The sequence below is a fragment of the Streptomyces sp. NPDC020597 genome, from assembly GCF_044335095.1.
Taxonomy (GTDB): Bacteria; Actinomycetota; Actinomycetes; order Streptomycetales; family Streptomycetaceae; genus Streptomyces.
In genome coordinates, this window is sequence record NZ_JBIRUL010000003.1 from 448,541 (window position 1) to 503,848 (window position 55,308).

Genomic DNA, 55,308 nt, shown 5'->3' on the forward strand with positions numbered 1-55,308 from the left:
CGGCAAGTTGCCCGAACCGGTGGAGAACCTGCTGCTGGTGGCGGGGCTGCGGATGCTGGCACGCGCGTGCGGCGTGAGTGAGATCGTGCTCCAGGGCGCCAACATCCGCTTCGCTCCGGTGGAGTTGCGCGAGTCGCAGGAACTGCGCCTGAAGCGGCTGTACCCGGGGTCCGTCATCAAGCCCGCCGCGCACCAGGTGCTCGTGCCGCGCCCGAAGACCGCGAAGGTCGGCGGCAAGCCGCTGGTCGGACGTGAACTGCTCGGCTGGGTCGGCGAGTTCCTGGCCACGGTGCTGGGCTCATAGGGACGGCGGACGGCGGGCGGCCGGCGGCACGCGACGGACGGCGGACGGGGAGGGCCGGGCCGGCCGCCACAGGGCGTCCCCGGCGTTCCCGGCGTCCCCGGCGTTCCCGGCGTTCCCGGAGGAAACCGTCCGCGGAGCGGCCTGCTCCGCGGACGGCCACGTCAGGCTCCCGGGTGCTGCGCGCCAGGGGTTGTGCGCACTAGGGGTTCTCGGGCCTGTCCTCGTCCATGCCCATCCGCTTGTGCAGCTGCTGCTGACCGGAGTCGACCTGGGACTCGTACTTGTCGCCCGTCTTCTCGTTGATCCGCCGCTCCGCGGCGTCGGACATGTCCCTGGCCTTGTCCTGTGCCGCCTTGTTGCTCTTGAACCTGTCGAAGATGCCCATGCAGAGCTCCCTTCCCGGAGGTGACTCTCCACCGACGATATTCCCGTGATGTGCGATATGCCCACTTAAGGTCGTTGTGGTCTGGACCTCCCTGCTGCGTCCGCGCGCCCCTCGCTAGGGTGTGTGCCGGTCCACGTCCAGGGAATCCGCCCTGTGCGGGACGGACAGCGGCCGGACAGGGGAGGGGCGCGTGAGGCGTCTGAGGGGTGGAGCGGCGGTAGCCGTCGCGTTGGTGTGCGCCGTGACGGCGGCCGGCTGCAAGGAGCAGACCGCCGGTGCGGGCTCCCGCGGCGCGGGAGCGACGGCGGGCGCGGGAAAGGCGGGAGGCGGGGCGGCCCTCGCGGCGGCCGAGTCGCTGCCGGTGAAGGGGCGGGCCCCCAAGACCGGTTACGACCGGGAGCAGTTCGGCTCCGCCTGGGCGGACACGGACTCCAACTCCTGCGACACCCGTGACGACATCCTCAAGCGGGACCTGAAGCAGGTGAAGTTCACCGGTGGCGTGTGCAAGGTGTCCTTCGGCGTGCTGGAGTCGGATCCGTACTCGGGGAAGGACGTGACCTACCGGCGCGGCAGCAGCAAGGTCGACATCGACCATGTCGTCGCCCTGTCCGACGCCTGGCAGAAGGGCGCGAAATACTGGGACGCCGCCAAGCGGATAGCGCTCGCCAACGACCCGCTCAACCTGCTCGCCGTCGACGCGAGCACCAACCGTTCCAAGGGGGACGGCGACACGGCGACGTGGCTGCCGCCCAACAAGGCCTACCGCTGCACGTACGTCGCCGCGCAGGTCGCCGTGAAGAAGAAGTACGAGCTGTGGGTCACGCAGGCGGAGAAGTCCGCGATGGAGAAGGTGCTGTCGGCCTGCCCCGCGCAGCGACTGCCCGCCGGGGGCAACCCGACCAAGGCCCCGGGCCGCTTCCGCGCGGGGTGACCCGCGCCGCGGCGGCCACGAGTCCACGGCCACCCGTCCACGGCCACCCGTTCAGGGCCGCTGGCTGACGCTACCGGCCGTACGGGTACCCCTGCTGGTACGGGTTCGGGTGGCCCGCCCCGTACGCCGGGGCCGCCGGCGTCTTCTTGTCGAACATCGCGAACAGCAGCATCCCGGTCGCCATCAGCAGGGTGATGAGGAACATGGCGCCGAAGAAGGCGTCCGAGTCGTCGTTGTCGGAGACCACCGTGGCCGTCACGATCGCCACCTCGTACAGCGCGAACGAGACGAAGGCCGCCCAGTCCGAGGACAGGCCTCGGCGGATTCCCACGTAGAGGAACGGCACCCACGCCAGGAAGCCCAGCGAGAGCCACACCAGCACCACCCACGCGAGCCGCTCGGGCCAGCCGCCCTCCAGCCGTCTCACCGTGCCGGTCACGGTCGTCGTCGGCATCGTCATGTCGCCCCCCAAGGTCCCAGGGGGCAAGGGTAGGACATGGGCGGCCCGCGCCGGGCCGCCGCTTCTTTACCGTGACGTAAGTGAATCTTGTGACGCTGCCGACGTACCGTTTCCCGTTCACGGGCACGCCACGGGGTACCGTGCGTGCGGCGCCGTGACGTCGAGTCGACGCCGTATCGTCGTACCGGTCGAGGGGAGAGACCCGTACGACGCGATCGTGCCGGCGAGGACGCCGTACGCGCAGCATCACAGACGAACGATGGGTGGGGACGCATGGCCGAGCACCGGCAGTCCAGGAAGCGCAGATACATCACGTGGGGCGTGGCCGGCGCGGCCGTCCTCGCGGGGGCCGGGATAGCGGCGCAGACCTCGATGGCGGCCACCGTCTGGCCCGCCCAGAAGACGTACACCGGCCGCGCCTTCGACGCCTGCACCGCGCCCTCGCTGGCCGCGATGAAGGCCTGGAAGACGGACGGCTACTACGGCGGCGCCGCCGTCTACGTCGGCGGCAAGAACCGCGGCTGCGCCCAGCCGAACCTGACCGCGTCGTGGGTGAAGTCGGTCAACACGCTCGGCTGGAAGCTCATCCCGCTCTACGTCGGCGCGCAGCCGCCGTGCCAGACCGGCTCCAGCCCCGAGAAGATCACCGCTTCCACGGCCACCTCCCTCGGCGCCACGGACGCGGCGGACGCCGTCGCCAAGGCGTCCGCCCTCGGCATGAAGGCCGGCAGCCCGATCTACCTCGACATGGAGGCGTACGACATCACGAACAAGTCGTGCAACGACTCCGTGCTGGCCTACGTCCGTTCCTTCAGCAAGACGCTGCGCGCCAAGACGTACCGGGCCGGCTACTACGGGTTCAGCAGCTCCAGCGCCAAGGCGATCGCCACCGCGACGAACAAGACGGACCTGCCGGGCAACCTCTGGTACGCGCTGTGGGACAAGAAGGACACCACGACCACGGACTGGCCGTGGGGCGCCACCCAGTTCACCGGCCACAGCCGCGGCCACCAGTACCTGGTCAACAGCAAGGAGACCCGCGGCGGCTACACGATCACCGTGGACCGCGACTCCTGGGACGCCCCGGTCGCCCTGGTCGGCTGAGACCGCCCCGGAACCCGCCGGTCCGACCGTCCGCACCGACGGGCGGGCGGTAACCCGGCGGCGACCGGGCGACGGGCGGGCGGGGAGTGGGCGGGTAGCGGGCGGGCCATGGGCGCGGCGGTGCCGGAAGTCCTGGTGAATCGTTGGTCGAATGGGTTGGCCGCAGCCGCGCCACTGCCTACCATCGATCACCGCAAGACCTTGTGCACCGCCGCACAATCTCCTCGGGAGGCTTCCTTGCACCGCCGTCGTCGCACCGCGCTCCTGCTGTCCGCCGCGATCGCGGCGGCCCCTCTCCTCACCGCCTGCGGCAATGACGCCCATCCGGGTGCGGCGGCCGTCGTGGGCGGTCAGCGGATCACCGTCTCCCAACTGGAGAGCCGGGTGGACGAGGTGCGCTCCGCGCAGCGCGCGGCCGTCACCGACGACGTCCAGTACGCGCAGGTCGTCGGCCAGACCGGCGGGCTCGCCCGGGACACCCTGCACGGCATGGTCCTCGACCAGGTGCTGCACCACGCCGCCGAGGACGCGGGCATCACCGTCACTCCGCGCGAGGTCCAGGAGATGCGGACCGGCCTGGAACAGCAGGCGGGCGGCGCGAAGGGCCTGGAGACGGCGTGGCTGCAGCAGTACGGCATCCCGCCGCAGCGCCTCGACGAGAACCTGCGTCTCCAGTTGGAGGCGCAGAAACTCGCCGCCCGGCTCGGCACGACCACCAGCCAGCCCGCGTTCTGGAGCGCCCTGTCCAAGGCGTCCAAGTCTCTCGGCGTCGACCTCAACCCGCGCTACGGCAGCTGGGACGCGCAGAAGGTCGCCCGCGTCGACGCGAAGACCCCGTGGGTGCGGGAGGTCACGGCGACCGGGACCAAGCAGACGACCTGACCCCGTGCGCACGGGGCGACGCGCGACCCGTGACCGGACGTGCGACGCCGTGAGCGCCCCGTCCGGCCGTCGGTCCGACCATGTGATCGTGTGACCGGAAGGCCTGCCCTGTGGACGAGTCCCCTGGCGGGCGGCGGGCGTGGGTTACGTTCGGGGTGTGAACGCAATCAGCTCCGCCGACGCCGACGCCGCAGTCACCGCCCCGGGCCGCGTCGTCCTGCTCACCACCAGCCACCGCGTCGCCCCCGGTCTGCTGTCCTGGCCGGCCTGGCAGATCCTGCGCGCGGCGGACCGGGTGCTGTGCGCGGACGGCGCGCACCCGCAGCTGCCCTATCTACGGGACGCGGGCATAGCGGTCGAGGAGAGCTCACCGACCGCCGAGGAGCTGGTCGCCGCCTGCGCGGGCGGCCGCACCGCGGTGGTGGTGGCTACCGGCGAGGGTGAACCGGCCCTCACGGACGGTCTGGCCCGGCTGGCGGGCTCCGGCCGGGTGTCGATGCCGGAGCTGGAACTCCTCCCCGCCTCCTACGACCTGCCGGGCGCCCGGCTCCTCGACCTCGTCCAGGTCATGGACCGCATCCGCGAGGAGTGCCCCTGGTCCTCGCAGCAGACCCACCAGGGCCTGGCGAAGTACGCGATGGAGGAGGCGTACGAGCTGGTCGAGGCGATCGAGGACGGCGACCGGGACGAACTCCGCGAGGAACTGGGCGACGTCCTGCTCCAGGTGGTGTTCCACGCCCGCATCGCCGAGGAGGACGAGGAGTCACCGTTCTCCGTCGACGACGTCGCGGGCACGATCGTCGCCAAACTCGTCCACCGCCACCCCCATGTCTTCGGCGACGCCACCGCCACCACGCCGGAAGAGGTCAAGGAGCACTGGCTGCGCACGAAGGCGGTCGAGAAGCGGCGGGCGTCGGTGACCGACGGCGTTCCGCTCCACCAGCCCGCGCTGGCTCTCGCAGCGAAGCTGATGGCGCGCACCCGGACGGCCGGGCTGGACGTGCCGCTGCCGGCCGCCGAGGGCATCGGCTACGAACTGCTCGCCCTCGCCGCCCGGGCCGAGTCGCAGGGCGTGGACCCGGAGGCGGCGCTGCGGGCGGCGGCCCGCGCCTACCGGGACGCGATCAGGGTCACCGAAGGCCTCCCCGACCGCCCGGCCCCGCCCTCGTCCCAGGGCGAGGGAGCGTGACCGTGCACCTCGGGAAGCCCGCTACCGTCGGGGAGTGACCGACCCGACCCATCCGGCCGACCCGGCCGACCCGACCCGCCCGACCGAACGGACCGACCCGGCCCGGTCGTCCCGCCGGTCCCCGGCCGACGCGCCGCCCGCGCCCGAGCTCTTCACCTGGGAGTTCGCCACCGACCCCTACCCCGCCTACGCCTGGCTGCGGGAGCACGCCCCGGTGCACCGGACCGCGTTGCCGAGCGGGGTCGAGGCCTGGCTGGTCACCCGGTACGCCGACGCCAGGCAGGCCCTCGCCGACCCGCGGCTGTCCAAGAACCCCGCACATCACGACGAGCCCGCCCACGCCCGGGGCAGGACCGGCATCCCCGGGGAGCGCAAGGCCGAGCTGATGACCCATCTGCTCAACATCGACCCGCCGGACCACACCCGGCTGCGGCGACTCGTGAGCAAGGCCTTCACCCCGCGCCGCGTCGCCGAGTTCGCGCCGCGCGTGCAGGAGCTGACGGACCGGCTGATCGACCGGTTCGCCGCCGAGGGCCGTGCCGACCTCATCCACGACTTCGCCTTCCCCCTGCCCATCTACGCGATCTGCGACCTGCTGGGCGTCCCCGAGGAGGACCAGGACGACTTCCGCGACTGGGCCGGGATGATGATCCGGCACGGCGGAGGTCCCAGAGGCGGCGTCGCCCGGTCGGTGAAGAAGATGCGCGGCTACCTGCTGGAGCTCATCCACCGCAAACGCGCCGGACTCCCCGACGAACCCGCGCCGGGCGAGGACCTCATCTCGGGTCTGATCCGCGCCTTTGACCACGGCGAGCACCTCACGGAGAACGAGGCCGCCGCGATGGCCTTCATCCTGCTGTTCGCCGGCTTCGAGACGACGGTGAACCTCATCGGGAACGGCATGTACGCCCTCCTGACCCATCCCGCACAGCGCGAGGCCCTGCAGCGGTCCCTCACCGAGGACGGCGGCGACCGGGCCCTGCTCGCCACCGGCGTCGAGGAACTGCTCCGCTACGACGGCCCCGTCGAACTCGCCACCTGGCGGTTCGCGACCGAGCCCGTCGCCATCGGAGGCCAGGACATCGCACCCGGCGATCCCGTCCTGGTCGTGCTGGCCGCCGCCGACCGCGACCCGGCCCGCTTCACCGACCCCGACACCCTCGACCTCTCCCGCCGTGACAACCAGCACCTCGGCTACGGACACGGCATCCACTACTGTCTGGGTGCCCCGCTGGCCCGGCTGGAGGGCCAGACCGCGCTCGCCACCCTGCTCACCCGGCTTCCAGACCTCCGACTGGCGGTGGAACCGGCGGAGTTGAGGTGGCGCGGCGGCCTCATCATGCGCGGCCTGCGCACGCTGCCGGTCGAGTTCGCCCCGGTGTCCGCCGCCGGCTCCGGCGCCTGACGGTCGTGTCACGAACAGTGCGGACCTGACGGAACGTCAGCCGGATTGTGACCATGAGGCGGAGCAAAGGTGACCGATCCTCAAGTCTGTGATCTTCACGTGATCTGCGCGGCATTAACTTGTGACAAGTGATCGTCTGCCGATACGTTCACTCGTCAGCGCGACGCGTCAGATCACTCGCCCGCGCCGGCACTGCTGTCCAGAGAAAGGCCCTCGCATGCTCTCCGGGAACGGTCGTCACCGTCGCCCCCGCCAGGCCCCCGCGCTGCTCGTCGCGGCCGGGGTGACCGGCTCCGCCATCGCCATCCCGCTGCTCGCCGCCTCCGGCGCGAGCGCCGCGGACGGCACGGTGTGGGACAAGGTGGCGCAGTGCGAAACCGGGGGCTCGTGGAGTGCCGATGACGGCGGTGACGGCGAGTCCGGCGGCCTGAGCCTGACCCTGCAGGACTGGAAGGCCTACGGCGGGCTCGACTATGCGGCGAGCCCCGATCTGGCCAGCCGCAACCAGCAGATCGCCGTGGCGCAGAAGGTGCTCGCGGCCAAAGGCGTCGGCGCGTGGGGCACCTGCGGGCTGACCTCCGGGCTCACCAAGGAGAACGGCGCGCTGGCCGTGGACACCGGCGTGGCGGGCGATTCGTCTGGTTCATCCGGATCGTCGGGTCTGTCGGACCTGTCGAGAGGCTTGTCGGGTTCCTCGGGGTCGTCGAGCTCCTCCGATTCGGGCAAGGGCTCGACCGACTCCAGCGGTTCGACCGATTCATCTGACTCGTCCGCATCGCCCGACCCGTCCGGCAATTCCTCGAGTTCGCCCTCGGCGTCGCCTTCGTCGCCTTCGTCCTCTTCTGCCGCCGTGGGCGACTCCGACGGCACCGGTCGTCAGGGCGACCCGCAGGCGGCCGACGGCTCGACCGCGGGTACTTCGAAAGCGGATGACTCGGACAAGTCGGTCCAGGATGTGGGTTCCTGGAATCTCGTCGACACCGGTTCCCTCGGCTCCGGCCGCCATCGAGGCACCACGGCCGACGAGGCGGCGGTGGAGGGCGCCGACGTCGGGGCCGGCGGTGCGTCCACCGCCTCGACGGGCCGGCATGCCGCGGCCGGCTATGTCGTCCAGGAGGGCGACTCTCTCGCCTCCATCGCCGACTCCCTTGGCCTCCACGGCGGATGGCGCGCCCTCTACGCCGAGAACAAGGACGTCATCGGCCCCGATCCGAGCGACATCGCCCCCGGTCAGACCCTCGACACAGGGGTCCAATAGGGCGCAAAGCCCAAGAAAAACAGCGGGAGTTCACGTCACGCTTCGCGTCGAATGTCCGATTTGGCGAAAGTGTGGGATGAGTCTCAGAAGCCCTGATCGTCTTTGAAATTCCGCGGATCGCGTGTCTACGGTCGTGACCGCTCGGCAACCCGAGCCCCGGCCGTCGCAACGCCGAATCCTGCCAGCGGCAGCCCGGGAACAGTCGTCGCGTCAAGCGCCGTAGGCAGGAGCGGGGGACCCAAGGTAAGTGCCGCACCGGGAAGTCACCGGAGCGGCTTGGGGTGAAGTCACCCCTCCACGGAGCGAGGTCTCCGACGGAGGAGTGGCCGGGCAACTCACTTGGCCCGAACCCGACAGCTCACCTCGCAGGCGTCGGTGAGGGGATCCACCATGCTGTTTTCCGGTAAGGGCAAGCACCGTCGTCCGTCCAAGGCCACCCGCGTCGCCGCTCTCGCCGGTGTCACCGGCGTCGCCATCGCCGCCCCGCTGATGGCGGCCGGCAACGCCTCCGCCGCCACCGCCTCCGAGTGGGACGCGGTCGCCCAGTGCGAGTCCGGCGGCGACTGGTCCATCAACACCGGCAACGGCTACTACGGCGGCCTGCAGTTCTCGTCCTCCACCTGGGCCGCGTACGGCGGCACGCAGTACGCCTCGCAGGCCAACCAGGCCTCCAAGGCCCAGCAGATAGCCATCGGCGAGAAGGTCCTCGCGGGTCAGGGCAAGGGCGCCTGGCCGGTCTGCGGCAAGGGCCTGTCCGGCGCCTCCTACGACGGGGGCGGCGCCGCCTCCTCGAACTCGGGCTCCTCGAGCTCCTCGGACAGCGGCAGCAGCTCCCGCTCGACCGAGCAGAAGAGCAGCTCCCGCTCCACCGACCGTCCGGCGGCCGCCAAGAAGTCCAAGACGGTCACCACGCCGACCGGCAAGAAGGTCAAGAAGGGCGACGGCGAGTACAAGGTCGTCAAGGGCGACACCCTCAGCTCCATCGCCGAGAAGCACAAGGTCAAGGGCGGCTGGCAGAAGCTGTTCCAGCTGAACAAGGACATCGTCCAGGACGCCGACCTCATCTACCCGGGTCAGCAGCTGCACCTGAAGTGACAGCCGGCTGCCGACGCCGACGAGGCCGCTGAGCCCTCCCGGTGAAGGCCGGTCGCCTGAGGGCCTCGTGAAGGTCTCCTCGCCCCCACCCCCATGGGCCCCCCGTCCCGGTGCGTGTTCCCCCGTACGCACCGGGACGGGGTTTTTCTTGCGCCCCGCGGGCGGTCGTCGCCCGCCCGCCCCGTTCCGCGCGCTGTTTGCGCGGTCTTCCGGGCGGCTTTTCCCAGCCGCTTTGTTCCGGACAGGAACAATGTGTACGGTCGGACCGTCCACGGGACGGTCGGTCGGTGGCCGACGCTCCGGAGACGGTTAGGCTCTAGGCGCAAGGCCACGCGCCGCGCACTTTCAGCGTCACATCCCATGAAGGAGATGCTCGTGCCGTCCATCGACGTCGTCGTAGCCCGGGAAATCCTGGACTCCCGAGGCAACCCCACGGTCGAGGTCGAGGTCGGCCTCGACGACGGCAGCACGGGTCGTGCCGCCGTCCCGTCCGGCGCCTCCACGGGCGCCTTCGAGGCCATCGAGCTGCGCGACGGTGACCCGAACCGCTACCAGGGCAAGGGCGTCGAGAAGGCGGTCCTCGCCGTCATCGAGCAGATCGGCCCGGAGCTCGTCGGCTACGACGCCACCGAGCAGCGCCTGATCGACCAGGCCATGTTCGACCTGGACGCCACCGACAACAAGGGCTCCCTCGGCGCCAACGCGATCCTCGGCGTCTCGCTCGCCGTCGCCCACGCCGCCTCCGAGGCCAGCGACCTCCCGCTCTTCCGCTACCTGGGCGGCCCGAACGCGCACCTGCTGCCCGTTCCGATGATGAACATCCTGAACGGCGGCTCGCACGCCGACTCCAACGTGGACATCCAGGAGTTCATGATCGCCCCGATCGGCGCGGAGTCCTTCTCCGAGGCGCTGCGCTGGGGCGCCGAGGTCTACCACACCCTCAAGAAGGTGCTGAAGACCAAGGGCCTGTCCACCGGCCTCGGCGACGAGGGCGGCTTCGCCCCGAACCTCGAGTCCAACCGCGCCGCGCTCGACCTCATCATCGAGGCCATCCAGCAGGCCGGTTACGTCCCCGGCGAGCAGATCGCGCTCGCGCTCGACGTCGCCGCGTCCGAGTTCTACAAGGACGGCAAGTACGAGTTCGAGGGCAAGTCCCGCTCGGCCGCCGAGATGACCGAGTACTACGAGGAGCTCGTCTCCGCGTACCCGCTCGTCTCCATCGAGGACCCGCTGTACGAGGACGACTGGGCCGGCTGGAAGGTCATCACCGACAAGCTGGGCGACAAGGTCCAGATCGTCGGCGACGACCTCTTCGTGACCAACCCGGAGCGCCTGGCCCGCGGCATCGAGGAGGGCTCCGCCAACGCCCTGCTCGTCAAGGTCAACCAGATCGGCTCGCTGACCGAGACCCTGGACGCCGTCGAGATGGCCCAGCGCAACGGCTTCAAGTGCATGATGTCCCACCGCTCCGGCGAGACCGAGGACGTCACCATCGCCGACCTCGCCGTCGCGGTGAACTGCGGTCAGATCAAGACCGGCGCCCCGGCCCGCTCGGACCGCGTCGCCAAGTACAACCAGCTGCTGCGCATCGAGGAGATCCTCGACGACGCCGCGGTGTACGCCGGCCGCTCCGCCTTCCCGCGGTTCCGCTCCGCGAACCACTGAGCACGGCCCGAGGCTGACCCCACCCGGGGTAAGGCCTAGCCAGTCGCACGAACGTCCCCGTACTCGGTCCCGTACCGTGTGCGGGGACGTACGCACGTGGGAGACGGGAGGCGCAGCACATGGCCGTGAAGGACCGGGACCGTTTCTCCACCGCGACCAGGATCAAGCTGCTCGGCGAACAGACCGCGGCCCGCGTGTACCGGTCGCAGACCAAGCGCCAGGCCCGCCGCTCCCGCCTCACCGGCCGCGCGGCCCTGCTGGCCCTCGTCCTGTGCACGCTGATCGTGGCCCTGGCCTACCCGATGCGCCAGTACGTCTCCCAGCGCGCCGAGATCGCCGACCTGGAGCGCGAGAAGCAGCAGGCCGGCGAGCGCGTCGAGCAGCTGCGCGACCTCAAGGCGCGCTGGCAGGACGACGCGTACGCCGAGCAGCAGATCCGGCTGCGGCTGCACTACGTGCTGCCGGGGGAGACCGGATACATCGTCGTCGACCCGGACGCCGCCCGGCAGTCGCGCGCCGAACTCGGGGCGGCCGACCGCCCCTGGTACTCCAATGTCTGGGACGGGGTCGACAAGTCCGACGCCTCTGACCACTGACCGACCGACCGACTGACCGATGGAAAGACAGGCATGCAGACGCCCCCGCCGACCACTCCGCGCACCGAGCCCACCGACGCGGACGTCGAGGCCTTCAAGCAGCAGCTCGGACGCCCGCCGCGCGGCCTGCGCGCGATCGCGCACCGCTGCCCGTGCGGTCAGCCGGACGTCGTCGAGACGGCCCCCCGGCTGCCCGACGGCACCCCCTTCCCGACGCTGTACTACCTGACGTGCCCGAAGGCCAACTCGGCGATCGGCACGCTGGAGGCGAACGGCGTGATGAAGGAGATGACGGAGCGGCTGCAGTCCGACCCCGAGCTCGCCGCCTCCTACCGGGCCGCGCACGAGGACTACGTCCGGCGGCGGGACGAGATCGAGGAGCTGAGGAACTTCCCCAGCGCGGGCGGCATGCCGGACCGCGTGAAGTGCCTGCACGTCCTGGTGGCCCACTCGCTGGCCGCGGGCCCGGGCGTGAACCCGCTCGGCGACGAGGCGCTGGAGATGCTCCCCGAGTGGTGGCGCAAGGGCGCCTGCGTGACCCTTCCCCAGCCGGTCGAGGGGGAGGCCCCGTGACCCGGGTCGCCGCCGTCGACTGCGGCACGAACTCCATCCGGCTGCTCGTCGCCGACGCGGACCCCGAGACCGGCGAACTCGTCGACCTGGACCGCCGGATGACGATCGTCCGGCTGGGCCAGGGCGTCGACCGCACCGGCCGGCTCGCCCCCGAGGCGCTGGAGCGGACGTTCGCCGCCTGCCGGGAGTACGCGGCCGCCGTCAAGGAACTCGGCGCGCAGCGGCTGCGGTTCGTCGCCACGTCCGCCTCCCGGGACGCCGAGAACCGGGAGGAGTTCGTGCGCGGGGTGCTGGACATCCTGGGCGTCGAGCCCGAGGTCATCACCGGCGACCAGGAGGCCGAGTTCTCCTTCACCGGCGCCACGAAGGAGCTCACCGGCCGCGACGACCTGGCCCGGCCCTACCTGGTGGTGGACATCGGCGGCGGCTCCACGGAGTTCGTCGTCGGCGACGACCGGGTGCGCGCCGCCCGCTCGGTCGACGTCGGCTGCGTGCGGATGACCGAGCGGCACCTGGTCGTGGACGGCAGGGTCACCGACCCGCCGTCCGAGGAGCAGATCGCGGCGATGCGGGCCGACATCGAGGCCGCCCTCGACGTCGCCGAGCGGACGGTCCCGCTGCGCGAGGCGCACACCCTGGTCGGCCTGGCCGGTTCGGTCACCACGGTCTCCGCGATCGCCCAGAAGCTGCCCGGGTACGACTCGGCGGCCATCCACCACTCGCGCGTCTCGCACGACGAGGTCCGCGCGATCACCGGGCGGCTGCTGCGTTCCACGCACGCCGAGCGTGCCGCGATCGGCGCGATGCATCCCGGACGGGTGGACGTGATCGGGGCGGGCGCGCTGGTGCTGCTGGCGATCATGGAGCGCACCGGTGCGCAGGAGGTCGTCGTGAGCGAACACGACATCCTCGACGGCATCGCCTGGTCTTTGGCCTGACCGCCTACAGGTTGCGGTACACGTCCCGCCGGTCGCCTACCTTGACGACGAGGATGACGAGCTCACCGTCGTTGATCTGGTAGGCGACCCTGTAGCTGCCGACCCTGAGCCGGTAGAGCCCGGACGGGCCGGTGAGTTTCTTGACGTCGGCGTCCTGGCGGTACGGGTCGTCACCGAGTGCGGTCAGCGCGGTCAGGATGCGCATGGCGTCGTGCCGGCTGACGACCCGGAGTTGCCGCTGCGCCGCCGTGGTGAACCGGAAGGCGTACTTCACGCCGCGTCGCCGTCCCGCTCGGTGAACAGGTCCGCCAACAGTTCGGCCATCGTCACCGTGGGGCCGCCCTCGGCCAGCACCGCTTCGGCTTCGCGCGCCAGCATGACGTCGGCCGCTTCCTCCAGTGCCTCGAAGTCGGCGATCGGAACCACGGCTGCCACCGGAGCGCCGTTACGCATGATGACGGTCGGAACTCCCTCCTCCGCCCGGTTGATGTGGTCGGCGAGGTGCGCGCGGGCTTCCCGCACGGTCACGGTGTTCTCAGTCATGGAGTCAGTGTACACGCATGCGTGTACACGCGACCATGCTCGGGGAGTCGCGTTCATGTGCGATCCTCGACGGCATCGCCTGGTCGGTCGCGTAGTGCTTGCCGGGGTCGTCGGGTGCACTCTGCTGAGCAGGCAGGATGCGCGGATGAGCAGTCCCAGGGGCCCTTCGGGGCCCCTTCGGCGCGTTCTCGCGAGACCCCGCCGGGAAAGTTCGTGAAGTTCTTCACAAGGAATTCGGCCCTGTCGGAGGACGATCGTGTCCCGGTTGACCCTTCCGAGGGCCGAACCCCCGCATGAACGTGTTCAAAAGAGGCGGACGCGGACGTCTCGAGGTCGTCTCGCGAAGCGTGCCACGGGCTCCTCACGGAGGCCTTCCAGAGGCGGAGAGGCAGCTCACGCGGCATTGACAACGCCACGCCCTACACGCAGGTTCCCGTTCTCCGCCATGATGTGGATCACGCGGGGCGCGGAGGATAGCACACACCCTCGGGAAGCTTGTGAAGGGGCGCACGAGCGACCCCCCCGAACCAGGTGGATACTCGATGGCATGAGCACCACGGAGCGTCCCAGGATCCTCGTAGTAGGCGGTGGGTACGTAGGCCTGTACGCAGCTCGGCGCATCCTCAAGAAGATGCGCTACGGCGAGGCGACCGTCACGGTCGTCGACCCCCGGTCGTACATGACCTACCAGCCCTTCCTCCCCGAAACCGCCGCCGGCAACATCTCCCCGCGCCATGTCGTCGTCCCGCTGCGACGCGTGCTGCCCAAGGCGGAGGTCCTCACCGGCCGGGTCACCACCATCGACCAGGACCGCAAGGTCGCCACGATCGCCCCGCTCGTCGGCGAGGCGTACGAGCTGCCCTTCGACTACCTGGTGATCGCGCTCGGCGCGGTCTCCCGCACCTTCCCGATCCCCGGCCTCGCCGAACAGGGCATCGGCATGAAGGGCGTCGAGGAGGCCATCGGCCTGCGCAACCACGTCCTCGAGCAGCTGGACAAGGCCGACTCCACGACCGACGAGGAGATCCGCCGCAAGGCGCTCACCTTCGTCTTCATCGGCGGCGGCTTCGCCGGCGCGGAGACCATCGGCGAGGTCGAGGACCTGGCCCGGGACGCGGCCAAGTACTACAAGACCGTGTCCCGCGAGGACATGCGCTTCATCCTGGTCGACGCCGCGGACAAGATCCTGCCCGAGGTCGGCCCCAAGCTCGGCCAGTACGGCAAGCAGCACCTGGAGAGCCGCGGCGTGGAGATCTACCTCTCCACCTCGATGGACTCCTGCGTCGACGGCCACGTCGTGCTGAAGAACGGCCTCGAGGTCGACTCCAACACCATCGTGTGGACGGCCGGCGTCAAGCCGAACCCGGTCCTGGCCCGCTACGGCCTGCCGCTCGGCCCGCGCGGTCACGTCGACACCGCCCCGACCCTCCAGGTCCAGGGCACCGACTACATCTGGGCCGCCGGCGACAACGCCCAGGTCCCCGACGTCGCCGCCCGCAAGGCCGGCGTCGAGAACGCCTGGTGCCCGCCGAACGCCCAGCACGCGCTGCGCCAGGCGAAGGTCCTCGGCGACAACGTGGTCTCCGGCATGCGGGGCTTCCCGCAGAAGGAGTACGCGCACTCCAACAAGGGCGCGGTGGCCGGCCTCGGCCTCCACAAGGGCGTCGCGATGATCGTCATGGGCAAGGTGAAGATCAAGCTCAAGGGCCGTCTCGCCTGGTACATGCACCGTGGCTACCACGGCATGGCGATGCCGACGTGGAACCGCAAGATCCGCGTCTTCGCCGACTGGACCCTCGGCATGTTCCTCAAGCGCGAGGTCGTGGCGTTGGGCGCGCTGGAGACCCCGCGTGAGGAGTTCTACGAGGCCGCCAAGCCGGCCCCGGTCGCCGCGAAGCCGGCCGCCGTGAAGACCGAGAACGAGAAGGCCAACGCCTCCTGACCTCGCGTCACCCGACCCCGGGTCCGTGGGCCCGAGGTCACTGAACACCCCCGAAGGGGCCGTCCGCCATCCGTGGTGCGGGCGGCCCCTTCGGCGTGCGGCGACCGCCCCCGGCGGGTGGCATGCGCACGTATTTTGCCCGGTCGTGACGGCCGCGCGGGACTGGACTGCGCCTCCCGGCGTGTTTACGTGGTGGCAGGACATTCCGGGATCACCGTCACGGAGGTGTGCATCATGGCTGACGCCGCGCCGCGGCTCCATGGGCTCGTCGAACAGTTGCTGGGGGCTCCGTTCCCGCTGCGCATCCGCGCCTGGGACGGTTCGCAGGCGGGCCCGCCCGGAGCCCCCGTCCTCGTCGCACACCACCGCAGAGCCCTGCGCCGTCTCCTCTTCAAGCCCGGCGAACTGGGGCTCGCACGCGCCTGGGTGGCCGGCGACGTGGACATCGAGGGCGACCTGTACACCGCGGTCGACCTGCTCTCCGATCTCGTCTGGGAGCGCGGCGAGGACGCGCGCACCCTCTCCCGGGCCCTGCGCGACCCCCGCTTCCGTGCGGCCGTCCGCGGCCTGCTGAAACTCGCCGGGCCCCCGCTGCCGCCCGCCCCGCCCCGCGAGGAGGTCCGCAGCGCGCGGCACCGGCACAGCCGGCGCTCCGACAGACGCGCCGTCAGCCACCACTACGACGTCGGCAACGACTTCTACGCGCTGGTCCTCGGCCCGTCCATGGTCTACTCGTGCGCCTACTGGGAGACCCCGGACGGCGCCCTCGAGGACGCCCAGCGCGACAAGCTCGAACTCGTCTGCCGCAAACTCGCCCTGAGACCCGGTCAGCGGCTCCTGGACGTCGGCTGCGGCTGGGGCTCGATGGCGGTCCACGCGGCCCGCGAGCACGGGGCGCACGTCGTCGGGATCACGCTCTCGCAGGAGCAGGCGGCCTACGCCCGCAAGCGCGTCGCCGAGGCAGGCCTCACCGACCGGGTCGAGATCCGCGTCCAGGACTACCGGGACGTCGCCGACGGCCCGTACGACGCCGTCTCCTCCATCGGCATGGCCGAACACGTCGGCTCCGACCGGTATCTCGCGTACGCGCGCGCCCTGCACGCGCTGGTGCGGCCGGGCGGCCGACTGCTCAACCACCAGATCGCCCGCCGCCCGCAGCGCGACGAGTCGGCCTACGACGTGGACGCCTTCATCGACGCCTACGTCTTCCCGGACGGCGAACTCGCCCCCGTCGGCACCACCGTCGCCCAGCTCGAACGGGCGGGCTTCGAGGTCCGCGACGTCGAGTCGATCCGTGAGCACTACGCCCTCACCCTGCGCCGCTGGGTGACCCGTCTGGAGGACGGCTGGGACCGGGCCGTCCGGCTGGCCGGGCCCGGCCGCGCCCGCGTCTGGCGGCTCTACATGGCCGCCTCCGCGGTCGCCTTCGAACGCAACCGCATCGGCGTCAACCAGGTCCTGGCCGTCCGGACGCCGGAGTCCGGGGAGTCCGGGCTGCCGCTGCGCGCCCGCACCTGGAACTGACGGGGACGGCAGAAGGGCCCGGCGCCGAGGAGACGACGCCGGGCCCGACCGCTGCCGCCGCTACTCGGACTTGATCGCCGTCAGCATGTTCAGCCGGGACGCCCGCCGGGCCGGCCAGAGCGCCGCCAGGATGCCCACCGTCGCCGCGAGCGCCAGGAAGACCGCCATCCGGCCCCAGGGCACCACGAGTTCGTAGGTGGCCATCTTCGTGCCGAGCAGTTCGCCCGCCGCCCAGCCGAAGAACACGCCGAGGCCGATGCCGAGCACCCCGCCGAAGAGCGCGATCACCAGCGACTCCAGCCGCACCATCCGCTTGACCGACCGCCGGTCCAGGCCGATCGCCCGCAGCATGCCGATCTCCTGGGAGCGCTCGAACACGGACATCGCGAGGGTGTTGACGACCCCCAGCACCGCGACGACGACCGCCATCGCGAGCAGCCCGTAGAGCATGTTCAGCAGCAGCGTGAACATCTTCGCGATCTCGTCGGAGAGGTCCTGCTTGCTCTGGACCTTGATGGCCGGGTTGGAGCCGAGGGCCTTCTCCAGCCGGTCCTTGGCGCCGTCCGAGACGCCGCCGGACGTCTTGACCATGACCTGCATGTCGGACGGGTCCTCGACGTGCGGCGTCAGCGCGGAGTTGTCGAGGAGGATGCCCCGGATCAGCTCGTTGCTCTCGTACACCCCGGCGACCGTCAGCCGCTGTTCCCTGCCGTCCTCGTAGTGCACCGTGAAGACCGAACCGGCCTTCCAGCCCTCGTACTTCGCCGTGCCCGCGTCCACGACGACCTGGGAGCCGCCCACCGTGAAGGCGCCGTCGTCCATCGGAAGGTCGGTGAGCTCGCCGAAGGCGGAGCCGGTGACGCCGGTGAGGTACTCGGTTTCGCCGTTGATGCGAGCGGGCGCGTTGCGCATCGGGCTGGTGGCGGTCACCCCGTCGACGGTCTTCAGTTTCGCGTCGACGTCCGGGGAGAGCTGGTTCCCGTTGGCCATCGACACGACGTAGTCGGCCTTGATCGCGGCGGACGCCATCTTGTCGATGGACTTCTGCAGGCTGCCCGCCATCACCGTCATACCGGTGATCAGCGTCAGGCCGATCATCAGCGCGGACGCGGTGGCCGCCGTGCGGCGCGGGTTGCGCACCGAGTTCTGCCGGGCCAGTTTCCCGGACACCCCGAAGACGCGCAGGACCGGCGCGGAGGCCGCGATCAGCGGGCGGGACAGCAGCGGGGTGAGGATGAAGACGCCGATGATCAGCAGAACGGCGCCGAGGCCCATGGGAGCCTGGCCGTCGGAGCCGTCCATCGCCGTCGCGGCGAGGACGACGGCGACGCCCGCCGCCGAGAACAGCGCGCCCAGGGTGTTGCGCAGCACCAGCGACCTGGTGGTCGCGGCGGCGTGCACGCTGCTCATCGCGGCGACCGGCGGGATCTTCGCGGCCCTGCGCCCGGGCAGCCAGGCCGCCACCATGGTGATGACGATGCCCACGGCCATGGCGGTGGCGACCGTGCCGGGCGTGACGACGAGCGGGCCGTCGGGGACGGTCGCCCCGAGCGTCCCGAGCAGCGAGCGCAGCCCCGCGCCGATGCCGATGCCGGCGACCAGCCCGGTCACGCCCGCGACGGTGCCGACCACGAACGCCTCGATCAGCACGGACCGGGTGACCTGGCGGCGGGAGGCGCCGACGGCCCGCATGAGTGCGAGTTCCTTGGTGCGCTGGGCGACCAGCATCGTGAAGGTGTTGGCGATGATGAAGGTGCCGACGAACAGCGCGATGCCGGCGAAGACCAGCAGCCCCTGCTTCATTCCGCTCATCGATGCGGAGATCGCCTCGGCCTGGTCGTCCGCCAGTTGACGGCCGGTGGTGGTCTCGACCCGGTCCTTGGGCAGGGCGGCGTCCAGCGCGGACTTCAGCGCGCTCTGCGAGGTCCCGGCGGCCGCGCGGACGTCGATCTCGTCGTAGGCGCCGGGCTTGCCGAACAGCGTCTGCGCGCTCGCCGTGTCGAACAGGGCGAGGCTGCCGCCGGCGGCGACGTTGCCGTCGTCGGTGGTGAATATGCCGACGATCTTCGGGGTGAGGACGGGGCCGTCCACCGAGATCCGCACGGTGTCGCCGACCTCGTAGCCGGCCCGATCGGCGGTCCGCGAGTCGATGAGGACCTCGTCCCTGCCGCGCGGCGCGTGCCCGGAGACGAGCGGGTACCGGGCGTCCTTCTCGCCCCAGTAGTTGCCGCCCTGCGACTGGAAGCCGCCGCCGACGAGCTTGCCGTCCTTGTCGGCGATGGCGGTGAAGCCGTTGACGACGCCGATCGCGGACGCCGCACCCGGGACCTTCGCGCTCTGCTCCAGCAGCTCCCGGGTCAGATCGGGCGTCTTGACGATGCGGTCGCCGACGTCCGGCTGGGACTCGGCGGAGATGGCGACGTCTACCTGGTCGAAGCCCTTGGCGGAGCTGTTCTGGAGAGCGTTGGACAGGGTGTTGGTGAAGACCAGGGTCCCCGACACGAAGGCCACGCCGAGCATCACGGCGAGCACGGTCATCAGGAGCCGGGCCTTGTGCGCGAGGACGTTGCGCAAGGCGGTACGGAACATGGGTGGTGTCTTCTCAGTCCTGCTCGTCGGCGAGCGGTCGGTCCCGGTCGGGGATCAGCTGGTGCGGCCCTTGGCGTCGAAGCGCTTCATACGGTCGAGCACCGACTCGGCGGTCGGGCCGTGCACCTCGTCCACGATCCGTCCGTCCGCGAGGAAGACGACCCGGTCCGCGTAGGCGGCGGCCACCGGGTCGTGGGTCACCATCACCACGGTCTGCCCCAGCTCCCGCACGGAGTTGCGCAGGAAGCCCAGCACCTCCGCGCCGGAGCGCGAGTCGAGGTTGCCGGTCGGCTCGTCGCCGAAGATGATCTCGGGGCGGGAGGCCAGGGCGCGGGCGACGGCGACCCGCTGCTGCTGGCCGCCGGAGAGCTGCGAGGGCCGGTGGCCCAGCCGGTCGGCGAGGCCGACCATGGCGATGACCTTTTCCAGCCACTCCTTGTCCGGCTTGCGGCCCGCGATGTCCATCGGGAGCGTGATGTTCTCCTTGGCCGTCAGCGTCGGCAGCAGGTTGAACGCCTGGAAGATGAACCCGATCTTGTCCCGGCGGAGCTTGGTGAGCTGCTTGTCCTTCAGCGAGCCGAGCTCGGTGTCGCCGATCCGCACGGAGCCGGAGGAGAAGGTGTCGAGACCGGCAACGCAGTGCATCAGGGTGGACTTGCCGGAGCCGGACGGCCCCATGATCGCGGTGAACTCGGCCTGCCGGAAGTCGACCGACACCCGGTCCAGGGCGACCACCTGGGTCTCGCCCTGTCCGTAGATCTTCGACAGGTCCGTGGCGCGCGCGGCCACGGCGGTGGACCGCTCGGTGAGGGGGCTGGTGGTCACGGGAAACGGGCTCCTGACGAAACGGTGGGTCTTCCGGGGACTGACCCATCGTCCCGTCCGTCCGTCGCCGTGTAGTCAGCCGCTGTTCCGGTTCTGAGGGCAGACTCCGGATGGACCGGGGGCCCCGAGCGTCATACCTGGGGATGACCCCGTGCCCTCCCCGCGACGGGCCTGCGGGACGGTCGTGCGGGACGGCCCTCAGGGACGGTCCGGCCCGACGAGATGTCAAGAACCGGTGGAGCAACCTCGTCCGGACGGTGAAATTCCGTCATTCCGCATACGCAAGCGGTTTCCGCGCGCCACGCTACTGGCAAGTGCTGATGGCCGGTGCCGTGTACTGATGCACCCTCAGACGTCAATAAAATAAGACAACATGAGGTCTGCTCGTCCGCTGTTCGGGGGACGGATCCCGATAGGGTCGGAAGCTCCAGCGGAGCCTTGGGCCTGCCCAGATGGTGGAATGCAGACACGGCGAGCTTAAACCTCGCTGCCCCTACGTGGGCGTGCCGGTTCAAGTCCGGCTCTGGGCACTTCCGCGGTCACCGTGTGTGACGCTCGGAGACGACGAGTTGCGAAAGGGGTCGCCGGCCACCGCCGGCCGGCCCCTGATGCACGTCCGGCCCCTTCTTTCGCGCCCGCGGCGCCCTGCCCGCACGCCCGCGTCCACGCCCCGTCCGCCGCGAGCGGCCCGGGGAGCGCCGACCGTTGACACCCGGAACGCGGGAGCGCAGACTCGGAGCAGGATCGTACAGTGAAGAAATTTTCACTGTACGAACAAAGGCGCCGGCCGTCGCGGGCCCGACCCCTCTGCGGGGATCCCGCGGGCCCGGCGCCGGCCCCCGTCCCTGTCCTCCCCGTCCCAGAAGGGAATCGCCCGATGCGCACGACCGTCGGCATCGTCGGCGCCGGCCCCGCCGGCCTCCTCCTCGCCCGTCTGCTGCACAACGCCGGCGTCGACTCGGTCGTGCTGGAGAGCCGTGACCGCGCCTACGTCGAACAGCGCCAGCGCGCCGGGATCCTGGAACAGGGCACGGTGGACGTGCTGCGCGCGGCGGGCGCCGGGGAGCGCATGGACCGCGAGGGCCTGCGGCACGACGGCATAGAGCTGCGGTTCGACCGCCGCCGTCACCGCGTCGACTTCCCCGCGCTCACCGGCGGCCGGTCGGTGACCGTCTACGCCCAGACCGAGGTGTGCAAGGACCTCATCGCCCTCCAGCTCAAGGAGGGCGGCCCGCTGCTGTTCGAGGCGGAGGCCCTGGCCGTGGAGGACGCCGACACCGACCACCCCCGCGTCCGCTTCCGCCACCAGGGCGTCGAGGACGTCCTGGAGTGCGACTACGTCGTCGGCTGCGACGGCTTCTGGGGCGTCGCCCGCAGGGCCGTCCCCGCCGAAGTGAGCCGCACCTTCGAACGGTCCTACCCGTTCGGCTGGCTCGGCGTCCTCGCCGACGTGCCGCCCTCCCACGACGAGCTGGTCTACGCCCGCCACGACCGCGGGTTCGCCCTGCTGTCCATGCGCTCCCCGTCCGTCTCGCGTCTCTACCTCCAGGTGCCCGAGGGCACGGACGCCGAGTCGTGGAGCGACGAGGAGATCTGGGACGAGCTGGAGCGCCGGTTCGCCACCGACGACGGCTGGCGGCTGGAGCGCGGTCCGATCACCCAGAAGTCGGTCACCCCGATGCGCTCCTACGTCCACGAGCCCATGCGGCACGGCCGGCTCTTCCTCGCGGGCGACGCGGCCCACATCGTGCCGCCCACCGGGGCGAAGGGCCTCAACCTGGCCGTGGGGGACGTGGTCACCTTCGCCCGGGCGCTGACCCGGCTGCGGGAGACGGGGTCGAGTGAACTGCTGGACGCCTACTCCGCGACCTGTCTGCGGCGCGTGTGGCAGGCCGAGCGCTTCTCCTACGACATGACGACCCTGCTCCACCCGGCGCCGGACGCGGAGCCCTTCGACAGCCGCCTCCAGCTCGCCCGTCTCGAGCGGCTCGCCTCCTCCCGGGCCGCCGAGACCGATCTCGCCGAGGGGTACACCGGGTTCTCGTTCGAATGACCGAACGCCGCGGCCCGTCCGGTCTCCGTGCGGTACCGGGCATGTCGCGGCTTGGTCATGATCGGGGACCTTCCGTGCCGGGAATCACCACGGGACGTAGCGTGTTGCGCAGCAACAAGAGGGAAAGATCCTCCCCAAGCACTAGGGTCAATCCTTTGCCTACCCATTACCCTTGAGCTCAAGGCCGCGCAGTGCGGCCATGGAGGAGTGCAATGAGGAGCAGAAACCCGGTCTTCTCGCGACGGGGGTTCAGCCGCGACAACGGCTACGCGGGCTTCAACGCCGCGCCGCAGGCCGGGGGACCCGCAGTCGGCACGCAGCAGGGCAACCCGTACGCCCAGCCGGCCGGCAACCCGTACGCGCAGAACCCGTACGCCCAGCAGGGGCTGCACGGCGCCCCGCCGCAGGCCCCGGCCGCCACCGGCCGCATGACGATGGACGACGTCGTCGCGCGCACCGCGACGACGCTCGGCACCGTGGTCGTCACGGCGATCCTGTCGTGGCTGCTGCTGCCGGTCGACGACGCCAACATCGGCAAGTCGTACGGCATCGCCATCGGCGCCGGTCTGGTCGCGATGGTGCTCGCCCTGGTCCAGTCGTTCAAGCGGCGCCCGGCGCCCGCGCTGATCCTGTCGTACGCCGCGTTCGAGGGCGTCTTCCTGGGCGTGATCTCCAGCGCGGTCTCCACCTACATCGCGGACGGCGTCGTCGCCCAGGCGGTGCTCGGCACCATGGCGGTCTTCGCCGGCGTGCTCGTGGCCTACAAGGCAGGCTGGATCCGCGTCAACCGTCGCTTCTACGGCTTCGTGATGGCCGCCGCGATCGGTTTCGTCCTGCTGATGATGGTGAACCTGCTGTTCGCGGTCTTCGGCGGCGGTGACGGCCTCGGCTTCCGCAGCGGCGGCCTGGGCATCGTGTTCGGCATCATCGGCATCATCCTCGGCGCCTGCTTCCTCGCTCTGGACTTCAAGCAGGTCGAGGACGGCGTGGCCTACGGCGCCCCGCGCGAGGAGGCCTGGCTGGCCGCCTTCGGCCTCACGATGACGCTGGTGTGGATCTACATGGAGTTCCTGCGACTCCTGTCCATCCTCAACAGCGACTGAGCGAAGAGCCGGCCGACGGCGCGCGAGCGCCGGCGCACGACGGCGGGAAGGGCCCCGGGATCGCGATCCCGGGGCCCTTCTCCGTGTCGTGTGCGCGCTAGAGCAGTTTGCGCGCGGCCCTCCTCAGGTCGTACTCGTGGATGATCGCCTTGGCGTGGCCGTACGCGAGGTTGTGCTCGGCGCGCAGCCAGCTGACCTTCTCCTCGAAGCGGAGAGCGGGGCCTTCGTCGACGGTGCGCAGCCAGTCGGCGACTTCACGACCGGTGCAGTGGGGGATGCGGGCGAGAATGTTGCGGTGGGTCTCCTCGGAGAGGACATGGGACATCGGCGCCTCCGGTAGCAAAGGGGATGTAAGCCGGTCCTCAGGTCACCGTGCCTGACTGTTCGCCCGTTGGCAACAGTCCCGCTGCGACGCGTAGTCTCGCGGCGTGGCTGATACGACGTCCCTGACCCGTGCGGTGGATCACTTCGCCGATCGTCTGCGCGCCGCCCCGCAGAGCCGGCTGCAGCGAGGAGCGGCCGCCGAGGCGCTGGCCCTGGCCAGGGAGCTGGCCCGGCGGACCCAGCTCATCGAGGAGCCCGGGACGCCGCTGCGGGAGATGCCCGACGCCGGCATGTTCGCCGCCGCCGACCAGATCACCGTCGCCGCGCACGACCTGGCCCTCGTGCTCACGGACGAGGGCCAGGTCGACGAGGCCGTGGAGTTGGTGGCGCAGGCGCAGAAGCGGGCCGGCGTGTGACGCCGGGGACCCGCGGGACGCTCACAGGCTCGCTATGACGCGGTCCGCCAGGATGTAGACGTTGTCCCCGCCGCACTGGAACGTCAGGGTGTAGGCGCCCGAGATGCCCGATCCGCCGAGCAGGAACGGCGTCTGGCCGGCGGTCAGCGCCGCGGAGAGCCGTTCGGCCGTCTCGCGGTGGCCCGGGGTCATGCAGAGCGTGGTGCCGTCGGCGAAGACGTAGACGTCCAGAGTGCCGAGCGGGCCGGGCCGGACGTCGGTGAGCTCGATCTGCGACGAGGCGAGCTCCTCGAGGGCGGCGACCGTGCGCTCGTGGTCGTTGACGACCGGTGACTGCACCGGCACGAAGTCCGGGTGGGACGGGTGCCGGCGGCGGGCCGCGGCCAGTTCGGGGGACTCCCCGGCGAATTCCCCGGCCAGTTCCCCGGCGAACTCGTCGGCGTCCGCGGCCGACTCGGCCACCGGCTCCAGCGGCTCCAGGCCCAGCAGGTCGGCCTGGCGGGGCAGGAACAGCTCACTGTCCGGCAGGCCCAGCAGCGACGGGGCGTCGGAGGCGTCACGCGCCTCCTGGGCGGCCCAGAACGCGCGCGCCTCGGCGAGCTCCCGCTCCCGCTCCTCGGCGAGCGCCTCGGCGACCGCGGCGCGTATCTCGGCCGCGTCGGCGGTGGTGCGGGCGGCCGGGACGAAGCCGCGCAGATCCGCCGCGGCGTCCTCGGCGTTCCTGGCGAGCTGGAGGTGCAGGGCGGCGACCTGTCGGCGCAACTGCATGAGGGTGCGCAGGACGGCGACGCCCACGGCGCCCGTGGCGGCCGTGGTGACCAGCAAGGCGATCGGCATGGCGCTCACTGACGTACTCCCGGTTTCAAGTCGACCCCCGACTTCCTACATCAGCTTGAAGGGCGGACTATCCAGCTGTCAGTGCGTAACGTCACGAAACGGGCAGGACTTTGGTCCTCCGGTTTACTGCCGAAAGGCGCTGAGCTGGGTGAACCCCTCCGGGGAGGGAGATAGGTCACATCCTGGGGGAGATTGGATCACAGAATGGCCCGGAGTCCGGGTGCTTTCCGGACTCCGGGCCATTTCGTCACAGCAGGTGCTGAAGCGGTCACTCAGGGGTGGTTCAGCTGAGGCGCTCGATGACCATCGCCATGCCCTGGCCGCCGCCGACGCACATGGTCTCCAGGCCGAACTGCTTGTCGTGGAACTGGAGGGAGTTGATCAGCGTGCCGGTGATGCGGGCGCCCGTCATGCCGAAGGGGTGGCCGACGGCGATGGCGCCGCCGTTGACGTTCAGCTTGTCGAGGTCGATGCCCAGGTCGCGGTAGGACGGGATCACCTGGGCGGCGAACGCCTCGTTGATCTCGACCAGGTCGATGTCGTCGATGGTGAGACCGGCCCGGCGCAGGGCCTGGTTGCTCGCGTCGACCGGGCCGAGGCCCATGATCTCGGGGGACAGGCCCGAGACGCCGGTGGAGACGATGCGGGCGAGCGGGGTGAGGCCGAGCTCGCGGGCCTTGGTGTCGCTCATGATCACGACCGCGGCGGCGCCGTCGTTGAGCGGGCAGCAGTTGCCGGCGGTGACCAGGCCGTCGGGGCGGAAGACCGGCTTCAGGCCCTGGACGCCCTCGAGGGTGACGCCGGCGCGCGGGCCGTCGTCCTTGGAGACGACCGTGCCGTCGGGGGTCGTCACCGGGGTGATCTCGCGCTCCCAGAAGCCGTTCTTGAGGGCCTCCTCGGCGAGGTTCTGCGAGCGGACGCCGAACTCGTCCATGTCCTGGCGGGTCACGCCCTTCACGCGGGCGAGGTTCTCGGCGGTCTGCCCCATGGCGATGTAGGCGTCCGGGACGAGGCCGTCCTCGCGCGGGTCGTGCCAGGTGGTGCCCTCCTGGGCCGCGACGGCCGCGGTGCGGGCCTCGGCCTCGGCGAAGAACGGGTTGCGGGTGTCCGGCAGGCTGTCGGAGTTGCCCTTCGCGAACCGGGAGACCATCTCGACGCCCGCCGAGATGAAGACGTCGCCCTCGCCGGCCTTGATGGCGTGCAGCGCCATCCGGCTGGTCTGCAGGGAGGAGGAGCAGTAGCGGGTGATCGTGCAGCCGGGAAGGTGGTCCATCCCCATCTGCACGGCCACGATCCGGCCGAGGTTGTTGCCCTGCTCGCCGCCGGGCAGACCGCAGCCGAGCATCAGGTCGTCGATGTCCCGCGGGTCGAGCTCGGGGACCTTGGCGAGGGCCGCCTGGATGATCGTGGCGGTGAGGTCGTCCGGGCGCAGGTCCTTCAGGGAGCCCTTGAAAGCGCGGCCGATGGGCGAGCGGGCGGTCGAGACGATGACGGCTTCGGGCATCACGGCTCCATTGGCGAGGTTCTTACGGGGACGGCTTCCTGGGAAGTTACCCGTACGTATGGGCTGGGTCACGGGGATGACGGTGTGACCCTGACCGCAATTTACTAAGCGCTTGCTTTTGCCTCCGGCGGTGGGCGGGACGGTGCGGGTGGGGCGCGGGCCGCGGGGGCTCCGGCCCCAGACCCCCTCCGCCCCTGAACCGGCCTCGTCCTCGAACGCCGGACGGGCCGGCGTCGGACGGGCCGGCGGGCCGGGGCCCGGTCGGGTCGGCGGTCCGCGGCCCGGGGCCCGGTCGGGTCGGGGGTCAGGCGTTGGTCGGGGACGTCGGTTCGGATTCCGGTACCCGCCGGCGGCGACGGCGCTTCAGCAGGGCCCAGGGGCCCCGGGGGCCCGTCGGCATCGCGGCCGTCACCTCGGTGCCGGGCTCCGAGGCCGCTTCCGCCGCCGCCCGGGCGACCGGCAGGAACCCCTCGTGGCGGGAGGCGTCCGGACGCTCCTCGTCGGCCGGCCAGAGGCCGAGGGCCGCGCAGACCGTGGGGAGGACCGCCATCGCCGCCGTCGCGTACCCCTCCGCCGACGGGTGGTAGTGGTCGGGGCCGAACAGCTCGCGCGGATTCGCCTCGAACTCGGGGCCGAGCAGGTCGCCCAGCGACACCGTGCGGCCGCCCTGCTCGACCGTGCCGATCGTCTGGGCCGCCGCCAGCTGGCGGGATGCCCGGCGGGCCAGCCACCGCAGGGGCTGCTGGACCGGCTCGATCGTGCCCAGGTCGGGGCAGGTGCCGACGACGACCTCCGCGCCGGCCGTGCGCAGCCGCCGTACCGCCGCGGCCAGATGCCGCACCGAGCGGGTCGGGGGCATCCGGTGGGTCACGTCGTTCGCGCCGATCATGATCACGCAGACGTCGGGCGCCCCGTCGGCGTCCGACAGGACCAGCGCGACCTGCCGGTCCAGGTCGTCGGACTGGGCCCCCGGCAGAGCCACGTTGCGCAACTCCACGGGACGCTCGGCGACCGCCGCCAGCCCGGAGGCCAGCAGGGCGCCCGGCGTCTGACCCGAGCGGTGCACCCCCTGGCCCGCCGCCGTGGAATCGCCCAGCATCGTCAGCCGCAGGGGCTCCCTGCCGGGCCCGGGGGCGTCATAGGCGACGCCGTAGCGGCCGTCCGCCTGGGGGACGTGCGGATGCGCCCCGTTGTTCACCTGACGCCGGGCCAGGTGCATCTCGGCCAGCACCAGGCCGGCCGCCGCCGCGCCGGCCAGCCCGAGCCCGCCGCCGCCGTAGGCCGCGCCGGCCGCGATGCGCCGGGCCACTCTCGCCCTCGACATGCTCGTCATGCCTCGACGCCACCTCCTCGTGTCCGTACACCCACTCCTTGCCCCGTACGGACGGTCGTCCAATCTCGACGAGGAGTGAACATGCCGCTCCGGTCAGAGCCCGACCCGTACTCTGGCGTAACCACTACGACCACTGTTTTTGCAAGCAACCGGAGACAACGGTGCAATTCCACGACTCGATGATCAGCCTCGTCGGCAACACCCCGCTGGTGAAGCTCAACAGCGTGACCAAGGGCATCCGGGCGACCGTCCTGGCCAAGGTGGAGTACTTCAACCCGGGCGGCTCCGTGAAGGACCGCATCGCCCTGCGCATGATCGAGGCCGCCGAGAAGAGCGGGGAGCTCAGGCCCGGCGGCACGATCGTCGAGCCGACCAGCGGGAACACCGGTGTGGGGCTCGCCATCGTGGCCCAGCAGAAGGGGTACCACTGCATCTTCGTGTGCCCCGACAAGGTGTCCACCGACAAGATCAACGTGCTGCGGGCCTACGGCGCCGAGGTCGTGGTCTGCCCCACCGCCGTGGACCCCGAGCACCCGGACTCCTACTACAACGTCTCCGACCGGCTGGTGCGCGAGACGCCGGGCGCGTGGAAGCCGGACCAGTACTCCAACGCGAACAACCCGCTCTCCCACTACCACTCCACCGGCCCCGAGCTGTGGGAGCAGACCGAGGGCCGGATCACCCACTTCGTGGCGGGCGTCGGCACGGGCGGCACCATCTCGGGCACCGGTCGCTACCTGAAGGACGCCAGCGAAGGCCGCGTCCAGATCGTGGGCGCCGACCCGGAGGGGTCCGTGTACTCCGGCGGCTCCGGACGGCCGTACCTCGTCGAGGGCGTCGGCGAGGACTTCTGGCCGACCGCCTACGACCGGACCGTCGCCGACGAGATCGTCGCGGTGTCCGACAAGGACTCCTTCCAGATGACCCGGCGGCTCGCCAAGGAGGAGGGCCTGCTGGTCGGCGGCTCCTGCGGCATGGCCGTGGTCGCCGCGCTGCGGGTCGCCGAGCGGCTCGGCCCGGACGACGTCGTGGTCGTGCTCCTGCCCGACAGCGGCCGCGGCTACCTGAGCAAGATCTTCAACGACGAGTGGATGGCCGACTACGGCTTCCTCGAGGACGAGGGCCCCAGCGCCCGCGTCGCCGACGTCCTCAACGACAAGGTGCACGGCGCCATCCCGTCCCTCGTCCACATGCACCCGGACGAGACCGTCGGCGAGGCCATCGAGGTGCTGCGCGAGTACGGCGTCTCGCAGATGCCGATCGTGAAGCCGGGCGCGGGCCACCCCGACGTCATGGCCGCCGAGGTCGTCGGATCGGTCGTGGAGCGGGAACTGCTCGACGCCCTGTTCACCCAGCGGGCCTCGCTCGGCGACCCGCTGGAGAAGCACATGTCCGCGCCCCTGCCGCAGGTCGGCTCCGGCGAGCCGGTCGGCGACCTGATGTCCGTGCTCGGCACCGCCGACGCGGCGATCGTCCTCGTCGAGGGCAAGCCCACCGGGGTCGTCAGCCGCCAGGACCTGCTGGCCTTCCTGGCCAAGGGCGGGAAGTGACGTCTGCGTGACAGGGGCCGTGATCGCAGGGAAACCTGCGGTGAACGGCCCCTTCGGGCGCTGAACCTCCGTTTCCCCACCGAAGTGGTGGACTTCGCGGAAGTGGTACGCGCGCGTCACGTCCACGCAGCACCCGGTTAACACGCGTCCGGCATCTTTGTGGATGTCGGCAGGGAGCGGCTCCCCGGTCGGCACCGAAACGGCGTCACGGACCTCCGGAGCGGCTCCCGGACCTTCCACGGACGCCATGGACGCGGCGACCCGGCCTGACCCGGCCCGCGTCCCTCGCGGGGACCGCCGTCGTCCCGCCCCCCGGCAACGGGGGTGCGGCGGTCCCCGCGCACAGCCCTTCCCCGCGCACACCGCACTTCCGGCGCACGGTTCTCACCGCGCTGCCCCCGCCCCGCCAGGCCCCCGCACGCCCTCGGCCTGCGGGGGCCTCGTGCCGCCGGTCACTCCTCCCAGTCGCCGCCCTTCGAGGAGCGGCCCCGGCCGGCGAAGAGAGCGGGGTTGCTGCGGGCGGCCTGGACCACGTTGACGCCGACGATGCCCACCCAGGAGACGATGAGGCCCGGCAGCCCCTCGACGCCCACGCCGATCGCGGACAGCGGGACCGCCAGCACCAGCGTGACGATGCCGAAGCCGAAGCGCTCGCCCCACGAGTCCGTCGCCTTCGGCGAGCGGGAGTCGCGGGCCGCAGCCATCTGCTGCTCCGCGAACTGCCGCCGCACCCGGCGCTCCACCGCGCTGTCGATGCGCTGGTCGACCTTCTCCAGGAACGAGTCCACCAGCGCGGACTCGTACTCCTCGCCGAGTTCCCTGCGGGTCTGCAGGGTGGCGTCCAGGTCCTTCCTCAGGTCCGTGTCCCGCGCTTCCATGGTGGTCTCCCGTCCCGTCATGGGCACCAGGCTAGAGAGAGCGCCCGCCCGTCGCACTGGGGATAGCCCCCGTGTCCGGGGTCGGGGCCGCCGGGTCGTCGCGGCCCTCGCCGCCGGGGCCACGGCAGGGCGCGACGGCGGCCGGCGGCCCGGCGGTTCCGGCCGCGCGGCGTGAGACGGCCGCCGTCGTGGAAACCCGGTGAGCCCGACGACCGCACCCGGCTAGGCTGCTCCGTCCTGACCAGGCCTTGGAGGTCCTTCACCATGAGCAGCACCCCGCCCTTTCCCGACCGGATCGAGCTCGTGGGGGAAGGCCTCGTCCTGCGCGACTGGACCGAGGACGACCTGGCGGAGATGCCCGATCTGTTCGACCACCCCGACATCGCGTACTGGACGCCGATCGTCTCCCCCTTCGACGCGGCGGCCGCCCGTGCGCGGCTGGACCGGGCCCGGCTGCTGAGGACGGAGGGCACGACCATCCTGCTCGCCGTCACCGTCGACGGCCACGCCCCGCTCGGCGAGGTGATGCTGCGCCGGTCCCCCGAGGGCGCGGAGATCGGCTACGCCGTCGGCCCGGCGCACCGCGGCCGGGGACTGGCCGTGCGGGCGGTGCGCGTCATGGCCGCGTACGCCTTCGAGCAGCTGGACGTGGCACAGGTCGTCCTGGAGCTGGAGGCCGAGAACGCCGCGAGCGTCGCCGTGGCCACGAGGGCGGGCTTCCGGCTGCTCGACGTGCCGCTGATCGAGGGGGAGGAGAAAGGCCGGCCGTACGTCCTGCAGACCTGGGGCCTGAAACGCTCCGCCTGACCTGTACCGGGGGCGCAGTCTGCCGACGGAGCCGCGACGACTGCAAGGTGCGGGAGACCTCGGGACTGTCACGTGCCCTCCTCTGTGCGAGGGCGGCCCTCACCGGCTTCGGGGCCTCGGGTCTCCCTTGCCTGGCTGTATGACGTCATGCAGAGTGCGTCGTAGCTGAATAAGCTCGTCGACGGCTCGGTTGCGGGCGGCTGAAGGGGGAAGCGGGCATGAGCGCGGAGACGGACGCGGGAACGGGAGCGGGGCCGCGGCGAGGGCCGGGTGAGGGCGTGCCGGGTGCGGCGCCCCCGGACAGCCCGGCGGCACGGCTGCAGTCGCTCTTCGAAGGCCATCGGCTGACGCCCACCCAGCGGCGCATCGCGCACAGCATGGTGCGGCGCGCCGCCGACGTGCCGTTCCTGTCCAGCGTGGAGCTGGCCGAACTGGCCGGGGTCAGCCAGCCGTCCGTGACCCGCTTCGCGGTCGCCCTCGGCTTCGACGGCTATCCCGCCCTGCGCAAGCACCTGCGCGAGGTCGCCCCCGCCGACCGGACGCCGGGCTCGGCCTCGTACAACGCCTACCAGCAGGCCGTCCAGGCCGAGATCGAGAACCTGCGGCACCTGGCGGATCTGCTCGCCGATCCGCGGCCCGTGCAGCAGGCGGGACGGCTGCTGGCGGCCTCGCGGCCGCTGCCGGTGCTCGGACTGCGGGCCGCCGCCTCGCAGGCGTACGGCTTCGCCTACTTCGCCGCCAAGGTGCATCCCGACGTACGGCTGCTGCACGAGGGCGGCACGATGATCCACGACCGGATCGACGCCGCCGTCCGGGCCGGTGCGTCCGCGCTGCTCTGCTTCGCGCTGCCCCGCCACCCGCGGGAGGTCGTCGACACCCTCGCCTACGCCAGGGAGGCCGGGCTGAGCGTGGTGACGGTCGCCGACTCCGCGTTCGCGCCGGTGGCCAAGGTCTCCGACCTGCTGCTGCCGGCCGCCGTCGGCACGGGTCTCGCCTTCGACACGGCGTGCGCGCCGATGCTGCTGGGGCGGGTGCTGCTGGAGGCGATGTGCGACGACCTGCCCGACGCGCAGGCCCGGCTGGAGGAGTTCGACGCACGGGCGGCGACGCGCGGCCTCTTCGTGGAGTAGCGACCCCGCCCCGGTCGCCGGACTCCAGGTCCGCCGGACTCCACGTTCGCCCGGCTCCCGGTTCGGCGGACTCTCAGACTCGTCTCACGTTCGCTGACTACGCTGAACGGCCACGAGAGGGAGCCGGAGTGACGAGGAGGCGGACGTGGCGCGCGGAGGACAGGGGCTGGCTCGGGTGGCCGTCGTCGTACGGGCCGGGGCCGCGCCGTTGTGGTGGTGCGGGGTGTTCGCGGCCGGGGTCGGGGTTCTGGCGCCCGGCCTGACCGGGCGGCGGATCGGGGTGTGGGCCGGGGCCGCGCTGTTCCTCGTGGCCGCGGCGGTCACGGCGGTGCGCGGTCGCCGACGGTTCGTCGAGCTCGGGCGCGGCGCGGTCCGTGCGGGCAAGCACGACGTGCTCCAGGACCGGGCGGTGACGGTCCGCGTCTGGCGACGCGGCCACCGTCGGTGGCTGCTGCCGGCTTTCCTCGCCGCACTGGGCAGCGCGTTCGCCGTGCCCGCGGCCGGCGGCATGCTGCTCGCCGGCTGCGGAGTGGGGCTGTGGCTCAAGGCCGCCTGGCTCGGCCGGCGTGAGCGGGCCGGCGACGCGCTGCTGTGGGTGCGCGTCGACTGGCTGGACCGACGCGGCGGACGCCCCGCGGGGAAGACCGTCAAGGCGTACCGCAGCACCGGCATCGCGGCGGGCGACGCGGCTCCGGGCGGATCCCGCCGCCGCGCCGCCGCACTGGTCTGAGACGAGCCGTCAGGGCCGGTCGCCAGGGCCTGCCGTCAGGCCCTGGCGTCGTGACCGGGCCGGTCCGTCACACCTCGAGGTCCTCCTCGATCCTCTTCAACTGGTGGCGGGCCATCGCCAGGTTGGCCCGTTTGGCGTCCAGCACCAGGTAGAGGAAGAGGCCGTTCCCGCCGCGGCCGCTGATCAGCCGGATCATGTGGTACTGGTCGGACAGGGTGATCAGGATGTCCTCGATCTGGGCCTTCAGCCCGAGGTGTTCCATGGTGCGCATCTTGGCGCGCACCACGTCGGTGTTGCCGGCGGCGGCGACGTTCAGGTCGAACGTCTTGCCGCCGCCCATGGTGCCCAGCGCCATGCCGCTGGTGTAGTCGACGAGCGCGACTCCGGTGGCGCCTTCGATGGAGGCGAGCGCCTCTTTCAGGCAGGTCTCGGTATTGGCCATGACTGTGCTCCTCGGTTCCTTCAACTTTCCGTGGTGGTGCGCGCGTTGGTGGTGGCTGGGCCGCGCGCCGATCTGGTCCGTACGGTCGTGGGCTTCGCGGGCGTCCGCACCGGCGCCTTCGCGGGCGGCTTGGGCGGGGTCTTCACGGGCGCGGCCGCCGCGGCCGCCCGCGCCTTCGCCTCCCGCGCGTCGACCAGCTCCCCGATGCGGGCGCCGGCCCGGCGTCCCTCGAGGTGCAGCCGGCCGACGTTGACGCGGTCCTGTGCGAGCAGCGTCAGTACGGCGTTCTCGCCGGCCGAGTACGTCGAGACGTAGCCGTAGCGGCCGCGCACGAGCAGCTCGCGGAAGTCTCCCTGGCCGGTTGTGTCCGCCATCCGCACCGCCACGCCGAGGGCGGCGGCGGTCAGCGCGGCGACCACCTCCGGCTCGACGCCCGGGGTGTCGTGGGCGAGGACGAGTCCGTCCACACCGGCCGCGAGTGCGCCGGTCAGCTGGGGCACCCGCGCCCGCAGCCGCTTCAGCTCGTCGAGTATCTCGGGCGCGGAAGCCATCAGCTCGCTCCTCTCGGCGCGTGGTCGCTGCCGTTCAAAGGGCCTCCAGCGCATCCCTGAGCCTCTTCAGCAGAGTGATGTCGGGGTCGTTGACGCGGGGCAGGGCGATGCCCTGCGGGGCGCCGGGGACGGGGGGTGCGGGGAGTCCCGCGGCGGCGGGGGCGCCGCTAGTCGGGGGGCCGGCCGCCGGGCCGCCGGGCGCGTGCGCTGCGGCGGCGGGGTCTGCGGCGGTGGGGGACCCGGTCGCGGGGAGTGCGTGGCGGGGCGGGAATCCGGTCGGCAGGCGGTGCGGCCCGGGCGGCGGAAAGAGGGCGGTGAGCAGGCCCGCCGCCGCCAGCCGTCGGGCGTCCACCAGTGTGTGGAAGGCCTGCCGGCCCAGCTCGCGGGCGATGTCCGGCGCGGTGCGTATCCCGTCGGCCAGGGCGAGCACCGCGCTCTGGCGGGCGGTCGGCGCGGGCGAGGCGACGGTCTCGGCGCGACGCAGGGGTGATCCGTCGGTCGCCGGGTCGGGCCACAGCCGGTCCAGCAGCGCGCGCCGGCGCAGCGTCTCGCGCTCGAGCGCGCCGACCGGGACGGGGCTGAGGGCGCCGAGCCGGTGCCGGGCGCCGTAGTGGAAGCGGCCCGGCGTGCTGCTGGGGGCGAGTGCGAAGTACGCCGCGTCGAACACGGCCTCCAGGTGGCACAGTTCCAGGGCGCCGCGGGGGACCCGGCCGGCGTCGAGCAGCAGTCGGGTGACGTCGTACTCCTCGTCGGCCCGCTCGACGGCGTCCTGCCAGACGGCGGGGGAGAGGGTGCCGTGGGTCAGGAGGAGCACGTCGAGGCCGGGGGCGAGGGGACTCTCGGCGTGCACCACCCGCCCCTCGGCGAGGTAGAGCGAGCCGCGCTCACGCTCCAGGACGCCGGTCGCCCGTTCGGCGGCGAGGCGGTTCAGCATCGGCGACAGCCCGCCGCCCTGCCCCTGCGCCGCCGACTTCTCCCGTACGGGCAGCCGGGGCGGCGGGGTGGTGCCGGGCGGGGTCGTTCTCACCGCCGTCATCCCAGCACCAGCCGTTCGGCCATCTCGCCCAGCCTGATCCGGGCCAGTGCGAGGTTGCCGTCCGACCGGGCCAGCCACACGTGCAGGAACACGCTGCTGTCGAAGGACGTCGGCACGAAGCGGAGCACGTGGTAGCTGTCCCGGTTGCTGATGATCAGGTCCTCGACCGGGGGGTCGGCGGGCGCCGCCGGGACGGCCCCGCTCGCGCCCTCGCCGCCTTCCAGGCCGTCGCGGCCGAAGGGGCCGTCGTGGCCGTCCGGTGTGAACGCCCGCTGCTCCGCCGTCAGCCGGGCGACCTCCGCGGCTTCGGCGGCCGCCGCCTCGTGGTCGCCGCCGGGGAACTCCCCGACCGCGCCCAGGGCCAGCCCGCTCGTCCAGTCGACCAGCGCTGCGCCGCGTGCGCCGGGCAGCCGCATGGCCTCCAGTAGACACTCGTCGATTCCGGGCACCGTTGACTCCCCCTCCCGCCCGCCGTTCGGCTGAGTGATGAAGAAGCTACGCAACGTGTGCGTCGGGGGTGAGTCTTCTGGCATTTTCCCGCGGAACATGCGCAGTGGTGACTAAGGTGGGTCGACTGACCACTTTCCGTGCCCGCGGTGACGCCTCGTGCGTCCCTTCAACACCGCGCCCACGGGTGCGCGCCACGGCGCGCGGGCTCGCACAGGGTGGTGAAGGCGGTGCCGTACGCCCCGACGGGGCGCGCCCGATCCCCTTTCCCTGTCGTTCTCCGCCCCTCTTTTCGTCGCGCGTCGACGGTCCCTCCGGCCGCCTCCGGCGGGCTGTCCTGTCGCGCGGCCGTATTGACTAGCTCTATTCAGCGGGTCAGGATGTGAATAACGGCAGTAAAAGCCCGCCGGGATCACCCGTCCGCAAGGAGGCAGACCATGTCAGGACCCCGCCCCGTACGAGCACCGCGCGGTACGGAACTGAGCGCCCTGGGATGGCAGCAGGAAGCCGCCCTGCGGATGCTGCAGAACAACCTCGACCCCGAGGTCGCCGAACACCCCGACAAGCTCGTCGTCTACGGCGGCACGGGCAAGGCGGCCCGCGACTGGCGCTCCTTCGACGCGATGGTCCGCACCCTGCGCACCCTCAAGCAGGACGAGACGATGCTCGTCCAGTCCGGTCGGCCGGTCGGCGTGATGCAGACCCACGAGTGGGCCCCGCGTGTCCTCATCGCCAACTCCAACCTCGTCGGCGACTGGGCCAACTGGGAGGAGTTCCGCCGCCTCGAGCAGCTGGGTCTGACCATGTACGGCCAGATGACCGCCGGTTCCTGGATCTACATCGGCACCCAGGGCATCCTTCAGGGCACCTACGAGACCTTCGCCGCCGTCGCCGCGAAGAAGTTCGGCGGCACGCTCGCCGGCACGATCACCCTCACCGCCGGCCTCGGCGGCATGGGCGGCGCCCAGCCGCTCGCCGTGACGATGAACGACGGCGTCGCGATCTGCGTCGACTGCGACCCGCGCGCCATCGACCGCCGCATCGAGCACCGCTACCTGGACGTGCGGGCCGACAACCTCGACCACGCGCTCCAGCTGGCCGTCGAGGCCCGCGACCAGCGCAGGCCGCTGTCCATCGGCGTCCTCGGCAACGCCGCCGACCTCGTGCCGCAGCTGCTCGCCATGGGCGCCCCGATCGACATCGTCACCGACCAGACCTCCGCCCACGACCCGCTGTCCTACCTGCCCACCGGCATCGACTTCGAGGACATGGCCGACGCCGCCGCGAAGGACCCGGCCGGATTCACCACCCGGGCCCGCGAGTCCATGGCGCGGCACGTGGAGGCGATGGTCGGCTTCCTGGACGCGGGCGCCGAAGTCTTCGACTACGGCAACTCCATCCGCGGCGAGGCCCAACTCGCCGGATACGACCGGGCATTCGCCTTCCCCGGCTTCGTACCCGCCTACATCCGCCCGCTGTTCTGCGAGGGCAAGGGCCCCTTCCGCTGGGCCGCCCTGTCCGGCGAGGCCTCCGACATCGCCAAGACCGACAAGGCGATCCTCGACCTCTTCCCCGAGAACGAGTCCCTGGCCCGCTGGATCAAGCTGGCCGGCGAGCGCGTCCACTTCCAGGGCCTGCCCGCCCGGATCTGCTGGCTCGGCTACGGCGAGCGCGACAGGGCCGGCGAGCGCTTCAACGACATGGTGGCGTCCGGCGAACTGGCCGCCCCCCTCGTCATCGGCCGCGACCACCTCGACTCCGGTTCCGTCGCCTCCCCGTACCGTGAGACCGAGGCCATGCTCGACGGCTCCGACGCGATCGCCGACTGGCCGCTGCTGAACGCCATGGTCAACGTGGCCTCGGGCGCCTCCTGGGTCTCCCTCCACCACGGCGGCGGCGTCGGCATGGGCCGCTCCATCCACGCCGGCCAGGTGACCGTCGCCGACGGCACCGCACTCGCCGGCGAGAAGATCCGCCGCGTCCTCACCAACGACCCCGGCATGGGCGTCATCCGGCACGTCGACGCCGGCTACGACATCGCGGAGTCGGTCGCGGACGAGCGCGGCGTGCGGGTGCCCCTGCGTGAAGGTGACGACGCGTGACCTTCCACAGCATGTGGGCGGAGCTGCTGCCGATCGGCCGCAGCTCCGCCTCCGGCGGCTACCGCCGCTACGCCTGGACCGCCGCCGACGCCGACTGCCGGGCCTGGTTCCGGGAACAGGCCGAGGCGCGCGGCCTGACCTACGAGGTCGACCGCAACGGCAACCAGTGGGCCTGGCTCGGCGACCCGACGGCCGGGGACGCCGTGGTGACCGGATCGCACCTCGACTCGGTGCCCGACGGCGGCGCCTTCGACGGACCGCTCGGAGTGGTGTCCTCCTTCGCCGCCCTCGACGAACTGCGCGCCCGTCGGGCCGAGTTCGCGAAGCCGCTCGCCCTGGTCAACTTCGGCGACGAGGAGGGCGCGCGCTTCGGGCTCGCCTGCGTCGGCTCCCGGCTCACCGCCGGCCGGCTCTCCGTGGAACAGGCCCACCGGCTCACCGACGGCGACGGCGTCACCCTCCCGCAGGCCATGGAGGCCGCCGGGCACGACCCGGACGCCATCGGCCCGGACCCGGAGCGGCTCTCCCGCATCGGCGCCTTCGTCGAACTGCACGTCGAGCAGGGCCGGGCACTCGACCTGAGCGGCGACCGGGTAGGCGTCGCCAGCGCCATCTGGCCGCACGGACGCTGGCGGTTCGACTTCCGGGGCGAGGCCAACCACGCCGGCACCACCCGCCTCGAGGACCGGCGCGACCCGATGCTGCCCTACGCCGAGACCGTCCTCGCCGCCCGCCGCGAGGCCCGGCTCGCGGGCGCCGTGGCCACCTTCGGCAAGATCTCCGTCGAGCCCAACGGCGTCAACGCCATCCCCTCCCTGGTACGCGGCTGGCTCGACTCCCGCGCTGCCGACCAGGCCACCCTCGACACGGTCGTCGACGGGGTAGAGCGGGCCGCCCGCGACCACGCCGCGGCCCACGGCATCGACCTGGACGTCGTCCGGGAGTCGTTCACGCCCGTCGTCGAGTTCGACCACGCGCTGCGCGACGAGCTCGCCCGCATCCTCGGCAAGGCCGGCGACGCCCGGCTCACGGTCCCCGTCCTCGGCACCGGCGCCGGACACGACGCCGGAATCCTCTCCGACCGCATCCCGACCGCCATGCTGTTCGTGCGCAACCCCACGGGCGTCTCGCACTCCCCGGCCGAGTTCGCCGCCGAGGACGACTGCGTGGCCGGAGTGCACGCCCTCGCCGACGTACTGGAAGGACTGGCCTGCCGGTGACCCCCACGCAGCGGACACGGACGTACTGGCTGGAGCACGCCTGGCTCGACACGAACGTCGAGCCGGGCGTCGCCCTCACGGTGTCGGCGGGCGACGGCTCCGGCGCGGGGACGGACGGCCGCATCACCGCCGTGCGCACCGGCGTCGACGCCCCGCCGCCCGGCGCCGAGATCCTGCGCGGCCTCACCCTGCCCGGCCTCGCGAACACCCACAGCCACGCCTTCCACCGCGCCCTGCGCGGCACCGTCCAGGTCGGCTCCGGAACCTTCTGGACCTGGCGCGAGGTCATGTACGCGGTCGCCGACCGGCTCACCCCGGACACCTACCACCAGCTGGCCCGCGCCGTGTACGCCGAGATGGCGCTGGCCGGCGTCACGGCCGTCGGCGAGTTCCACTATCTGCACCACGCCCCCGGCGGCGGCCGCTACGCCGACCCCAACGCCATGGGCGAGGCGCTCATCGAGGCTGCCGCCGAAGCCGGCGTGCGCATCACCCTCCTCGACACCGCCTATCTGTCCTCCGGCTTCGGCCAGCCCCCCAACGCCCATCAGCTCCGCTTCTCCGACGGCGACGCGGACGCCTGGGCCGAACGCTGTTCACTTCTCAAGGAACGGGATCACGCACGGATCGGGGCGGCGATCCACTCCGTACGGGCCGTGCCCGCCGACCAGTTGGCGACCGTCGCGCGCTGGGCGGACGAGCGAGGAGCGCCGCTGCACGTGCACCTGTCCGAGCAGACCGCCGAGAACGACGCCTGCCACGCCGCCCACGGGTGCACGCCCACCCGGCTCCTCGCCGAGCACGGCGTGCTCGGGCCGCGCACCACCGGAGTCCACAACACCCACCTCACCGACGAGGACATCGCCCTGCTCGGCCGCTCCGGCACCGGCACCTGCATGTGCCCGACGACCGAACGGGACCTCGCCGACGGCATCGGCCCGGCCGTCGCCCTCCAGGCCGCCGGCTCCCCCCTCTCCCTCGGCTCGGACAGCCACGCCGTGATCGACCTGCTCGAGGAGGCGCGCGCCATGGAGCTGAACGAACGGCTGCGCACCCGCACCCGGGGCCACTGGACGGCGGCGGCCCTGCTGCGCGCCGCCTCCGCCGACGGCCACGCCGCGCTCGGCGCCCCGGACGCGGGCGTCCTGGAGGCCGGCGCGCCCGCCGACTTCACGACGATCGCCCTCGACTCGGTCAGGACGGCGGGCCCGCTGCCCCGGCTCGGCGCCGAGACGGCCGTATTCGCGGCGACCGCGGCGGACGTACGGCACACGGTCGTCGCCGGACGGCACGTCGTACGCGACGGGGCGCACACCCTCGTACCGGACGTGCCGCAGGCCCTCGCGCGGGCCGTCGCGGCCCTGCACGCCTGACACCACCCCCGGCGGCGGTCGCCGACCCCGCCTCCGCCTCAGCCCCCACCCCCGTCAGCCACGAGGACACGACGATGAGCAGCAGCACCGGCAGGACCGGCACCAGCACCGCCATCACCGACATCGCCACGCTGGTCACCAACGATCCCTCCCTCGGATGGGGGTCCGCCCGCTCGAGCAAGCTCGAGGGTGGAGGAGGCTCTCCCCTGGGCCTGATCCGGGACGCGGCCGTCGTCGTCGAGGGCGACCGCGTCGTGTGGACCGGTGAATCAAGCAAAGCACCCGCCACTGACAACCGGGTCCGGGCCGACGGCCGGACGGTGCTGCCGGGCTTCGTCGACTCCCACTCGCACCTCGTCTTCGCGGGCGACCGCACGGAGGAGTTCAACGCCCGGATGTCGGGCCGGGCGTACAGCGCGGGCGGCATCCGCACGACGGTCGCCGCCACCCGGGCCGCCACCGACGCGGAACTTGAGGCCGGCCTCACGCGTTTCCTCGCCGAGGCCCTCCGCCAGGGCACCACCACCTTCGAGACCAAGTCCGGCTACGGCCTGACCGTCGCCGACGAGGCCCGCGCCCTGCGCCTCGCCGCCGCCCACACCGACGAGGTCACCTACCTCGGCGCCCACATCGTGCCCCCCGACCACGCCGACGACCCTGCGGGCTACGTCGCCCTGGTCACCGGCGAGATGCTCGACGCCTGCGCCCCGTACGCCCGCTGGATCGACGTCTTCTGCGAGAAGGGCGCCTTCGACGGCGACCAGGCCCGCGCGATCCTCACCGCCGGCAAGGCGAAGGGACTGCACCCCCGCATCCACGCCAACCAGCTCTCCCACGGCCCCGGCGTGCAGCTGGCGGTCGAGCTGGACGCGGCCAGCGCCGACCACTGCACCCACCTCACCGACGCCGACGTCGACGCGCTCGCGAACGGCGACACGGTCGCCACGCTGCTGCCCGGCGCCGAGTTCTCCACCCGGGCGCAGTGGCCGGACGCCCGCCGGCTGCTGGACGCCGGAGTCACCGTCGCCCTGTCCACGGACTGCAACCCGGGCTCGTCCTTCACCTCGTCCGTGCCGTTCTGCATCGCCCTCGCCGTGCGGGACATGGGGATGACGCCGGACGAGGCGGTGTGGTCCGCCACGGCGGGCGGGGCCGCGGCGCTGCGCCGCACCGACGTCGGCCGCATCGCCCCCGGCGCGTACGCCGACCTGACCCTCCTGGACGCGCCGAGCCACGTCCACCTGGCCTACCGGCCGGGCGTGCCGTTGGTCTCGGGGGTGTGGCGGCGAGGCGTACGGGTCGTCTGAGGGTCCTGGCCGGCGGGGGCGACGGCGGGCGCCCGCTCCCGGTCCGTCCCCCGCCCCCGGTCCGCCGCCGCCCGCCCCCACGCAGTGCCGACGAGCACCAGCACCGCGCCGAGGAGGCCGAGCCATCCCGGCCGGTCCCCGGCGAGCACGATGCCCACGGCCGCCGCCCACACCGGCTCGGTCCCCAGCAGCAGGCTGACCCGGGACGGCGACGTACGGCGGACGGCCCACATCTGCACGAAGAACGCGAAGAGGGTGCAGAAGACGGAGAGGTAGACCAGGCCGGCCCAGTCCCCGGCGCCGAAGTCCGCCGCGGCGGCCCAGGGCGACGCCCCCGTCCCCGGCACGGCCGCCAGCACGGCGAACACGACGACGGCACCGGCCAGTTGCACGGTCGTGAGGGACAACGCGTCCGCGCCGCGCACCGACTCCGTGCGCGCCATGGCCAGCACGTGCACGGTACGGGCCGCGGCCGCCCCCAGCATCAGCAGATCACCGCCCGACGGAGCGGTGAACCCGGCCCCCTGCGTCAGCAGGGCCACGCCCGCCACCGAGAGGCCCGCGGCCGCCAGGAACGCGCCCGGCAGCCGCACCCCGCGCACCCGGCTCTCCGCGACGGGCGTGAACACCATGGTCAGGCTGATGATCAGCCCGGCGTTCGTGGCGGAGGTGTGGACGACGCCGTACGTCTCCAGCAGGAAGATCCCGGCGAGGATCAGCCCCAGCACCCCGGCTCCCCGCAGCTGTGCGCCGCTCAGCCCTCGCAGCCGCCGCCACCCGACGGCCGCCAGCACCGGCAGCACCACGGCGAACCGCAGCACGAGCACGGCGAGCACGGTGTCGGCCGTCGTGACGCCCTTGGCGGCGAGGTAGCTGGACCCCCACACGACGGCGACCAGCAGCACGGGGACGTCGGCGAGCCGGGCGAGCCGGCCGGGCCGGGAGCCGGCGGACGGGGCGGGCGAGGCAGGCGACGCGGGAGAGGCGGGGGAGGCGGGCACGTGGCTCCTCATGAGCAGGTGACGCGGCTGGCCCAGCGGCGCTGCTGGTCGGAGGGGCTGGGTCAGCGTAGCCATCGCCGGCGATCCGGCCACGGGATTTTCGTGCTTTGCGCAGGACTGCCGCCCGGGGCGTACTGGGCGTACTGGGCGGACGTCGGCCTGCCGCGGGCACGCCGACGTCCGCGCCCGGGCGATCGTTCTGCGTTCGATCGCCCGGGCGCGGACGGCACCGGTGTCCGCTGGACACCGGTGAAAGGGGTGTGCTCCCCGGTCCGCGGCCGGTGGGCCTACTCCTCGAGCGTCAGGCCCTTCCGCAGCCGCACGAGCGTGCGCGACAGCAGCCGCGACACGTGCATCTGCGAGATGCCGAGTTCCTCGCCGATCTCCGACTGGGTCAGACCCGCGACGAAGCGCAGGGAGAGGATCTGGCGGTCGCGGGCGGGAAGTTCGGCGATCATCGGCTTCAGGGACTCCACGTACTCGATGCCCTCGAGGCCGTGGTCCTCGTAGCCGATGCGGTCGGCGAGCGCGCCTTCCGAGTCGTCCTCCTCCGGCTGCGCGTCCAGCGACGAGGCGGTGTACGCGTTCGACGCGGCCATGCCCTCGACGACCTCGTCGTGGGAGAGGCCCAGGCGTTCGGCCAGCTCCGCGACGGTGGGCGCACGGTCGAACTGCTGGGCCAGCTCGTCGCCCGCCTTGGCGAGGTCCAGCCGCAGCTCCTGGAGCCGTCGCGGGACGCGCACGGACCACGAGGTGTCACGGAAGAACCGTTTGATCTCGCCGATGATGGTTGGCATGGCGAAGGTCGGGAACTCGACGCCGCGCGACAGCTCGAAGCGGTCGATCGCCTTGATCAGGCCGATGGTGCCGACCTGGATGATGTCCTCCATCGGCTCGCTGCGGGAGCGGAACCGGGAGGCGGCGAACTTGACCAGCGCGAGATTCAGTTCGACGAGGGTGTTGCGGACGTACGAGTACGCGTGCGTGCCCTCTTCGAGGGCCTCGAGCCGCGCGAACAGGGTCTTGGAGAGGGCCCGTGCGTCGAGGGGTGCGATCTCGTCGTACGGGGGGATGTCCGGGAGTCCGGCGAGGAGGTCGGTGGGGTCGACGTCCTGCACCGCGTGCTGTGCGATGGGATCCAGACTTTTCAGTTCCGGAGGGGGTGTCGACGTCGCTCCGCGGGTATGCGGTGCGTCGAGCCGGGGTGACATGAGTCCTCCATCGTTCTCGGCGTATGGCCGCCGATGCCAGTGAGCGCACTTCGGTGTGCGGCGCCTCCAAAGCCGGCCGTGTCGGTTACGTGTTTCCCCTAGCCCTACCCGCTTTGCTTGACCGATCGCAAGTGCATTTTGTAGCCTTATGTCCGTTTGTGTGCGATTGTTCGGGTGTTGGGTGACCGGCCGAGGGCGTAGGGTGCGAGGGCGTCAGCAACCAGTTCACGACCCCGGGAGAGAGACGGCATGGACCGCGGGACGGTCGGCAGCGCACAGTCTGGCCGGCTTCTGGTGGAGGTACGGCGGGAAGGCTCGAGCGCCGTGGTGACCCCGGCAGGTGAGTTGGATCACCACACGGCCGATCTGTTGCGTGAGCCACTCGACGACTGCCTTTCCGAAGGCCTCAGCCGGCTGGTCGTGGACTGTGCACGCCTGGAGTTCTGCGACTCCACCGGGCTCAACGTGCTCCTCGGCGCCCGCCTGAAGGCGGAGGCGGCCGGTGGCGGCGTCCATCTGGCCGGCATGCAGCCCGTGGTGGCCCGGGTCTTCGAGATCACCGGCGCGGACGCAGTGTTCACCGTGCACGACACGGTGGAGGCGGCCCTCGCGGACGACGACGGCGAGCGCGACGGGCGCGGCGGGGGCGGCTGAGTTCCGCCGCCTGTCCGAAACGGGTGGAAACGGGGCGAGAGCGGGGGGTGTTCCGCCGGTTCCCCAGGGCAGGAGACATCCTGGACCCGAACTCGTCGGCGGCGACGCCGACACTTGCACCGTTCGGCTACGTACAGAATGTAGTGATCGACTGTTGAACTGTGAACCGGTTGAATCGGGGAATCGGTGAGGTGAAGCGCTGATGAGCACCACCCGGCCTTACTCGCCGGGCGACCGCGGCCCGGAGCCCAGCGGCGCTTCCGGGGCCTCCGGAGGGGGCCCTCAGGAGGCCGGAGCGTCCGGGGAGGGCACGGCAGCCGTGGCCTCCGCGCCGTCCGGCGGCCCTCAGGTACGCAGACTGAGCTTCGAGGACGCCAGCGGCGTCGTCCCGCTCGCCCGCGACTTCGCCCGGCAGGCGCTGTACGCCTGGGGCTGGCTGCCCGCCGCCACCGCCGACCAGCGGGCCGCCGCCGAGGACGTGCTGCTCGTCGTCTCCGAGCTGGTCACCAACGCGTGTCTGCACGCCGACGGGCCGGACGGGCTGGTGCTCGGCTGCGACAGGAAGGTGATCCGCGTCGAGGTCTCCGACCGCGGCGCCGGCCAGCCGGCGCCCCGCACCCCGCACCGCGCGGGCCGCCCGGGCGGACACGGCATGTTCATCGTGCAGCGCCTCTGCCTGGACTGGGGCGTCGTCCGCGCTCCCGGCCTCTCCGGCAAGACGGTCTGGGCGGAACTGGGCGCACCGGCCTGACCCCTGCGACCGGCCCGGCGGTGCGGGCGCCGTCCGCGAAATCCGTTGGCGTGCCGGTCGCGTTGCGCCCTAGCCTCGTCGGCAACGCGCTGACGGAGGCAAGTAGGCCGGAGTCCGCGAGTCGAGAGAGCCGCCGGGTGGTGTGAAGGCGGTCTCGCGTCGCCGGCCGAATCCGCTCCCGAGTGCGGGGAGGAAATGCCCCGCCGGCCGGCCCCCGTCACCGGGCCCCGACGAGACCGGCGTCCGTCCTCCCGGCAGCCGACAGGCGACTGTTCCGCGGCCGGGCGGGCGATGCGGCGGTGAAGGCGTGGTGGCACCGCGAGCACCCTCTCGCCCACGCCCCGAGGGACCACCCCCGGGGCGGCGCGCGCCGCTCCGGCAGCACCGGACGGACGCACACCATGCTCGACGTCACCCTCATCCGACAGCATCCCGACCGGGTCCGCGACGCCCTGCGCAAGCGCGGCGTCGACGCCGGCCTGCCGGCCTTCCTCGCTCTCGACGCGGAGTTCCGCGCCGCCCGCGCCACCGTGGAGCGGCTGCGCGGCGAGCGCCGGCGCGTCTCGGCGCAGATCGCCGCGCGCCGCCGGGCCGACGCCGGGGCGGCGCCCGTGCCGAAGGACGACGCCGGCCTGCTGGCCGACGCCGCACGGCTGGCCGACCGGGTCGCCGAGGCCGAGGCCGCCCTCGCCCTGCTCGCCCGGCGTCACCAGGACGTTCTCGACGCCCTGCCCAACCTTCCCGACGACGACGTCCCGGCCGGCGGCAAGGAGGCCAACGAGGTCGTCCGGACCGCCGGTGAGCCGCCCGTTCCCGGCTTCCCGGCCAAGGACCACGTCACCCTCACCGAGGAGCTCGGCCTCGTCGACCACCGGCGCGGCGTCGCACTCGCCGGCAGCGGCAACTGGGTCTACCGGGGCGCGGGCGCCGCCCTGGAATGGGCGCTGCTCAACCACTTCCTCGACGCCCACCGCCGGGCGGGGTACGAGTTCGTGCTGCCGCCGCACCAGCTCGCCTGGGAGGCCGGGTACACGGCCGGCCAGTTCCCCAAGTTCGCCGACGAGGTGTACGTCACCGAGCGCGGCGCGCACGGCCGCCCGGAGCGCTTCCTGCTGCCCACCGCCGAGACCGCCCTGGTCTCGCTGCACCGCGGCGAGACCCTCGACGAACCGGACCTGCCGCTCAAGTACGTTTCGTACACGCCTTGTTACCGCAGGGAGGCAGGCGGCTACCGCGCGGCGGAGCGCGGGACGCTGCGCGGCCACCAGTTCAACAAGGTCGAGATGGTGCAGTACGTCCGGCCCGAGGAGTCGGCGGCCGCACAGCGTGAACTCCTCGCCCGGGCGGAGGAGCTGGTGGCGGGTCTCGGGCTGCACCACCGCGTCGTGAAGCTCGCCGCAGGGGACACCAGCCCGGCCCAGGCGAAGACCTACGACGTCGAGGTCTGGCTGCCCAGCCTCGGCGCCTACGCCGAGGTCAGCTCGGTGTCGAACGCCCGCGACTACCAGGCCCGGCGCGGGCTGATCCGTTACCGTCCGACCGACGGCGGTAAGCCGCGGTACGTGCACACGCTCAACGCGTCGGGACTGGCCACCAGCCGTCTGCTGCCGGCCCTCCTCGAGCAGCATCAGCGTCCCGACGGAACGGTCGTCGTCCCCGGGGTTCTCCGGCGGTGGGGGGCTCCCGCCCTTCTCCGGGGCCGCTGAACCCGGGCTCGGGGCCGTGGCGGCGGGCGGGACGCGGTGCCGCGGGGGCGGCTCAAGTCCGGCGTGTGCCTTCTCTTCCCTCCTCATCGCCCCGGGCGTACCTTGACGGCTCGATCTGATGCCTCGTCAGTAAGGGCGGGGCGGTGGGAGTGGGAGGACGGGACCGTGTCGAACCGGAAGCGAACCGCCGCGCTCGCGACTGCCGCGGCCCTGGCCGGCGCGGCGGTGGTCTGGACGGCCGCCCCCGCGGCCATGGCCGAGGTCGTGAACGTCAACTACGGCTGCAAGACACCGATCGGCGACAAGAGCGCCGTCTCGCCCATCGACATCAAGGCCGTCAAGAGCGGCGACGGCTACCGGATCACCATGTCCTGGCAGAAGGGCGTGTCCTCCAGTCCGGTCGAACTCGGCGCCGGCTCCATGAAGCCGAGTGCCACGGTCAAGCTGGGCGGCGCCGACAGCGGCACCCTGAACGTCACCGGGCCCGCCAACCAGGCCGCGATCCCCGAGAACACCCCCATCAAGATCAACGACCTCAGCGGCACGTACACGCCGAAGAAGTCCGGCAAGGTCACCTTCACGGCCGGCGTGCTCACCATCAAGGCGCTCGGCACGACCACCACGTGCACGCCCTCCAACAGCCCGGGCCCCTCGCTCACCCTCGACGTGACGGCGGCGGGCGGCGGGTCAGGGGGCGGCTCCGGCGGCGGCTCCGGCTCCGGCGGAACGACCGGCTCCGGCGGCTCCGGCGGAGACCTCCCGCAGACCGGCCCGGAGGACTCCGCGATCGCCCTCGGCACCCTCGGCGGCACCGTGCTGCTCGCCGGCGCGGCGGGCGCCCTGTGGCTGACCCGGCGCAACCAGCCGGCGCGCACCCGCCGCTGACCGCACCGCACCGCACCCCGCGCCCGAGTGCTGGAGCCGCCGATGCCGTACCCCGCAGCCCGCGCCCCGCTGCTGACGCTGCCGCTGGTCCTGCTGCTGTCCCTGCCCCTGCTGCTCGCCGCGGCGCCCGCGGGCGCCGGCGGGGCCTGGGCTGCGGCCCCCGCGGGAGACGGCCGGCCGTCCTTCTACTGCGAGGGCGTGCCCGGCGCGGTGCTCCAGGACACGGTGGCCGTCACCAACCGGGGCGCCGGGCCGCTCACCGTACGACTGCGGGCCGTCGGCGCCGGTCTGCGGGTCGCCTTCGCCGGGCCGGCCGCCCTCGCCGTGCCCGCCCGCACCCGCGCCGAGGTCCCCTTCACGGTGACCCTCCCGGCGAACGCCCGGCCCGGTGACGTCGCCGGCGGGATCGTCGTGCGGGACGCGGCCGGCCGGGAGACCGCCGTGCCGCTGCTGGTCCGGGTCGGCGGCCCCCGGCTGGCCGCGCTGACCGTGGAGCGGGTGTCCGTGCACGGCGACCGCATCACGTACGAGCTGGTCAACCGCGGCACCACGGTCCTCGTCCCGCGGCTCGCCGTGCATGCGGACGGCGTGCTCGGGACCGTCCTCGACCGGGCCCCGCGCACCCTGCCCGTCCGGCTCCCGCCGGGCCGCCGCCTCGCCCTCGACGAGCCCTGGCCGGACCGCCCCGCCCTGGACGCGGTCACCGTGCGCCTGACGGTCACCGCTGCGGGCGCGGCCGAGGCCACCGGGCGGGCTTCGGCCCGCTTCGTGCCGTGGGCCGCGACGGCGGGCGCGGCAGCCGTCGCGCTGTCGGCCACGGCGGCCGCCGTGGCGGTACGACGACGCGCGCGCCGCCCGGCCGTCGCGCAAGCCGAGTCGAGAGGAGCGCCGGCGTGAGAGGCAAGCCGTGGAGCACGGTGACGGCGACGACACCGGCCGTGTCCACGTCCCTGTTGCGGTTCCCGTCCCTGTTGCTGTTCCCGACGCTGATCCTGCTTCTGACGCTGCTGCCGGCGGCGAGCCCGGCGGCCGCCGCCGACGTGCCGGCCGTCACGCTCTCCACCGCCCAGGCGGGCGCCGGCGGCTCGGTCACCGTCAACGGCAGCGGCTGGCGGCCGAGCGCGCTGGTGATGCTGCTGATCTGCGGGCAGGCGACGCCGGCCCGGGGTGTGGTCGGCGGGACCAACTCCTGCGCCAACGCAGACGGCCGCGCCGTCACCGCCGACGCCCACGGCCGCTTCAGCCTGCCCTTGCCGGTGGCCGAGCCGCCGGCGCCCTGTCCGTGCGTGGTGCACGCGGCCACCGCGACCGGAGCGAAGGCGCAGGCCGACGCGGTGCTCCAGGTGGCTGGGCACTCCGTCCGGCCGCTGCCCGCGGCGACGGCCGGCGGACGGCTGTCGGTGCTCACCGACACCCGGCTCGAGGGTTCCGGCGGTCTGCTCACCTGGTTCGGCGCACCACCCTCCCGCACGCTCGTCTTCACCGTCGGCAACGTGGGCACCGGTTCCGTCGAGAACCCCGTCTTCCGCGTCGGCACCGCGCACGGGGTGTTCGCGCCGCAGTGGGACGAGAGGCAGTGGCACGGCACGATCCGCCCCGGCGGGAAGGCGCGCGTCGAGCTGCCCGTGGAGCTCGCCGCCGGCGCCCACGGCGACTACACCGTCTCCCTCGAGTACGGCGGGAAGGTGCTCGCCGAGCAGCCGTGGGGCGTGGGCCGGCCCTGGGGCGTGACCCTCTTCTGGATCCTGCTCTGCCTGGTGGTGCCGGCGGCGCTCTTCCGCATCGGGATGGCCGTGGTGGACCGGGTGCGCCCCCGCCCGGCGACCCGGCGGCCGGCCCGCGCCCGCCGTCCGGGACGCCTGCACCCGTCCGAGGTCCCGACCGCGGAGTCCGCCGTCCGCTCGCAGCCGACCCTGCCGTGGTTCACCCCGGACACGGCTCCGGACGGTCCGGTCCGGCCCCCCGCGCGGCACGACGACCGACCGACGACTCCCATGAGTCCCACCGCGCCCGCGCCCGCGGCGTCCTCCGCGAGCCCTTCGGCCGCCGACCCGCCCGCGCCCCCGGCGTCTTCCGCGAGCCCTTCGGCGCCCTCCGGGCCCGTGAGCCCTTCGCATCCCACGAGTTCACCGAGCCCCACGACTCCCCACAGGAAGGGATCCACGTGAGTGAGAGAGCCATACCCGCCGAGCGGGCGCCCGCCCGGAAGCGAGCGGCCGTCGCGGGCGCCGCCGTCATGCTCACCGGGGCGGCCGTTCTGCTGGGCGTGACCGCCGCGCCCGCACAGGCCGCGGAGGTCGCCTACGCCACCAAGTGCGTGCCGCCCTCCGGCATCGGCCTGCCCGACGTCAACGGCACCACCAAGGTCGAGATCACCGCGCCGGCCACCGCGAAGGTCGGCGACACCGTCGACGTCGTCTGGAAGTTCACCCAGGCCGCGTCGAAGAACCCCGACATCATCGACCTGCCCGCGAACTCGGTCCAGCCGTCCGGCACCCTCAAGGCGGCCGGCGCGCAGAGCGCGGACATCGCGATGCAGGGGACCCGGCAGAACCCGGCGATCCCCAAGGGCGGCGCGATGACGCTGTCCGACATGAAGGGCACGCTGAAGCTGACGGCGGCCGGACAGGTGAAGCTGACGCCGGACGCCTACGTCGTCAACGCGCTGTCGACCGACACCAAGTGCGCGCCGACGGAGGCGGTCCAGCCGGCGGCGACCATCACCGTGACGGCGGGCAACGGGAGTTCGGGGTCCCCGAGCGGAAGCTCCACGCCGAGCGGATCGCCGTCCGGTTCGCCCGGCGGCTCCGGCTCGCCGTCGGCGTCGTCCTCGCCGAGTGCGTCCCCGTCGGCCACCGGCGGCGGGCAGAGCGACTTCACCGGCAAGGTCGTCGACATCCCCTACACCTGCCAGTCGCCGATCGGGGTGAAGAAGGCGACCTCGCCGATCCAGATCAACGCCAGGAAGAACGACGGGAGCTACGACCTCACCGTGCAGTTCAAGAAGTCGGTCATGGACAGCCCGATCGCCATCCCGGCCGGCAAGGTGAAGCCGACCATGAGGATCGTGCTGGGCGGCGCCGACAAGGGTTCGGTGACGGTGCAGGGCCCGCTCAACACCGCTCCGATCCCGCAGAACAGCCCGATCCGCATCCCGGACCTCACGGGCGTCTACAAACCCGGCGCGACGGGTGAGTCCACGCTCTCCCCGGGCGTCCTCGTCATCGAGGCCATGGGCACGACCACCACGTGCACCCCGGACAGCACGGCCGTCTCCCTCACGCTGAACACAGCGGAACAGGCCGGCGGCGCGTCCGGCGGCAGCGGCTCGTCGTCCTCAGGCGGGTCGACGTCGACGAGCGGCGGTCTCGCGGAGACGGGCTCCGGGGACCACGGCGCCCTGAAGGCGCTGGGCCTGGTGGCGGGCACGGCGATCCTGCTGGGCGGAGCGGTGTTCACATTCATGCCCAGGAGGCGGGCGGACTGAGCCGCGCCAGGCCGACGACGGAGGGCCGCCGTACCCGCACGGGTACGGCGGCCCTCCGTCGGTGCGGGAGCGGACGTCAGTGCACGTCGCCCATGAGCTCCTTGACCTTCTTGCGGTACATCCACACCGCCGCGCCGGCGATGACGGCGAGCACGGCCTGCAGAGCCACGATGCCCGTCTTGTTGAGGTCGACGCCGGCGATGGACAGCAGACCGGTCGTGGCGTCGCCCGCGGTGACGGCCAGGAACCAGACGCCCATCATCTGCGAGGCGTACTTCGCGGGCGCCATCTTCGTGGTGACGGACAGGCCGACGGGGGAGAGGGTCAGCTCGCCGACGGTCTGCACGAAGTAGATCGCCGCCAGCCACAGCGCGGCCGCCTTGTGACCGCCCTCGGCGATCGCGAGCGGGGCCAGGAACAGGAAGAACGACGCGCCCACCAGCACGAGGCCCATCGCGAACTTCGTCGCGGTGCTGGGCTCCTTGCCGCGGCGGGCCAGCGCCAGCCAGGCCCAGGCGAAGAGCGGCGCCAGCGCCATGATCAGGACCGGGTTGACCGACTGGTACCAGGAGACCGGGAAGTCCCAGCCGAACACGCTGTTCTTCGCCGAGGACTCCGCGAACAGCGACAGCGTCGAGCCGCCCTGGTCGTAGATCATCCAGAACACGGCCGCGGCGACGAAGAACCAGACGTACGCCGTCAGCTTGGACTGCTCGGCACGGTCCAGCTCCTTGTCCCGCTTCATCCGGGCGATGACCAGCACCGGGATGACCAGGCCGGCCACCGTGATCGGCACCAGCAGCCAGTTCAGCGTGTAGACGCCGGAGACGCCCACGACGGCGTAGAAGACGATCGCGACGGCCGCCCAGAACGCGGCCTTGCGCAGCGTGGCCGCCTTCTCCTGCGCCGACAGCGGCGTGGGGACGACGTCCGAGCGGGTGCTCAGGTGGCGGCCGCCGAGGAGGAACTGGGTCAGGCCCAGGCCCATGCCGAGCGCGGCGAGCGCGAAGCCCAGGTGCCAGCTGACGTTCTCACCGATGGTGCCGATGATCAGCGGCGCGGCGAACGCGCCCAGGTTGATGCCGATGTAGAACAGCGTGAAGCCGCCGTCCCGGCGCGGGTCGTCGGGCCCGTCGTAGAGGTGGCCGACCATCGTGGAGATGTTGGCCTTGAGCAGGCCCGAGCCGATGGCGACGAGACCGAGGCCCGCGTAGAAGGTGCCGGCGTTCGGCAGCGCGAGGGTCAGATGGCCGAGCATGATGATCGCGCCGGCGACGGCGACGGTCCTGCGGGGGCCGAGCACGCGGTCCGCGAACCAGCCGCCGGGCAGGGTGAGCAGGTACACGAGCGACAGGTAGACCGAGTAGATGGCGGTGGCCGTCGCGGCGCTGAGGTGCAGGCCGCCGGGGGCGACCAGGTACAGCGGGAGCAGTGCCCGCATGCCGTAGTAGGAGAAACGCTCCCACATCTCGGTCATGAAGAGAGTGGCCAGTCCGCGGGGGTGGCCGAAGAAGGTCTTCTGGGAACCGGGGGTGCCCGGGCGGACCGAGTCCTTCGTCAGGCTGGACGCCATGTCGTTCCTTGCTGGTCGGGACGCGCCGCGAGAGCTCGCGCGCCCGGTGGGGGGCTGGCCGGCACCGGCGGACCGCGTCGCCCACCCCTACGCCCGGGGGAGTCCGCTCCGGATCGCGAAGCGGTGGACGGCGATCACCGGGATCCACGCCCCTCGTCGGGGGCCCGGCCACAGGTCGTTCCTTTCGGGGCCGGCGGACCGGCCCGCACACAGAGGGGACCCCCGGCGTCGAGCCGACCGCCGAAGGTCCTTGTGTGCTACAGGCGTTCTTTCACCATACGACAGCACAACGCCGCATATGGAAGGACTTGAGACACGGATCACAGGTGATCAAGGAACCGCGGCCGGTACTTCGAAGGTCTGCACCAGGATGCCATCCGCCGACCGCAGGTCCGTACCAGCGCCGTCGGGCCCGTGGCCCGCGACCGGCGACCGGTCTGTCCGGCATGTCCGGGGTAAGAAACCGCATGGGCGATCACACTTCGGCGGCCGCCCGCCGCGGACTACCATCAGCTCATGACCCGAGTACTGCTCGCCGAGGACGACGCGTCCATCTCGGAGCCGCTGGCCCGCGCACTGCGCCGGGAGGGCTACGAGGTCGAGGTGCGCGAGGACGGCCCCACCGCGCTGGACGCCGGAATGCAGGGCGGCGTCGACCTGGTCGTGCTGGACCTCGGTCTGCCCGGCATGGACGGCCTGGAGGTGGCCCGGCGGCTGCGCTCCGAGGGCCACGCCATTCCGATCCTGATCCTGACCGCGCGCGCCGACGAGGTGGACACCGTCGTCGGCCTGGACGCGGGCGCGGACGACTACGTCACCAAGCCCTTCCGGCTGGCCGAACTCCTCGCCCGGGTCCGGGCCCTGCTGCGGCGCGGCGCGTCCGAACCGCAGCAGCCGCCCGCCACGCACGGCGTGCGCATCGACGTCGAGTCGCACCGCGCGTGGATGGGCGACGAGGAACTCCAGCTCACCGCCAAGGAGTTCGACCTGCTACGGGTGCTCGTGCGCGACGCGGGCCGGGTCGTCACCCGCGACCAGCTGATGCGCGAGGTGTGGGACACCACCTGGTGGTCGTCGACCAAGACCCTCGACATGCACATCTCCTGGCTGCGCAAGAAGCTCGGCGACGACGCGGCCAACCCCCGCTACATCGCCACCGTACGAGGTGTGGGCTTCCGCTTCGAGAAGAGCTGACTGCTCCGCCGGGGTGGGCCGGACGACGCGCGTCCCCATCGGCTCGGCTTGTGCGGGATGCGCGTCCTCGGGCCGGCGGGGGGCCGGTCGCACAGTTCCCCGCGCCCCTTGAGGGCGCTGTGCAAACCGCTCTCGTCACGTCACCGCCCCGGAGGGCACCGTGCGCCGCCGTCTCATCCAGTCCACCCTCGCCGTGGTTCTCGTCGTCATCGCGGTGTTCGGGGTCTCCCTCGTCATCGTCGAGACCCGCACCATCAGCAACAGCGCCCAGGAGCGGGTCGACTCCGAGGCGCTGCGGCTGGCCAGCATCGTGGACAGCCGGCTGGTCGGCTCGGAGAACGTCACCCCGGCGATACTGCGCGACCAGGTCACCCAGGACCGTTACGCCGAGATCCGCATCCCCGGCCGGCCGGTCATCGAGGTCGGGACCAAGCCCACCGGCGACGTCATCAAGGCGCAGGCCCGGGGCGAGGAGGGCGAGAGCGTCCTGGTGCAGGAGCCGCGCTCCACCGTGACCCGGGAGGTCGGCCGGACCCTGCTGATCATCGCCCTCGTGGCGCTGCTCGCGGTGGTCGCCGCGGTCCTGCTGGCCATCCGCCAGGCCAACCGCCTCGCCTCCCCCCTGACCGACCTCGCCGAGACCGCCGAACGCCTCGGCTCGGGCGACCCGCGCCCCCGCCACAAGCGGTACGCCGTCCCCGAGCTGGACCGGGTCGCCGACGTCCTCGACTCGTCCGCCGAACGCATCGCCCGCATGCTCACCGCCGAACGACGGCTCGCGGCGGACGCCTCCCACCAGCTGCGCACCCCCCTGACGGCCCTTTCCATGCGCCTGGAGGAGATCACCCTCACCGACGACCCCGACACGGTGAAGGAGGAGGCCACGATCGCGCTGACCCAGGTGGAGCGCCTGACGGACGTGGTGGAACGCCTTCTCACCAACGCCCGGGACCCGCGTACCGGCTCCGCCGTCACCTTCGACCTCGACGAGGTCATCCAGCAGCAGCTCGCCGAGTGGCGCCCCGCCTACCGCGGCGACGGCCGGGCCATCGTCAGCTCCGGCAAACGCCACCTGCGCGCGGTGGGCACGCCCGGCGCGGTCGCCCAGGTCCTCGCCGCCCTGATCGAGAACTCCCTCATGCACGGCGGCGGCACCGTGGCGCTGCGCACCCGGGTCACCGGCAACCAGGCCGTCGTCGAGGTGACCGACGAGGGGCCGGGCGTCCCCGCCGACCTGGGGGCCCGCATCTTCGAGCGGGCCATCAGCGGCCGCAACTCCACCGGCATCGGTCTGGCCGTGGCCCGCGATCTGGCGGAGGCCGACGGCGGCCGTCTGGAGATGCTCCAGGCGCAGCCCCCGGTCTTCGGTCTGTTCCTGTCCCGCACGGCTCCCCAGGTCCGCACGACGGGCGAGGAGGAGCCGACCGTCAGGTGAGGGCCGTGGGCCTTCGTGAGCTCAGCCGACCCGCTGCGAGGCCTTCGGCGCGGGCCTGCC

Annotated in this window: 53 protein-coding genes, 1 tRNA gene and 1 riboswitch (2 of these 55 only partly in view); of the genes, 35 read left to right on the forward strand and 19 right to left on the reverse strand. The window is 72.3% G+C overall.

The window, feature by feature from the left end:
• A protein-coding gene (gene mfd, locus ACH4ZA_RS08130; RefSeq protein WP_398428518.1) for a transcription-repair coupling factor crosses the window boundary here: on the forward strand, positions 1–304 show its final stretch. The gene continues 3,230 nt to the left of window position 1, outside the view; only the last 304 of its 3,534 coding nucleotides appear in the window; its start codon lies off the left edge, out of view; it ends in the stop codon at positions 302–304.
• A gap of 199 nt (positions 305–503) precedes the next feature.
• Here the strand turns inward: mfd and ACH4ZA_RS08135 are convergent, their stop codons facing one another.
• A complete protein-coding gene (locus tag ACH4ZA_RS08135; RefSeq protein ID WP_319279812.1) occupies positions 504–689 on the reverse strand; it encodes an antitoxin in 186 nt (61 codons plus the stop codon).
• A 190-nt stretch (positions 690–879) separates the two neighbouring features.
• Here ACH4ZA_RS08135 and ACH4ZA_RS08140 point away from each other — a divergent pair, with 190 nt between their 5' ends.
• Positions 880–1,620 (forward strand): HNH endonuclease family protein, encoded by a 741-nt coding sequence (locus ACH4ZA_RS08140; protein WP_398428519.1) that lies wholly within the window; start codon positions 880–882, stop codon positions 1,618–1,620.
• 70 nt (positions 1,621–1,690) lie between these two features.
• Here ACH4ZA_RS08140 and ACH4ZA_RS08145 read toward each other — a convergent pair whose 3' ends face one another.
• Positions 1,691–2,080, reverse strand: coding sequence for a hypothetical protein (locus ACH4ZA_RS08145; RefSeq protein ID WP_319279810.1), 390 nt, complete (start codon positions 2,078–2,080; stop codon positions 1,691–1,693).
• A 273-nt stretch (positions 2,081–2,353) separates the two neighbouring features.
• On the opposite strand from ACH4ZA_RS08145, the gene ACH4ZA_RS08150 reads away from it, so the two are divergent.
• The 10 genes from ACH4ZA_RS08150 to ACH4ZA_RS08195 all read left to right on the forward strand — a co-directional run bounded on the left by ACH4ZA_RS08150 (position 2,354) and on the right by ACH4ZA_RS08195 (position 12,785).
• Positions 2,354–3,184: a glycoside hydrolase domain-containing protein gene (locus ACH4ZA_RS08150; protein WP_319279809.1), complete on the forward strand. Its 831-nt coding sequence runs from the start codon at positions 2,354–2,356 to the stop codon at positions 3,182–3,184.
• 237 nt (positions 3,185–3,421) lie between these two features.
• The gene (locus ACH4ZA_RS08155) at positions 3,422–4,066 is read left to right on the forward strand and encodes a SurA N-terminal domain-containing protein (protein WP_319279808.1); all 645 of its coding nucleotides are present in this window, start codon (positions 3,422–3,424) and stop codon (positions 4,064–4,066) included.
• Between the two features lie 157 nt (positions 4,067–4,223).
• Positions 4,224–5,255: a nucleoside triphosphate pyrophosphohydrolase gene (locus ACH4ZA_RS08160; protein WP_398428520.1), complete on the forward strand. Its 1,032-nt coding sequence runs from the start codon at positions 4,224–4,226 to the stop codon at positions 5,253–5,255.
• 34 nt (positions 5,256–5,289) lie between these two features.
• Positions 5,290–6,660, forward strand: a complete 1,371-nt coding sequence (locus ACH4ZA_RS08165) for a cytochrome P450 (protein WP_398428521.1) — start codon at positions 5,290–5,292, stop codon at positions 6,658–6,660.
• Positions 6,661–6,877: 217 nt separating this feature from the next.
• On the forward strand, positions 6,878–7,918 hold the full coding sequence (locus ACH4ZA_RS08170; RefSeq protein WP_398428522.1) for a transglycosylase family protein: 1,041 nt from the start codon (positions 6,878–6,880) through the stop codon (positions 7,916–7,918).
• A 205-nt stretch (positions 7,919–8,123) separates the two neighbouring features.
• Positions 8,124–8,305: riboswitch (cyclic di-AMP (ydaO/yuaA leader) on the forward strand.
• A gap of 3 nt (positions 8,306–8,308) precedes the next feature.
• Entirely contained in the window at positions 8,309–9,013 is a 705-nt protein-coding gene (locus tag ACH4ZA_RS08175; RefSeq protein ID WP_398428523.1) for a transglycosylase family protein, read from the forward strand.
• A gap of 369 nt (positions 9,014–9,382) precedes the next feature.
• Positions 9,383–10,678, forward strand: a complete 1,296-nt coding sequence (gene eno / locus ACH4ZA_RS08180; protein WP_057578620.1) for a phosphopyruvate hydratase — start codon at positions 9,383–9,385, stop codon at positions 10,676–10,678.
• A gap of 119 nt (positions 10,679–10,797) precedes the next feature.
• Positions 10,798–11,274 carry a septum formation initiator family protein gene (locus tag ACH4ZA_RS08185; RefSeq protein WP_319279804.1) on the forward strand — a complete coding sequence of 159 codons (477 nt, stop codon included), beginning with the start codon at positions 10,798–10,800 and terminating at the stop codon, positions 11,272–11,274.
• 33 nt (positions 11,275–11,307) lie between these two features.
• Complete coding sequence (locus tag ACH4ZA_RS08190) at positions 11,308–11,847, forward strand: DUF501 domain-containing protein (protein WP_319279803.1); 540 nt, start codon at positions 11,308–11,310, stop codon at positions 11,845–11,847.
• Positions 11,844–12,785, forward strand: a complete 942-nt coding sequence (locus tag ACH4ZA_RS08195) for a Ppx/GppA phosphatase family protein (protein ID WP_319279802.1) — start codon at positions 11,844–11,846, stop codon at positions 12,783–12,785. The genes ACH4ZA_RS08190 and ACH4ZA_RS08195 overlap by 4 nt, the downstream gene beginning before the upstream one ends.
• A gap of 4 nt (positions 12,786–12,789) precedes the next feature.
• Here ACH4ZA_RS08195 and ACH4ZA_RS08200 read toward each other — a convergent pair whose 3' ends face one another.
• Positions 12,790–13,059: a type II toxin-antitoxin system RelE/ParE family toxin gene (locus ACH4ZA_RS08200; RefSeq protein WP_319279801.1), complete on the reverse strand. Its 270-nt coding sequence runs from the start codon at positions 13,057–13,059 to the stop codon at positions 12,790–12,792.
• Positions 13,056–13,328 carry a type II toxin-antitoxin system Phd/YefM family antitoxin gene (locus tag ACH4ZA_RS08205; RefSeq protein WP_266457918.1) on the reverse strand — a complete coding sequence of 91 codons (273 nt, stop codon included), beginning with the start codon at positions 13,326–13,328 and terminating at the stop codon, positions 13,056–13,058. The genes ACH4ZA_RS08200 and ACH4ZA_RS08205 overlap by 4 nt, the downstream gene beginning before the upstream one ends.
• Before the next feature lie 547 nt (positions 13,329–13,875).
• On the opposite strand from ACH4ZA_RS08205, the gene ACH4ZA_RS08210 reads away from it, so the two are divergent.
• Together ACH4ZA_RS08210 and ACH4ZA_RS08215 are read left to right on the forward strand one after the other, a co-directional pair.
• On the forward strand, positions 13,876–15,270 hold the full coding sequence (locus tag ACH4ZA_RS08210; protein WP_319279800.1) for an NAD(P)/FAD-dependent oxidoreductase: 1,395 nt from the start codon (positions 13,876–13,878) through the stop codon (positions 15,268–15,270).
• Positions 15,271–15,504: 234 nt separating this feature from the next.
• The gene (locus ACH4ZA_RS08215) at positions 15,505–16,794 is read left to right on the forward strand and encodes a class I SAM-dependent methyltransferase (protein ID WP_319279799.1); all 1,290 of its coding nucleotides are present in this window, start codon (positions 15,505–15,507) and stop codon (positions 16,792–16,794) included.
• Positions 16,795–16,854: 60 nt separating this feature from the next.
• Here ACH4ZA_RS08215 and ACH4ZA_RS08220 read toward each other — a convergent pair whose 3' ends face one another.
• Together ACH4ZA_RS08220 and ACH4ZA_RS08225 are read right to left on the reverse strand one after the other, a co-directional pair.
• Positions 16,855–19,383: an ABC transporter permease gene (locus tag ACH4ZA_RS08220; protein ID WP_319279798.1), complete on the reverse strand. Its 2,529-nt coding sequence runs from the start codon at positions 19,381–19,383 to the stop codon at positions 16,855–16,857.
• 54 nt (positions 19,384–19,437) lie between these two features.
• On the reverse strand, positions 19,438–20,208 hold the full coding sequence (locus ACH4ZA_RS08225; RefSeq protein WP_319279797.1) for an ABC transporter ATP-binding protein: 771 nt from the start codon (positions 20,206–20,208) through the stop codon (positions 19,438–19,440).
• 446 nt (positions 20,209–20,654) lie between these two features.
• On the opposite strand from ACH4ZA_RS08225, the gene ACH4ZA_RS08230 reads away from it, so the two are divergent.
• The 3 genes from ACH4ZA_RS08230 to ACH4ZA_RS08240 all read left to right on the forward strand — a co-directional run bounded on the left by ACH4ZA_RS08230 (position 20,655) and on the right by ACH4ZA_RS08240 (position 23,364).
• Positions 20,655–20,738, forward strand: a tRNA-Leu gene (locus ACH4ZA_RS08230).
• Between the two features lie 347 nt (positions 20,739–21,085).
• On the forward strand, positions 21,086–22,261 hold the full coding sequence (locus ACH4ZA_RS08235) for a 4-hydroxybenzoate 3-monooxygenase (RefSeq protein ID WP_398428525.1): 1,176 nt from the start codon (positions 21,086–21,088) through the stop codon (positions 22,259–22,261).
• Between the two features lie 212 nt (positions 22,262–22,473).
• Positions 22,474–23,364 carry a Bax inhibitor-1/YccA family protein gene (locus ACH4ZA_RS08240; protein WP_319279793.1) on the forward strand — a complete coding sequence of 297 codons (891 nt, stop codon included), beginning with the start codon at positions 22,474–22,476 and terminating at the stop codon, positions 23,362–23,364.
• Positions 23,365–23,461: 97 nt separating this feature from the next.
• Here the strand turns inward: ACH4ZA_RS08240 and ACH4ZA_RS08245 are convergent, their stop codons facing one another.
• A complete protein-coding gene (locus ACH4ZA_RS08245) occupies positions 23,462–23,689 on the reverse strand; it encodes a DUF4287 domain-containing protein (RefSeq protein WP_020128488.1) in 228 nt (75 codons plus the stop codon).
• Between the two features lie 103 nt (positions 23,690–23,792).
• Here ACH4ZA_RS08245 and ACH4ZA_RS08250 point away from each other — a divergent pair, with 103 nt between their 5' ends.
• A complete protein-coding gene (locus tag ACH4ZA_RS08250) occupies positions 23,793–24,104 on the forward strand; it encodes a hypothetical protein (protein WP_266721324.1) in 312 nt (103 codons plus the stop codon).
• A gap of 21 nt (positions 24,105–24,125) precedes the next feature.
• On the opposite strand, the gene ACH4ZA_RS08255 is transcribed toward ACH4ZA_RS08250, so the two are convergent.
• The 3 genes from ACH4ZA_RS08255 to ACH4ZA_RS08265 all read right to left on the reverse strand — a co-directional run bounded on the left by ACH4ZA_RS08255 (position 24,126) and on the right by ACH4ZA_RS08265 (position 27,778).
• Entirely contained in the window at positions 24,126–24,941 is an 816-nt protein-coding gene (locus ACH4ZA_RS08255) for a hypothetical protein (RefSeq protein WP_319279824.1), read from the reverse strand.
• 283 nt (positions 24,942–25,224) lie between these two features.
• Complete coding sequence (locus ACH4ZA_RS08260; RefSeq protein ID WP_319279790.1) at positions 25,225–26,445, reverse strand: acetyl-CoA C-acetyltransferase; 1,221 nt, start codon at positions 26,443–26,445, stop codon at positions 25,225–25,227.
• Positions 26,446–26,749: 304 nt separating this feature from the next.
• Entirely contained in the window at positions 26,750–27,778 is a 1,029-nt protein-coding gene (locus tag ACH4ZA_RS08265; protein WP_319279788.1) for an SGNH/GDSL hydrolase family protein, read from the reverse strand.
• Between the two features lie 161 nt (positions 27,779–27,939).
• On the opposite strand from ACH4ZA_RS08265, the gene ACH4ZA_RS08270 reads away from it, so the two are divergent.
• Entirely contained in the window at positions 27,940–29,328 is a 1,389-nt protein-coding gene (locus tag ACH4ZA_RS08270) for a cystathionine beta-synthase (RefSeq protein WP_319279786.1), read from the forward strand.
• Positions 29,329–29,780: 452 nt separating this feature from the next.
• Here the strand turns inward: ACH4ZA_RS08270 and ACH4ZA_RS08275 are convergent, their stop codons facing one another.
• A complete protein-coding gene (locus ACH4ZA_RS08275) occupies positions 29,781–30,206 on the reverse strand; it encodes a hypothetical protein (protein ID WP_319279822.1) in 426 nt (141 codons plus the stop codon).
• 264 nt (positions 30,207–30,470) lie between these two features.
• Here ACH4ZA_RS08275 and ACH4ZA_RS08280 point away from each other — a divergent pair, with 264 nt between their 5' ends.
• The 3 genes from ACH4ZA_RS08280 (at position 30,471) to ACH4ZA_RS08290 (ending at position 32,873) form a co-directional block, all read left to right on the forward strand.
• The gene (locus ACH4ZA_RS08280; RefSeq protein WP_319279784.1) at positions 30,471–31,013 is read left to right on the forward strand and encodes a GNAT family N-acetyltransferase; all 543 of its coding nucleotides are present in this window, start codon (positions 30,471–30,473) and stop codon (positions 31,011–31,013) included.
• 218 nt (positions 31,014–31,231) lie between these two features.
• Positions 31,232–32,143: a MurR/RpiR family transcriptional regulator gene (locus ACH4ZA_RS08285; protein ID WP_398428527.1), complete on the forward strand. Its 912-nt coding sequence runs from the start codon at positions 31,232–31,234 to the stop codon at positions 32,141–32,143.
• Between the two features lie 145 nt (positions 32,144–32,288).
• A complete protein-coding gene (locus ACH4ZA_RS08290) occupies positions 32,289–32,873 on the forward strand; it encodes a hypothetical protein (protein WP_319279782.1) in 585 nt (194 codons plus the stop codon).
• A 67-nt stretch (positions 32,874–32,940) separates the two neighbouring features.
• Here the strand turns inward: ACH4ZA_RS08290 and ACH4ZA_RS08295 are convergent, their stop codons facing one another.
• Genes ACH4ZA_RS08295 through ACH4ZA_RS08310 form a run of 4 tightly spaced genes read right to left on the reverse strand, consistent with a single transcriptional unit; the run spans position 32,941 to position 35,351 of the window.
• Positions 32,941–33,315, reverse strand: a complete 375-nt coding sequence (locus ACH4ZA_RS08295; protein ID WP_057578582.1) for a hypothetical protein — start codon at positions 33,313–33,315, stop codon at positions 32,941–32,943.
• A 20-nt stretch (positions 33,316–33,335) separates the two neighbouring features.
• Positions 33,336–33,866 carry a roadblock/LC7 domain-containing protein gene (locus ACH4ZA_RS08300; protein ID WP_319279780.1) on the reverse strand — a complete coding sequence of 177 codons (531 nt, stop codon included), beginning with the start codon at positions 33,864–33,866 and terminating at the stop codon, positions 33,336–33,338.
• A 34-nt stretch (positions 33,867–33,900) separates the two neighbouring features.
• Positions 33,901–34,902 carry a transcriptional regulator gene (locus ACH4ZA_RS08305; RefSeq protein WP_398428528.1) on the reverse strand — a complete coding sequence of 334 codons (1,002 nt, stop codon included), beginning with the start codon at positions 34,900–34,902 and terminating at the stop codon, positions 33,901–33,903.
• Positions 34,899–35,351 carry a hypothetical protein gene (locus tag ACH4ZA_RS08310; RefSeq protein ID WP_319279776.1) on the reverse strand — a complete coding sequence of 151 codons (453 nt, stop codon included), beginning with the start codon at positions 35,349–35,351 and terminating at the stop codon, positions 34,899–34,901. Before ACH4ZA_RS08310 ends, ACH4ZA_RS08305 begins: the two co-directional genes overlap by 4 nt.
• Before the next feature lie 435 nt (positions 35,352–35,786).
• Between ACH4ZA_RS08310 and hutU the strand changes: the two genes are divergently transcribed.
• The 4 genes from hutU to hutI all read left to right on the forward strand — a co-directional run bounded on the left by hutU (position 35,787) and on the right by hutI (position 41,351).
• A complete protein-coding gene (hutU, locus tag ACH4ZA_RS08315; protein ID WP_319279775.1) occupies positions 35,787–37,451 on the forward strand; it encodes a urocanate hydratase in 1,665 nt (554 codons plus the stop codon).
• Entirely contained in the window at positions 37,448–38,671 is a 1,224-nt protein-coding gene (locus tag ACH4ZA_RS08320) for an allantoate amidohydrolase (protein WP_398428530.1), read from the forward strand. Before hutU ends, ACH4ZA_RS08320 begins: the two co-directional genes overlap by 4 nt.
• Positions 38,668–40,044: a formimidoylglutamate deiminase gene (locus ACH4ZA_RS08325; RefSeq protein ID WP_319279773.1), complete on the forward strand. Its 1,377-nt coding sequence runs from the start codon at positions 38,668–38,670 to the stop codon at positions 40,042–40,044. Before ACH4ZA_RS08320 ends, ACH4ZA_RS08325 begins: the two co-directional genes overlap by 4 nt.
• Positions 40,045–40,118: 74 nt before the next feature.
• Positions 40,119–41,351, forward strand: a complete 1,233-nt coding sequence (hutI, locus tag ACH4ZA_RS08330) for an imidazolonepropionase (RefSeq protein WP_319279772.1) — start codon at positions 40,119–40,121, stop codon at positions 41,349–41,351.
• Here the strand turns inward: hutI and ACH4ZA_RS08335 are convergent.
• Positions 41,291–42,256, reverse strand: a complete 966-nt coding sequence (locus ACH4ZA_RS08335; protein WP_398428571.1) for a DMT family transporter — start codon at positions 42,254–42,256, stop codon at positions 41,291–41,293. The genes hutI and ACH4ZA_RS08335 overlap by 61 nt on opposite strands.
• A 383-nt stretch (positions 42,257–42,639) precedes the next feature.
• Positions 42,640–43,563: an RNA polymerase sigma factor SigF gene (locus ACH4ZA_RS08340; RefSeq protein ID WP_319279768.1), complete on the reverse strand. Its 924-nt coding sequence runs from the start codon at positions 43,561–43,563 to the stop codon at positions 42,640–42,642.
• Positions 43,564–43,812: 249 nt separating this feature from the next.
• Here ACH4ZA_RS08340 and ACH4ZA_RS08345 point away from each other — a divergent pair, with 249 nt between their 5' ends.
• The 7 genes from ACH4ZA_RS08345 to ACH4ZA_RS08375 all read left to right on the forward strand — a co-directional run bounded on the left by ACH4ZA_RS08345 (position 43,813) and on the right by ACH4ZA_RS08375 (position 51,046).
• A complete protein-coding gene (locus ACH4ZA_RS08345; RefSeq protein ID WP_319279767.1) occupies positions 43,813–44,217 on the forward strand; it encodes an STAS domain-containing protein in 405 nt (134 codons plus the stop codon).
• A gap of 202 nt (positions 44,218–44,419) precedes the next feature.
• Positions 44,420–44,968 (forward strand): ATP-binding protein, encoded by a 549-nt coding sequence (locus ACH4ZA_RS08350; RefSeq protein WP_398428531.1) that lies wholly within the window; start codon positions 44,420–44,422, stop codon positions 44,966–44,968.
• A gap of 401 nt (positions 44,969–45,369) precedes the next feature.
• The gene (serS, locus tag ACH4ZA_RS08355) at positions 45,370–46,674 is read left to right on the forward strand and encodes a serine--tRNA ligase (RefSeq protein WP_398428532.1); all 1,305 of its coding nucleotides are present in this window, start codon (positions 45,370–45,372) and stop codon (positions 46,672–46,674) included.
• A 165-nt stretch (positions 46,675–46,839) separates the two neighbouring features.
• Positions 46,840–47,559 carry an LPXTG cell wall anchor domain-containing protein gene (locus ACH4ZA_RS08360; RefSeq protein WP_319279906.1) on the forward strand — a complete coding sequence of 240 codons (720 nt, stop codon included), beginning with the start codon at positions 46,840–46,842 and terminating at the stop codon, positions 47,557–47,559.
• 42 nt (positions 47,560–47,601) lie between these two features.
• Positions 47,602–48,456: a hypothetical protein gene (locus ACH4ZA_RS08365; protein ID WP_398428534.1), complete on the forward strand. Its 855-nt coding sequence runs from the start codon at positions 47,602–47,604 to the stop codon at positions 48,454–48,456.
• A 71-nt stretch (positions 48,457–48,527) separates the two neighbouring features.
• The gene (locus tag ACH4ZA_RS08370) at positions 48,528–49,727 is read left to right on the forward strand and encodes a hypothetical protein (RefSeq protein ID WP_398428572.1); all 1,200 of its coding nucleotides are present in this window, start codon (positions 48,528–48,530) and stop codon (positions 49,725–49,727) included.
• Positions 49,728–49,795: 68 nt separating this feature from the next.
• Positions 49,796–51,046 (forward strand): hypothetical protein, encoded by a 1,251-nt coding sequence (locus tag ACH4ZA_RS08375; RefSeq protein WP_319279909.1) that lies wholly within the window; start codon positions 49,796–49,798, stop codon positions 51,044–51,046.
• Between the two features lie 76 nt (positions 51,047–51,122).
• Here ACH4ZA_RS08375 and ACH4ZA_RS08380 read toward each other — a convergent pair whose 3' ends face one another.
• A complete protein-coding gene (locus tag ACH4ZA_RS08380; RefSeq protein WP_319279904.1) occupies positions 51,123–52,619 on the reverse strand; it encodes an oligopeptide:H+ symporter in 1,497 nt (498 codons plus the stop codon).
• A gap of 516 nt (positions 52,620–53,135) precedes the next feature.
• Between ACH4ZA_RS08380 and ACH4ZA_RS08385 the strand changes: the two genes are divergently transcribed.
• Positions 53,136–53,813: a response regulator transcription factor gene (locus tag ACH4ZA_RS08385; protein WP_069768534.1), complete on the forward strand. Its 678-nt coding sequence runs from the start codon at positions 53,136–53,138 to the stop codon at positions 53,811–53,813.
• Between the two features lie 160 nt (positions 53,814–53,973).
• Positions 53,974–55,248 carry an ATP-binding protein gene (locus tag ACH4ZA_RS08390; protein WP_319279903.1) on the forward strand — a complete coding sequence of 425 codons (1,275 nt, stop codon included), beginning with the start codon at positions 53,974–53,976 and terminating at the stop codon, positions 55,246–55,248.
• A 21-nt stretch (positions 55,249–55,269) separates the two neighbouring features.
• On the opposite strand, the gene ACH4ZA_RS08395 is transcribed toward ACH4ZA_RS08390, so the two are convergent.
• Positions 55,270–55,308, reverse strand: partial view of a GtrA family protein gene (locus ACH4ZA_RS08395; RefSeq protein ID WP_319279902.1) — the 3' end only. The gene runs 477 nt beyond the window's last position; the window shows 39 of its 516 coding nt (coding positions 478–516); its start codon lies beyond the right edge, outside the window; the stop codon is at positions 55,270–55,272.

Coding starts and splice junctions, on each gene's coding strand:
- hutU (WP_319279775.1), top strand. CDS start 35,787: ATGTCAGGACCCCGCCCCGTACGAGCACCGCGCGGTACGGAACTGAGC.
- serS (WP_398428532.1), top strand. CDS start 45,370: ATGCTCGACGTCACCCTCATCCGACAGCATCCCGACCGGGTCCGCGAC.
- ACH4ZA_RS08385 (WP_069768534.1), top strand. CDS start 53,136: ATGACCCGAGTACTGCTCGCCGAGGACGACGCGTCCATCTCGGAGCCG.
- ACH4ZA_RS08185 (WP_319279804.1), top strand. CDS start 10,798: ATGGCCGTGAAGGACCGGGACCGTTTCTCCACCGCGACCAGGATCAAG.
- ACH4ZA_RS08380 (WP_319279904.1), bottom strand. CDS start 52,619: ATGGCGTCCAGCCTGACGAAGGACTCGGTCCGCCCGGGCACCCCCGGT.
- ACH4ZA_RS08235 (WP_398428525.1), top strand. CDS start 21,086: ATGCGCACGACCGTCGGCATCGTCGGCGCCGGCCCCGCCGGCCTCCTC.
- ACH4ZA_RS08260 (WP_319279790.1), bottom strand. CDS start 26,445: ATGCCCGAAGCCGTCATCGTCTCGACCGCCCGCTCGCCCATCGGCCGC.
- ACH4ZA_RS08220 (WP_319279798.1), bottom strand. CDS start 19,383: ATGTTCCGTACCGCCTTGCGCAACGTCCTCGCGCACAAGGCCCGGCTC.
- ACH4ZA_RS08365 (WP_398428534.1), top strand. CDS start 47,602: ATGCCGTACCCCGCAGCCCGCGCCCCGCTGCTGACGCTGCCGCTGGTC.
- ACH4ZA_RS08145 (WP_319279810.1), bottom strand. CDS start 2,080: ATGACGATGCCGACGACGACCGTGACCGGCACGGTGAGACGGCTGGAG.
- ACH4ZA_RS08280 (WP_319279784.1), top strand. CDS start 30,471: ATGAGCAGCACCCCGCCCTTTCCCGACCGGATCGAGCTCGTGGGGGAA.
- ACH4ZA_RS08215 (WP_319279799.1), top strand. CDS start 15,505: ATGGCTGACGCCGCGCCGCGGCTCCATGGGCTCGTCGAACAGTTGCTG.
- ACH4ZA_RS08245 (WP_020128488.1), bottom strand. CDS start 23,689: ATGTCCCATGTCCTCTCCGAGGAGACCCACCGCAACATTCTCGCCCGC.
- eno (WP_057578620.1), top strand. CDS start 9,383: ATGCTCGTGCCGTCCATCGACGTCGTCGTAGCCCGGGAAATCCTGGAC.
- ACH4ZA_RS08340 (WP_319279768.1), bottom strand. CDS start 43,563: ATGTCACCCCGGCTCGACGCACCGCATACCCGCGGAGCGACGTCGACA.
- ACH4ZA_RS08240 (WP_319279793.1), top strand. CDS start 22,474: ATGAGGAGCAGAAACCCGGTCTTCTCGCGACGGGGGTTCAGCCGCGAC.
- ACH4ZA_RS08285 (WP_398428527.1), top strand. CDS start 31,232: ATGAGCGCGGAGACGGACGCGGGAACGGGAGCGGGGCCGCGGCGAGGG.
- ACH4ZA_RS08135 (WP_319279812.1), bottom strand. CDS start 689: ATGGGCATCTTCGACAGGTTCAAGAGCAACAAGGCGGCACAGGACAAG.
- ACH4ZA_RS08175 (WP_398428523.1), top strand. CDS start 8,309: ATGCTGTTTTCCGGTAAGGGCAAGCACCGTCGTCCGTCCAAGGCCACC.
- ACH4ZA_RS08170 (WP_398428522.1), top strand. CDS start 6,878: ATGCTCTCCGGGAACGGTCGTCACCGTCGCCCCCGCCAGGCCCCCGCG.
- ACH4ZA_RS08350 (WP_398428531.1), top strand. CDS start 44,420: ATGAGCACCACCCGGCCTTACTCGCCGGGCGACCGCGGCCCGGAGCCC.
- ACH4ZA_RS08205 (WP_266457918.1), bottom strand. CDS start 13,328: ATGACTGAGAACACCGTGACCGTGCGGGAAGCCCGCGCGCACCTCGCC.
- ACH4ZA_RS08150 (WP_319279809.1), top strand. CDS start 2,354: ATGGCCGAGCACCGGCAGTCCAGGAAGCGCAGATACATCACGTGGGGC.
- ACH4ZA_RS08210 (WP_319279800.1), top strand. CDS start 13,876: ATGAGCACCACGGAGCGTCCCAGGATCCTCGTAGTAGGCGGTGGGTAC.
- ACH4ZA_RS08190 (WP_319279803.1), top strand. CDS start 11,308: ATGCAGACGCCCCCGCCGACCACTCCGCGCACCGAGCCCACCGACGCG.
- ACH4ZA_RS08255 (WP_319279824.1), bottom strand. CDS start 24,941: ATGCCGATCGCCTTGCTGGTCACCACGGCCGCCACGGGCGCCGTGGGC.
- ACH4ZA_RS08375 (WP_319279909.1), top strand. CDS start 49,796: ATGCTCACCGGGGCGGCCGTTCTGCTGGGCGTGACCGCCGCGCCCGCA.
- hutI (WP_319279772.1), top strand. CDS start 40,119: ATGAGCAGCAGCACCGGCAGGACCGGCACCAGCACCGCCATCACCGAC.
- ACH4ZA_RS08305 (WP_398428528.1), bottom strand. CDS start 34,902: ATGACGGCGGTGAGAACGACCCCGCCCGGCACCACCCCGCCGCCCCGG.
- ACH4ZA_RS08300 (WP_319279780.1), bottom strand. CDS start 33,866: ATGGCTTCCGCGCCCGAGATACTCGACGAGCTGAAGCGGCTGCGGGCG.
- ACH4ZA_RS08295 (WP_057578582.1), bottom strand. CDS start 33,315: ATGGCCAATACCGAGACCTGCCTGAAAGAGGCGCTCGCCTCCATCGAA.
- ACH4ZA_RS08265 (WP_319279788.1), bottom strand. CDS start 27,778: ATGACGAGCATGTCGAGGGCGAGAGTGGCCCGGCGCATCGCGGCCGGC.
- ACH4ZA_RS08275 (WP_319279822.1), bottom strand. CDS start 30,206: ATGGAAGCGCGGGACACGGACCTGAGGAAGGACCTGGACGCCACCCTG.
- ACH4ZA_RS08345 (WP_319279767.1), top strand. CDS start 43,813: ATGGACCGCGGGACGGTCGGCAGCGCACAGTCTGGCCGGCTTCTGGTG.